The organism is Streptomyces sp. NPDC055239 (assembly GCF_053606205.1).
The window spans coordinates 1,122,558-1,179,545 of record NZ_JBSGRD010000001.1 but is presented as its reverse complement, the minus strand read 5'-3'; the positions used below and the strand labels follow the sequence as shown (position 1 = coordinate 1,179,545).

The window sequence follows — 56,988 nt, the reverse complement described above, 5'->3', positions numbered from 1 at the left end:
CCTCGCTGCGTCCGGCGAACGACACGATCACCTCCTCGGCCGTGGCCCGCACGGAGCGCCGCAGTTCGTGGCCGTTGATCCCGGCGAGGGCGGCGGAGACGGCGGCGCGCATCCGGCGGTGCTGCTGTCCGTCGGCGAACAGCAGGGCGGGCCGCCAGCCGACCATGGGCAGGATCGGCGAGTCGGCGGGCACCCTGCCTTCCCGCAGCAGGCTCCAGCGGCGCGGGTCGTGCGAGAAGTCCTGCTCGTCGCGGGTGAGTTGCAGCATTTCACGGTGGCCGATGACCAGCCAGGCGTCGACGCCCGGGGCGATGGAGACGGGTGCCACCGGTCCATGGCCGGCGCGCAGTCGCTCGTACAGGGCGGGCAGCGCGTCGCCGTCGAGGTCGGGTCCGTACAGCGCGGTCACCGGCGCCGAGGCTCCGGTGACCGGGCAGCGGTCGGGCGGCCCGTCCACCGCGTAGGGCGAGGTCATGAGGTCTCCGTGGCGATGTGGATGAGGTGGCTGACGAGGGCGATCAGGGCCCGGACCGAGGACGCGGGGTCGCGTGCGTCGCAGGTCACCACGGGGGTACCGGGGAGCAGGTCGAGGGCCGCACGCAGGTCGTCCACGCTGTGCAGGGGGCTGCCGGGAAAGACGTTGACGGCCACCGCGAAGGGCAGTCCGAGGTCCTCCAGGTTGCCCAGGGCGTCGAAGGACGCCTCCAGGTCACGCGTGTCCACCAGGGCAAGCGCTCCGAGCGAGCCCTTGGCAAGGTCCCGCCACGCGGGCAGGAACCGCTGCTGACCGGGGGTGCCGAACAAGTAGAGGACCAGATCACCGTCGATGGTCATCCGGCCGAAGTCGAGGGCGACAGTCGTGGTCGTCTTGCCGCGGTTCACCACGGTGTCGACCCGGGCGCCCGCCTGGGTCATCACGGCCTCGGTGGACAGGGGTTTGATCTCCGAGACGGTGCCGATCAGGGTGGTCTTGCCGACCCCGAGCGGTCCGACGACCAGGATCTTGGCGGCGCCCACGACGCTGGACGTGAGGTACTTCCCGGAGCCTGCTGGCTGCGAGGCCTCGGACGGCGCGTCAGAGGCGGCTTTCGAGACCATGGAGGACCTTTCTGAGCATGGTCACATCGGTGTGTTCGGCCGGAGGCACGGGCGGGCGCGTCACGATGAGTCCCCATTCGAGGAGATCGCAGAGCAACGCCTGTACGACCGAGGGGGGCTGGCCGATGTGGGCGGCCACCTCGGCCACCGAGAGGAGTCCCTGACAGTGCGCCAGGATGATCTGGTGCTCGGGCTGGAGCGACGCGGGGAACGCCGCGTCCGTCGCCATCACGAGGGACTCCCAGGCCAGGGCCTCGGTGTCGGATGCCGCCCGTCCGCGAGTGATCACGTACGGGCGGATCGCCGAGGCCGTCGGCTCCTCCGGCCGCGGGGTCGTCATGACGCCGAAGCGGCCGGATCCCGCGGCAGGCTGCTGAGGTGCGAGCCGATCTTCACCACGAGCAGCTGCATCTGCTGGGCCACCAGGCCGACATCGGCGTTCAGGTCGGTGGCGACTCCCAGGTGCGCGCCCACACCGGCGTGGGTGAACAGCACGAACCCGTGATCGGTCTCCAGCATCAACTGTCGTACGTCGGCGCCCTGACCGTAGAGCAGCGCGGTCGTGGACCTGCCCGTCATGGTCATCGCCGCGCAGGCCGCGGAGAGGGACTCGGCTTCGGCGACGCTCAGGTCGGCCACCGGCCCTGAGAGGTTCTCGGCGGACGCGTGCCCGAGTCGCAGGCCGTCCTCGGAGACCACCACGCTGTGCCGGACCCCGGGGATCTCGATCAGCGGGCGGAGCATCCAGCCCAGGTCGGGAAGGGGGGTGATGATTCCGGTCACTGCCGGCCTCCGTCATGCTCGTCGGGGGTGGGGGGTTGGAACGGTGCGGCGGTCGACGGTGGCTCCGCCGGCCTGTTCGCGTCCTGCACCGCGGACTGGTCCGCGTTCAGGGCCGCGCGGCCGCGCAGCGACCCTGACACCACGCTGGCGATCGACGCGCGCGCCGCCTCCGGCGTCCAGGGGGTCGCGGGTGCGGCCGGGGGTGCGTGCCGGCGCTCCGGCGTCGGCGGGCGGGTCGCTCCCGGGGCGGCGTGGCGGCGGTTTCGCCGTCGGGGCAGGCCTACCGCCGTCTCGCTCTCGGCGGGCACGCTCGGAGCGGCCCCGGCCCGGATGTGCAACTCGTCGTGCTCGGCGGGGGCGTACCGTGCAGGCTGCTCGTGCGGTTGCGCGGGAGCGGGCTCGGGTTCGGCGATCCGCTGCGGCGGTGCCACCTGGGCGCTCGCACGGTGGGATCCCGTGAGGCGCGAGGGAGGTTCGGTCAGCAGCCGGAACGGTACGAACGTCACCGCGCGCGTGCCGCCGTAGGCCGAGGCGCCGCTCAGCTCCACGTTGAAACCCAGCTCCCGGCTCCAACGGCCCACGCAGGCAAGGCCGAGGCGGGGCACCGCGCCCAGGCGGGCCAGGTCCTGGTCGTCGCGTAGCTGGCCCATGGCCCGGTGCAGCACGTCCGGCGGCATCCCGAGTCCGGCGTCGTCGATCTCCAGGACCGCTCCGGCGCCCACCTCGCGGATGGTGACGACGACGTGGGAGCGCGAGGGCGAGAACACCGTGGCGTTCTCCAGGAGTTCGGCGATGGCGTGCATCAGCCCCTCCACCGCGGGCGGCACGGCGTACAGCGTCTGTCCGCCGTGCACCTCGATCCGGCTGTACTCCACGATCCGCGACTGCGCACCACGTACGCAGTCGTACAGCGAGACCGGCCGGGTCTCCCTGCGGGCGGGCCAGATCCCGCACATGACAAGGAGCGTCTGGGCCTTGCGGGTCATCTGTGCGGCCGCGTGGTCGGCCTTCATCACCTCGGCCATGAGGTGCGGGTCGTCGATGGAGCGCTCGACCCGGTCGAGGACCTGCTGCTGCACGGTGGCCATCGCGTGCATGGTGCGTGCGACGGACTCGAAGGCGGCCTGCACCGAGTCCCGCAGGCCGCGTTCGCGGCGCACCGCCTCGTCCGATCCGAGGGCGGCGGACACCGCGGCGAGTGCCCGTGAGAATTTTTCCCCGGCGTCCCCCGGCGGCGCCAGCGGGCCCGGCACGCCCTCCAGGCGCTGCCCGGCGCGCACCCGCTCCGCGATCGCGGGGAGTCTCACACCGGCCAGGTGTTCCACTTCGGCCTCGCGGAGCGCGGCAAGACGCTCCTGCCCTGCCCGCTCCGCCCGCTCCGCGGACAACTGCCGGACCAGCACGAACACCCAGGCGAGCAGCAGCACCGCGACCGCGGCACCGCCGCCGGCCAGGACCCGCCGCCACTCGGCCGCCGCGTCCAGTGCGGCGAGCACCGCACCCGCGGCCGCCAGGACCACCGCCATCAGCCAGACCACGGCCTCGCGGCCCACGGAACCGCGCTTGAGACGGCTCACCACGGCGCACGCGCCCCGGCGACCCTGCACACCTTCAGCACAACGAACGAATCCTCCCCGAGCGCACCGAACTCCCTTACGAATGGGGAGCGTGGCGATCTTAGGTTAACTCGTGCCTTTTGGCTTCCCGTTGAGGAAGCCGACCTTCCGGCACGCAACGCCCTGCCGGGACTTGGGCGCCACCGCTGTCAGGTGCTGTGGGGGTTCGTCAGGGGCAGGTGCCGTCGGCAATGACGTAGTGGCCGATTGGCGACTCCTTGAGGGTGTGCGTGACGGCGATGCTGTAGAGGCCCATGTTCTGGTTCGAGCCCTTGGCGTAGACGTAGCCGCCGCTGGTGGTGGCCCGGCCTGCCTGGACCTGCTGGTAGTTGTTCGCGGTCCAGCACCTGGCGGCGGAGCCCGTGGTGGAGGCGGTGACCTGGGCCGAACGCGCACCTTCCGCGCCGGACGCATCACGGGCGGCGACGCTGTACATGTGGCTGCCGCCGGAGCTGAGGCCGCTGTCCGTGAACGGAGGTCCTGTCGGCGTGGCGACACGGGTGCCGTCCCTGTACACGGCGTACGACGCGGCGCCGTCGACGCTGTTCCAGTTCAGGGTGACGGACGTGTCGGTCGCGCCGGTCGCGGTCAGACCCTTCGGGGCGGGCAGGCCGCCGGGGTCCGGGTCGGAGCCGTCAAGGCCGAAGAAGCCCGTGATCCAGTAGCTGGAGCAGATGGAGTCGATGAAGTTCGCCGTTCCGGTGGCGCCGCACTCCTGTGCGCCTGTTCCCGGGTCGACGGGGGTGCCGTGGGCGATGGAGGGAACGCGGTCGACTTCCACGGCGACGGACCCGTCCGTGCCGAGGTACTGCTCCCTGCGGGTCGAGTCGGGGCCGATGGTGGAGGTGCGGTCAGGGCTCTGGTCCAGGCCGTTGACAGCCGTCCACTGGTCGCGCAGTTCGTCGGCGTTCCGCTTGGCGACGGTGGGGTCGTTGTCGCCCTGCCAGATCGCCACCCGGGGCCAGGGGCCGCCGTAGCCGGGATTGGCGTCACGGACGCCTTGTGCCCAGGCCGACGGGGTGCGGTCGACGCCGGGGCTCATGCAGCTGTACGCCGAAAGGACGTCGTCGGCGCAGTCGTACGGGAGGCCCGCGACCACGGCGCCCGCCTTGAACACGTCCGGGTAGACGGCGAGCATCACCGACGTCATGGCGCCACCCGCCGACAGACCGGTGACGTACGCCCGCCTCGGATCGGCGCCGTACGCGGAACCGGCGTGCGCCACCATCTGGCGGATCGACGCGGCCTCGCCCTGGCCGCGCCGGGTGTCGCCCGGCTGGAACCAGTTGAAGCACTTGCTGCTGTTGTTGGCGGACGTCTGCTCGGGGAAGACGAGCAGGAATCCGTGCTGGTCGGCGAATTTCACCAGGCCCGCGTTGTCGGCGTACAGCTGCGCGTTCTGGCTGCAGCCGTGCATGGCCACCACCACCGCGGGGTCGGCCGCCAGGGTGGCCGGCCGGTGCACGTACATGTTCAGGCTGCCCGGATTGGCACCGAAGTCGGCGACCTTCTCCAGGGCGACGGCTTTCGGCGCCGCCTGTGCGGCGGGCGACGGCGCGATCACCGCTCCGGCGATGATCAGGCCCACGACGGCGGCCACACGCCCCAGGGCCCGGCGCCACCGCCCCCTTCCCTGCGACTTCGCCTTCGCCCGGGAAGGCGGCCCTTCGGACACCTGCGGACTCAAACGTCTCTCGTACGACGGCATGGCGGCTCCCGACGGAGGGCGACGCGGTCTCCGGGACGGATCACGCGACCCCGGAGACCTTCCGCTCCTGCTGCGGGCCGGTTGGCCGGGGTGCCGGCAACCGTAGGAGCCACCACATCCTGGGCAGAATGGCGGCGGCCGCCACAACACCGTCAACTGCCGCTGGTGTCAGACCTGTTGCCGCGCGAGCGTGTCCGTGCTACCTGCGGCGTCCTGGCCCGGCAGCCGTGCAGGCCCTGGTTGAGTTCCCGCAGTACGGCCTCCAACAGGCTGCGCGTACCGCCCAGGGAGGGGTCCGCGAGCTCGCCGTGTTTCGCGGGGCCTGGCGAGCCCTGCCGTCCGCGCCGACCTGTCGTGTTCCGCGGGGTCACAGGCCCGTGTCGGAGGCGTCGGCGCTGGCGAGCCCCTTGTGGATGCGCTCCGCCCAGCTGTCGACGGCCTTCCAGTCCCGGTGGTCTCCGTACCGTCCGCCGCGCGCCCGGAACGCCAGATGTCGCCACCCCGGGACGTGATCGCGGTAGACCGCTCCGGCCAGCATCTGGTGCTCCCAGGGGCGGATGAGGGAGCGGATCCCGGCCAGTTGCCGGGGCTCGACACTGCGGCGGACGGGCCAGTGTCCCGCATGGGGCGGCACGCTGACGCTGTACAGCCAGGTCGGGTGCGTGGCCAGGGTGCTGGGGTGGCTTCGGATGAAGTCGGTGGCCTGCCCGAGCCAGGCCCCGTGATGCACCGCGCTGCCCAGCACAAAAGCGTCGTAGCCCCCTGTCTTCTGCTCCGCGGCCAACGGCACGACGACCGTGACGTGCCCGCACTCCGCGAGCCGGGTCGCGAGGCGTTCCGCGATGCCATGGGTGGAGCCGTGCACCCCGGTGTAGCCGACCAGGATGTTCATTCCATAGCTCCTCTGCCGTGACGTGTGCACGCGCCGGTTCCATGGCGGTGACTTGGGACGGTGGTACGGCCTTTCCCGGGAGCCGCACGGGGATATCGGAACATCGAAGATGCTCTCCGGACCGGGAAAGGTCGCCGTCCTCGCACCGGCGGGCAGACGCCATGGGCGAGTGCCGGGCGAGGCGTTGTGGCTGCGCCGTGAGGCACGGACGCCGCGCCGGACGGTCTACTGCCGTCCGCGGCTGTCCGCATGTGCTCCCCAGGACGCGACACCCCGGCTCCCCCACTGTCGGTTGAAATCGACATGAAAAGGTAGAACGCCGAGGTCTAGGGCATCCGCCACCATAGAGGCGGTCGACAACGTCGAACAGGCGTCTGTCGGCCACTGTGGTCACTCGCCGGAACCGGACGCCGACGGGGTGTGGGCGGCGATGCGCCGGGTACCTCGATATGCCGGTACGGCGACGCACCGCGATCCGCGTCCGCCCGCCGAGGCCGGTTCGCCCCTCCCCTGCCGGGCTCCTCGGTGGAACCGTCCGAAGCACGGCCCCTGCCGGGACATGGCCCCGCCCCCGTACGCCGGATCGCTCACGCACCACCTCCGAACACCCCGATGCAGGAGGCACCGTGGCACTCGTACGAACGGCAGCCCTCGACGCCCACTGGCGCGCGGCGAACTATCTGGCCGCCGGTCAGATCTACCTGATGAGCAATCCTCTGCTGACCGAACCGCTGCGACCCGAGCACATCAAGCCACGCCTCCTCGGCCACTGGGGCACCTCGCCCGGCCTCAACCTCATCCATACGCATCTGAACCGCCTCGTCAAAGAGCACGACCTGGACGCGCTGTGCGTGTGGGGTCCCGGGCACGGCGGCCCTGCCGTGCTCGCCAACTCCTGGCTGGAGGGCTCGTACAGCGAGACGTATCCCGACGTCACGAGGGACGCGGCGGGCATGGCGGAGCTCTTCCGCCAGTTCTCGTTCCCCGGCGGCGTGCCGAGCCACGTGGCACCGCAGACGCCCGGCTCGATCCACGAGGGCGGCGAGCTCGGCTACTCCCTCGCGCACGCCTACGGAGCCGCTTTCGACCACCCGGGCCTGCTCGTCACGTGCGTCATCGGTGACGGCGAGGCGGAGACGGGACCGCTTGCGGCCTCCTGGCACTCCAACAAGTTCCTCGACCCCGCCCACGACGGCGCGGTCCTGCCGATCCTCCACCTCAACGGCTACAAGATCGCCAACCCGACCGTCCTCTCCCGGATCCCGGAGGCCGAACTGGACTCGCTGCTCAAGGGGTACGGACACGATCCACTGCACGTGAGCGGCGACGACCCGCGCAAGGTGCACCAGTCCATGGCCAAGGCCATGGACCAGGCCCTGGAGCGCATCTGCGCGATCCAGCGGGCCGCCCGCAACGGCGGCGCGCACGGCCGGGCGCGCTGGCCCGTGATCGTGCTGCGCACCCCCAAGGGCTGGACCGGTCCCGCGACGGTGGAAGGGGAGCCGGTCGAGGGCACCTGGCGGTCCCACCAGGTCCCGCTCGCTCTCGTACGGGAAGACCCCCACCACCTGGCGCAGTTGGAGGCGTGGCTGCGCTCCTACCGGCCCCAGGAGCTCTTCGACGAGCACGGCCGCCCCCGCGCCCAAGTTCTCGACTGCGTCCCCAAGGGCCTTCGGCGGCTCGGCGCGAACCCGCACGCCAACGGCGGCCTGCTCACCCGCGATCTGCCCATGGAGCCCCTCGAACACTTCGCCGTCCCCGTCGACAAGCCGGGCACGACCCTGCACGAGCCCACGCGGGTCCTCGGCGGTCTGCTCGCGCGGATCATGGCGGACACGTCCGAGCGCAGGGACTTCAGGGTCACGGGTCCCGACGAGACCGCGTCCAACCGCCTCGACGCGCTGTACGACGTCACCGGCAAGGCCTGGCAGGCGCAGATCATCGACACCGACCAGCACCTCTCCCGGGGCGGGCGCGTCATGGAGGTCCTCTCCGAACACCTCTGCCAGGGCTGGCTCGAGGGCTACACCCTCACCGGCCGCCACGGCCTGTTCTCCAGTTACGAGGCGTTCGTCCACATCGTCGACTCGATGGTCAACCAGCACATCAAGTGGCTCAGGACCTCGCGACTGCTGCCCTGGCGCGCACCGGTACCGTCCCTCAACTATCTGCTCACCTCGCACGTCTGGCGCCAGGACAACAACGGCTTCTCGCACCAGGACCCCGGGTTCGTGGATCACGTGCTCAACAAGAGCCCGGAGGTCGTCCGCGTCTATCTGCCGCCGGACGCCAACACCCTGCTCTGCGTGGCCGAGCACGTCCTGCACAGCCGTGACTACGTGAACGTCGTCGTCGCCGGCAAGCAGCCCTGCTTCGACTGGCTCTCCCTGGACGAGGCGCGCGTCCACTGCGCACGCGGCGCCGGTATCTGGCAGTGGGCCGGATCCGAGGACGGCGGGCGCGAGCCGGACGTGGTGCTCGCCTGCGCGGGCGACGTACCCACGCAGGAAGTCCTGGCCGCGGCCGGTCTGTTGCGCGAGCATCTGCCCGAACTCGCCGTCCGCGTGGTCAATGTCGTCGACATGACCCGCCTGCTCCCCTACGAGGAGCATCCGCACGGCATGCCCGACGCCGAGTACGACGCTCTCTTCACCACCGACAAACCGGTGATCTTCGCCTACCACGGCTATCCCTGGCTGATCCACCGCCTCGCGTACCGCCGCACCGGGCACGGCAACCTGCACGTACGCGGCTACAAGGAGTCGGGCACCACCACCACACCGTTCGACATGGTCGTACGCAACGACCTCGACCGGTACCGGCTCGTCATGGACGTCATCGACCGCGTCCCCCGTCTCGCCGTCCGCGCCGCTTCCGTCCGCCAGGCCATGGCCGACAGCCGCTCGCGCCACCACACCTGGATCCGAGCCCACGGCACCGACCTCCCCGAGGTCGCCGACTGGACCTGGACCGGCTGACGCCCCGACCACACCGCGGAGGTGCGCACCATGCCCACGCAAACGACCATCACCGCCGGCGTCGACGGCTCGCACGAGAGCCTGGACGCCGCCGCCTGGGCGGCCCACGAAGCACTGCGACGTGATCTGCCCCTGCGCCTCGTCCACGCCGGCGACCCTCCGGCGGAACGCACCCGGCTGCCGGAGATCGACGTACCGTCCGGGCGCGAGAGCGGCGCGCTCGGCCGTGCCGTCCTGCAAATCTCGCGCGAACACCCCGACCTGAGGATCCTCGACGAGCAGGTCACCGGATCACCGGTGGGGGCGCTGTTGGCCTCTGCCAGATCTTCGGCTCTGCTCGTCCTCGGCTCACGCGGCTCCGGCACCCTCGCCAGCGCCCTGGTCGGCTCGGTCGCACTGGCCGTCGCCGCGCGTGCCTCCTGTCCCGTCGCGCTGGTACGGGCGTCGGAGCACCCCGATGACCGGGACTCGAGGGTCGGCCCCGACCATCCGGTCGTGCTCGGTCTCGATCTCGCCCATCCCGGCGACGAACTCATCGAGTACGCCTTCGACGCGGCGGCGTCCCGGCAGGCACCGCTCCATGTCGTGCACGTCTGGACCGCACCGCTGATCCCTTCCGCCGACGCCGTGGACCCCATGCCGGAGAAGGCGCAACGCCTCGCGGCCGAACTCGCCCCCTGGCGGCGCAAGTTCCCCGGAACGCAGGTCACCGACCAGTTCGTACACGGTCTCGCGGGCCACCACCTGGTCAAGGCGGCCTCCCACGCCAGCCTGCTGGTGATCGGCCGCCGCGTGCCCGTGGGGCCACGCCTCGGACGGACCACGCACGCGGCGATCCACCAGGCCAAGTGCCCGGTGGTCGTCGTCCCGCACTACTGACGGATTGCCCCGCCGCGGGCGACTCACCCGCGGCGGAGGATGCCAGGGCCGCCGGTTACCGCTGCGATCACCGGATGGCTGATGAAAACGCGTGGGGGCCGGTGGCCTTTGTCGCCCGACGGGTGCGGGGTGTGCTCGGCATCGTGGATGAGGCCTCGGGCGCGGTGATCCGTGCGCTGGCCGACGTGGTTCTCGATCGGATCGACCTCGACGACCTCGTGTCCCGTGTCGACGTGAACCGGATCGCCGACCGGGTCGACGTGCGGCGGGTGGCCGACCGGGTGGACGTGGACTCCATCGCCGACCGCGTCGACGTGAACCGCGTCGCTGAACGCATCGACATCCAACGGATCACGGATCGGGTGGACGTGGAGACGATCGCCGACCGCGTCGACGTGAACCGCGTCGCCGAGCGGGTGGACGTCAACCGGGTCGCCGACCGGATCGACGTCAATCAGGTCGCCGACCGGGTCGACACCGACGCGGTGATCGTGCGGATCGATCTGGTCGGCCTCACCCGTGACGTGCTGTCCGAGATCGACGTCGGGCGGATCGTGCGCGACACCGGGGGCGGGATGGCCACGGAGACCGCCGACGCGGTCCGACTGCTCGGGAAGCGCGGCGACCGGAGCGTCAACCGGTTCGGCGACCGGCTCCTGAGGCGTGCGGGGCCGTCTCAGGGCAACGGAGCCGGTCCGCCGTCCGGGCGTGCCCGGTGACCGTACCGGAAGGCGGGCCCGCATCCGAGCCTGCCGGGATCGTCTCGCGCGGCATCGCGGCGGTACTCGACGCCCTGATCCTGGCGGTCATCGGCTTCACGGTCCAGGTGAGCGCCGGAATCGCGCGACTGCTCGTCGTGGGGCCCCCGTTCCGGTTCCCCCAACTCCCCGCCTGGCTCTCCGGCACCTTGGCCTGGACTCTCGCCGTCCTGTACCTCGGCGGTTCCTGGGCCGTGATCGGGGGCACGGCGGGAGACCGGCTGATGGGACTGCGCGTCACCGACCGCGCGGGACGGCTTCTCGGGCTGCCGCGGTCCCTGGTGCGTGCCGCCCTGAGCGTGACGTTTCCGCTGGGCATGATCTGGATACCGCTCAGCAGACGCCGTGCTTCGGTCCAGGACCTGGTGGTCGTCAGTACGGTCCGTTACGACTGGCCTTGACGCCGTCAAGCGGTGCGGTCCACGCGTTTTCACCCGTGCCGGGTGGGTGCCGGGGTCCGGGGCAGCATCGCGGCGGCGCCGAACCCGGCGAGCCCGATGGCGGCGAGCACCGCGAGCGCCACGGCGTACGGCCCCACGGCCGGGTCCGCGACGAGGATGGTGCCCGCGATCGCGGTGCCCACCGAGGAACCGAGGTTGGACACACTGCGCGAGAGGCCCGATATCTCACCCTGCTGGTCCTCGGGGAAGCTCGACTGCACCACGTTGACCGAGGGTGTCAGCATCACCCCCATCCCCAGGCCGATGAGCAGCAGTCCGGGGAGGAAGGTCCAGGTGCTCGGTGAACCGTGGGCCAGGGCGAGCAGCACGACGATGCCGCCGACCGTCGCGGCGAACCCGACCATGACCAGCGTGCGTTGCTCACGCCTCTTCGCGAAGCGCTCGGCGCCCAGCGAAGACACGAGCAGGCCGAGCGTGGACGCACTGAAGATCACGCCGGTGCCGATGGCGCTGTACCCGCGGACGACCTGGAGGTAGGCGGCGACCACGAACGACACTCCCATGAGTACCAGCCACTGCGTGTGCTGGGTGATCAGACCGAGGTTGGACGTGCGGTTGCGGAACAGTTCGGTCCGCAGCAGTGGTCGGGCCCCGGCGCGTTCCCTCGCCCGTATCCAGCGGAAGAAGGCCACGAGCACCAGCGCGCCGACAAGCAGCAGACCGGCCATCAGCCAGACGTTGTCGTCGGCGACGAGGATGCCCATGACCACCAGGACCAGACCGGTCGCGGACAACACCGCACCGACGGTGTCGAACACACGGTCCGGGTCCGGTGGGACCGGGTCGTCGATGCGGCGGGTGAGGACGATGATCACCGCGACCACCAGGGCCTGGAAGACGAAGGCCGCCCGCCAGCTGATCGCCGAGGTGATGAGCCCGCCGATCAGTGGCCCCGCGGCGGCACCGATTCCGGCCATCGCCATGATCGCCCCGAAGGCACGGGCGCGGTCGGCCACGTTCGTGAACACGAGGGTGATGAGGATGTAGACGGGCGGGATGAGCAGGGCCGTACCGACGCCCTGGAAGATGGAGTTGCCCAGGATGAGGATGCCGAGGCCGGGTGCCACCGCGCTGAGCACGGTGCCGATTCCGTACACGGCGAGGCCGATGACGAGGCAGCGCTTGCGGCCGTAGCGGTCGGTCAGGATGCCGCCAGGAATCATCAGTGCCGCCATGACGAGCAGGAAGACCGTGATCGCGGTCTGTACGCCCTGCACCGTGGTGTCCAGGTCCTCGCTGATGTCCTTGATCATCACGTTCATGTTCGAGCCCGCGAAACTGCAGACGAACTGGGCGAGGGCGAGCGGCACGAGCACCTGACGCGGCCAGGGGCGCTTCTCCTGCCGGGTGTCTGCTCCGTCTCGGGCGTCTGCTCCGCCTGGGGTGGACGGCACGGTCATCGACTCGCCTCCGTTCGCGGTCCTGGCCTCCACTCGCGGGCCGGACGACGGTCAGACTCCTGGTCGGTCCGTCCTGCGGCGTCACCCTCGGAGGGTGACGACCGGGGGCACCGGTCGGGGGCAACACTCGGGGCACAGCGGTGCGATCGGCACCCTCATCGAGTACGGCCTTGAGTACGGAGGTTCTGTCATGGCCACCTCGACCACTCGGCGCCATACCCCGGGCGCGACACAGACGGCAGCCGCCGGTCTGACCATCTTCGCCGGGGTTCTGCTGTTCCTCTCCGGATCCATGGACTTCTGCCGGGGTCTCATGGCCGTCCTCAAGGACAGCGTCTTCGTCACGACACCCGGGTATGCCTTCGAGTTCAGTCTGACGAGCTGGGGCTGGATCCACATGATCCTCGGCGCGATCGCCGTGGCCGTCAGCCTCGGTCTGTTCGTCGCCGCCAAGTGGGCCAGGATCATGGGCATCGTCATCACCTCGCTGATGATCATCGCCAGCTTCCTGTCCCTCCCGTACCACCCCATCTGGTCCATCACCCTGATCGCCATGGACGGGTTCATCATCTGGGCCCTGTGTGTCGTGGAGAAGGACACCGTCTACTAGCCGAGGTGGCCCATGAAGGACCGACGGGCGCACACGGCAGACGATCGGGCGGAACGGATCGCTGAGTTCATCGCGCCGCTGCGGGTCAAACCCGGCTCGAAAGTAGATCTGTCCAAGGACTTCGATCCCACTCACAAGAAGGGCATCAAGAAGAAGAAGGACGGACAGGAACTGCTCCGCAGCGGCGTCACCCTGCTGGCCGACTACCAGCGTCGGCTGGCCGCCGAGGGCACTCATGGGGTCCTGCTCTGCCTTCAGGCGCTGGACGCCGGGGGCAAGGACGGCACGATCCGCCACGTGATGAGCGGAGTGAATCCGCAGGGCGTGCGCGTGGCGGGTTTCAAGGTGCCCTCGGCCGCGGAGCTCAGCCACGACTACCTCTGGCGTTACTCCCGCGACCTGCCGCGCCGCGGGGAGATCGGCATCTTCAACCGGTCCCACTACGAGGAGGTCCTGGTCGTGCGGGTGCACCCCGAACACCTCACCCGTCAGCGGCTGCCGGGGAAGGCCGACGGCAGGAAGATCTGGCGGCGGCGCTATCGGGAGATCAACGACTGGGAGCGCTATCTGACGGACAACGGATTCAGGATCGTCAAGCTGTTCCTGAATCTGTCCAAGGAGGAGCAGCGCATCCGCTTCCTCAAACGGATCGACGTACCGGAAAGGAACTGGAAGTTCTCGGCGGCCGACGCCCGTGAACGCACCATGTGGGACGACTACCAGACGGCGTTCTCCGAGATGCTGTCCGCGACCAGCACGCCCTGGGCACCTTGGTACGTCGTACCCGCCGACCGCAAATGGTTCGCGCGCACCTGCGCGGCGGCCGTGCTCGTCCACACCCTGATGGACATCGACCCTCAGTATCCCGAGATCGACGACAAGAGCCGGCGCGCACTGGAGCTCGAGAAGCAGAAGTTGGAGGACGAAGCGCCTTCCGGGTCGGCCGCGGACCCGTACGCGGCACGGGCCGCCTCGGGCACCCGGCGCGGCAACGGCGATCGGAGGCGGGCGCGATGACGGCCCAGGCACCCGACCACGGCGCACAGCCGGCACATCCCGCACGGACTGACGCCTGGTACGCCCGCACGGCCCTCTCGGTGGCCGACGAACTCGGCGTCGACCCGGCCGTGGGACTCGACGCCGCGCGGGTGACCGCGCGGCTCGCCGAGTACGGGCCCAACTCCCTGCCGGAGGAGCGGACGCCGAGCGGCTGGGTCCGGTTTCTCGGTCAGTACACCTCGTACATGCAGATCATTCTCGTCGCCTCCGCCGCGGTGTCGCTCGCCATCCAGGAGTGGGGCACCGCGGTGGTGCTGCTCAGCCTGACCGTTCTGAACGCGGTCATCGGGATACGGCAGGAGGGCAAGGCCGAGAGCGCCATGAACGCCCTCAAGGAGATGACGAAGGCCACCGCGCGGGTGCGACGCGACAGGACGGAGGCCGAGATTCCCGCGGAGGAGGTGGTCGTCGGGGACATCGTCCTGCTCTCCGCGGGGGACGAGGTGCCCGCGGACGGACGGCTCGTCGCCACGAGCGCCCTGCAGATCGACGAGTCCGCGCTCACCGGGGAGAGCGTTCCCGCCGCGAAGGACTCCGCTCCGGTACGCCTCAGCGGGCTCGGACCCGCCGACCAGACGGACATGGCCTTCATGAACACCCCGGTCACGCACGGCAGCGGCGTTCTCGTGGTCACGGCCACCGGCGCGTCCACCGAACTGGGCAAGATCTCGGGGATGCTGTCGGACACACGGCGCGAGGAGTCGCCGCTCACCCGGGAGTTGAACCGCCTCACGCTGTGGATCGTCGGGGCGGCCGGCATCACCATGGTCCTGATGTTCGCCCTGGGGCGCGGGCGTGACGTGGCGTGGGACGCGCTCTTCGTCAGCGCCGTGTCCCTCGCGATCGCCGCCGTCCCCGAGGCACTGCCCACGGTGACGCAGACGATCCTCTCGCGCGGCGGACTCGACCTGGCACGGCGGCACGCGATCGTCAAGGACCTGCCGTCGGTGGAGACACTGGGCTTCACCTCGGCCGTCAACTCCGACAAGACCGGCACGCTGACGATGAACCAGATGACCGTGGTCGAAGTGGTGGACGCCTTCGACCGCTACACGGTCTCGGGAACCGGCTACGCCCTGGAGGGCCGGATCCACCATGCCGCGGGCAGCTCCCCCGGCATCGAGGACGCGATCCTGCCGTATCTCGTCGCCAGCGACGCCTCACTCGTGGACGGACGGGTGGTGGGCGACCCCACCGAGGGCGCGCTGCTCGTGCTCGGACACAAGGCGGGCCTCGACGTCGACTCCACGCGGCTGCGGCTCCCCCGGCTCGCCACTCTGCCGTTCGACCCGGCGTACAAACTCATGGCCACCTTCCACACGGCCCACGACGCGAAGGGCGTGCCGGTCGTGCGCTGCTTCGTCAAGGGAGCGGCGCCGGCCGTCCTCGCCCTCACCACCACCACTCTGTCGAACGGTTCGGCCATCCCCTTCGACACCGCGCTGCGGACGCGGGCCCAGGGCGAACTCGAACGGATGGAACAGGAGGGCCGCCGTGTGATGGCGGCCGCAACCCGTGACATCGACCCCGCCGGTTTCACGCCGGACGGGGATCTCCTCGCCCAGGTCACGGAGTTGTGCGTGACGAGCCTTGTCGGCATGGCCGATCCGCCGCGCGACGAGTCCCGGGACGCCGTGGCCGCCGCCCAGGCCGCCCATATCCGCGTGCGGATGGTGACCGGCGACGACGTCATCACCGGCGCCGCCATCGCCGCGCAGGTCGGCATCGAGGGCGAGGCGATCCTCGGCGCCGACTTCGCCGCTCTGTCGCAGGACGAACGCCTTGCCCGCATCGACGACATCGGCGTGGTCGGCCGGGTGGCCCCCGAGCACAAGGTGCTCCTTGCCGAGACTTTGAAGCAGAAGGGCGATGTGGTCGCCATGACGGGCGACGGCGTCAACGACGCCCCTGCCATCAAGGCCGCCGACATCGGCATCGCCATGGGATCGGGCACGGAGGTCGCCAAGAACGCGGGACGGATGATCCTGTCCGACGACAACTTCGCCACGATCGTCCACGCGGTGGAACAGGGCCGCAAGATCTACGACAACCTCACCAAGTACATCCGCTTCGTACTGGTGCTGCTCATCGTCTTCGTCCTGACGTTCCTCGGCGCGGCGCTCTTCGACATCGCCGACGGTGAACCGTTCACCCCCGCCCAGGTGCTGTGGATCCACTTCGTCGTCAACGCCGCCTTCGGCTTCTCGCTCGGGTTCGACCGGGTCAGCCCCGGGCTCATGTCCCGCCGCCCGCGGCCCCGCGGCCAGCCCGTGATGACCGGCGGTCTGATGCTGACGGTCGGGCTCGCGGGGACGGCCGTGGCGATCGGTCTCCTCACCATGATCCAGATCGGCGCGACCCGCTACGACAGCGTGCGCATCGGCAACTCCATCGCCATGACCGCGTTCGCGCTGTGCCTGATCGTCGCCGCCCTCGAATGCCGCAACCAGACCGCCACGGTCCTGACGACCGACACCTTCGACAGCAAGCAGCTGAACTGGACGGTGCTCGGGGAGTTCGTGCTCGCCGTCTTTGTGACCCAGATGGACGCCTTCAACCGGCTGCTCGACACCACGCCGCTCAGCATCGGCCAGTTCGGCTGGGCCCTGCTCCCTCCCCTCGCGCTCCTCGCGCTGTGGGAACTGGGCAAGCTCGCCACCCGCCGCCGTCACCTGCCGTCCGGCGCCGGGCAGAGGTGAGAGGCCGGTGCCCTGGACGCCACCCGGGATCAAGGCGCTGCGCACCTACCGCCGTGAGTGGCTGCTGAAGGATCTGATCGCGGGTGTCGTCCTGAGCACGCTGCTCGTGCCGCAGGGCATGGCCTACGCCGAACTGGCCGGACTGCCGCCGATCACCGGTCTGTACACCTCCGTGCTGTGTCTGCTCGCGTACGCCGTGACAGGGCCCTCGCGCGTCCTGGTGCTCGGCCCCGACTCCTCGATCGGCCCGATGATCGCCGCGACGATCCTGCCCCTGCTCGCCGCGGACGGGGACAGTTCGCGCGCGGTCGCGCTCGCCTCGGTGCTCGCCCTGATGGTCGGCGCGATCACGCTCCTCGCGGGGGTGGCACGGCTCGGTTTCGTCGCCGATCTCATCTCCAAGCCCACCATGATCGGCTACATGAACGGCCTGGCCCTGACGATCCTCATCGGGCAGCTGCCGAAGCTGTTCGGCTTCTCGACCGACGCCCACGGTCTTGTCCGTGAGGTGGACGCCTTCGTCCGGGCCGTGGCGGAGGGGCGGACAGTGGCCGCCGCACTCGCGGTCGGCGGTGGCTGCATCCTCCTGATCCTGCTGCTGCAACGTCTGATGCCCAAGGTCCCGGCCGTCCTCGTCATGGTGGTTCTCGCCATCACGGCATCCGTCGTCCTCGATCTGGACGAGCACGGGGTCAAGACCGTGGGGCGGCTCCCCGAAGGGCTACCGCCGTTCACGGTCCCGCACATCGCCCTGGCCGATCTGGGTCCGCTGTTCGTCGGCGCGCTCGGCATCGCCCTGGTCTCCCTGGCCGACACCATCTCCAACGCATCCGCCTTCGCCGCCCGCACCGGGCAGGAGGTCCACGGCAACGACGAGATGATCGCGATCGGCACGGCGAACGTGGCCGTCGGCCTGTTCCAGGGCTTCCCCTTGAGCACCAGCGGGTCACGCACGGCCGTGGCCGAGCGGGCCGGGGCCAAGACCCAGCTCACCGGGGTCGTCGGCGCGGCGCTCATCCTCCTCATGCTCGTCCTGCTGCCGGGCCTCTTCCGCGATCTGCCCCAGCCGGCGCTCGCCGCGGTGGTCATCACGGCCTCCCTGTCCCTTGCCGACCTCGCGGGCACGAGACGGCTGTGGCGCCAGCGAAAGGCGGAGTTCTGGCTGGCCATCGCGGCCTTCCTCGGGGTGGCCCTGCTCGGTGTGCTGCCGGGGATCGGGGTCGCGGTGGGCCTGTCCATCCTGAACGTCTTCCGGCGGGCCTGGTGGCCCTACAACACCGTCCTCGGGCGTGTGGCCGGCCTCGCGGGCTACCACGACGTACGGTCGCACCCGGATGCCCAACGCCTGCCGGGCCTTGTCATCTTCCGGTTCGACGGGCCGCTGTTCTTCGCCAACGCCAAGTCGTTCCGCGAGGAGGTCCTGCGGTACACCCACGCCGAACAGGCACCGCGGCGCGTACTGATCGCGGCGGAACCGATGACCGACGTCGACACGACCGCGGCGGACGTCCTGGAGGAGTTGGAAGCGGCGCTCCTCGATCTGGGCGTGGACCTGGTCTTCGCCGAGCTCAAGGACCCGGTGCGGCGCAAGGTCGAGCGCTACGGCCTTGGCCATACCTTCGACGCGCGCCGTTTCTACCCCACTGTGGAGGCCGCAGTGGAGGCGTTCAGGGCGGACAGTGGCGCGGACTGGGGCCCTGGTGCACCGGGCGACCGGTGACCAGGGCCCCGACAAAGGCTCTAGGTCCTGGACCCGTCCGCCGCGACGACCGAGAGCAGGTGCGTGCCCCACGGGGGCAGATCGACGTAGAGCCCGCTCGACGTCAGCTCCGTACCCGGGCGTTCGTACCGCTCGGCGTCGAGGAGTCCGGCCAACTCCCAGATCCCATCGCCCAGTTCGTTCCAGGGGAGCCTGATGCGCGCCTGTGCGCGATGGTCCGAGAGGTTCACCACGGTCAGGAACCGGCCCGCCTCACCGGACCAGCACGAGGCGATCAGGTCACGCCCCGAGTCGTTGTCCGGCCAGCCCTCGCAGTCCAGGAGCTGCCACCGCCCCGTCCGCATGCCGCTGCGGCGCACGGCGGACAACAGCCGCTCGTGGAACGCGCGCAGGGAGGGGTCCGGCGGCTCGTCCGGACGGCGGTCGAGGAAGACCGGCAGGTGGACGCGGCGCCCGGTGAACTGGCCCTCGTGCCACAGGGTCGCGCCCGGCAGCGTGGCGATCAGTGCGGCCGCAGCGCGCTCCTTGGCCGGGGGCAGCGTCCGGGCGGCCCTCGGTTCGTCGTGGTTCTCCAGGAACCGGACGAGTCCGCGCTGGTACTGCTCGTCGGCCCGCAGGTGCCCCCGGACCGACTCGACGCTCTCGTTGAGCACCCGGTCGTAGAGACGTTTGTCGTAGCAGAAGTCGAACCCCTGCTGCTGCAGGGCCCATTCGAGGTCCCAGTACGCCTCCGCGGCGAAGACCATGTGGGGGTGACGACGGCGGACGGCGGTCACGACCTCGGACCAGAAGTCCTCCTGCGGCCGGGCCCCGGCCCTCTCGCCCCACGTCCGCGCGAAGACGTCGTTCATCATCAGCATCGCCATGTCGCAGCGCACCCCGTCGCAGACCTCGCCGATGCCCTCGAGCACTTCCTCGGTCGCCCGCCGCAGGGCCGGGGCGAAGGCGTTCAGCTGCACCACGTCCGGCCAGGGCGGGAAGAACGGGTCGCGGCCCCGCGCGAGCACGGCGCTCCCGGTGTCGAGGAACCCGGCCGGATCACGCCGGGCGTCCTCGGCGTCACCCTGCACGAAGTACTCGGGGTGCTCGGTCACCCAGGGGCTGTCCGGGGCCACGTGGTTGGGAACGTAGTCGAGCAGCAGTCCGACGCCCCTGCGGGAGAGTTCGGCCCGGGCGGCGGCCAGGCCCGCGGCTCCGCCGAGCGAAGCGTCGACCTCGTAGCGGCGGATGCAGTACGGCGATCCGGCGATGTCCTCCTCGCCGATGTCCGGGACGGCGTCGGCGAAGGCACTGCGCAGCGCCGGGTTCTCCAGGGCGATGGCGCGCCCCCGCGGACTGCGCTCCCACACCCCCATCAGCCAGACGGCGTCGATCCCGGCGGGCGTGATCTCGTCCCACACGTCCTTGGGTACGTCCGCCAGACCGGCGAGGCTGCCGGTGCGCAGCCCCGTCTCCCTCAGCCACACGCGGGTGTTGACCTCGTGCACGACGGGCTGCGCGGGCAACTCGGTCATCGTTTCTGCCTCCTCGCGGAGCCGGTGCGGAAGTCCTCAGGATCGAACGTGCCGAAGATCTTCATCAGGGCCGCGACGAGACCGGTCCAGCCGGTCTGGTGCGAGGCGCCGATGCCCGCGCCGTTGTCGCCGTGGAAGTACTCGTAGAAGGAGACCAGGTCACGCCAGTGCGGGTCGTCCTTGAACTTCGCCTGGCCTCCGTACACGGGCCGCCGTCCGTCCTCACCGCGCAGGAAGATGCGGGTGAGGCGGGAGCAGATGTCCTCGGCGACCTCGTACAGGTTCTTCTGGATCCCCGATCCTGTCGGGCACTCGACGGTGAAGTCGTCGCCGTAGAAGCCGTACAGATTGAGCAGTCCGCGGATGACGAGGGCGTTCATCGGCATCCAGATCGGGCCGCGCCAGTTGGAGTTGCCGCCGAACATGCCGGTGTCGGACTCGGCGGGCAGATAGGAGACCTTGTACTCCTCGCCGTGCACCCAGAACGTGTACGGGTGCTCGGCGTGGACGCGGGAGAGCGCCCTGATCCCGTAGGGGCTCAGGAACTCGTCCTCCGACAGGAGCCGGGAGAGCACGCGCACGAGCTTCTTCTCGTCCAGGACGGACAGCAGCCGTGCGCCGCCCGCCGTGCCGGCCTGCGCCGAGGTCAGCGTCACGGAGAGCGAGGGGTGACGCTCGGCGAAGCGCCGCAACCGGTCCTGCAGACCGGAGAGTTGGGTCAGTTGCTCCGGCCGGAATACGGTCGACGCGCACAGCGGGAGGAGCCCCACCATGGAGCGGACCTTCAGCCGGACCGACTGCCCGTCGGGCAGTTTCAGCACGTCGTAGTAGAACCCGTCCTCCTCGTCCCACAGCTCGTCGTGGAGGTCCCCGATCCGGTCCATCGAGGCCGCGATCCACAGATAGTGCTCGACGAACTTCAGGACCAGTTCCTCGTATGCCTCGTTCTGTTCGGCGAGTTCCATCGCGATCTGGAGCATCGACTGGCAGTACAGGGCCATCCAGGCGGTGCCGTCCGCCTGTTCCAGGGTGCCTCCGGTGGGCAGGGGGGCGCTGCGGTCGAAGACGCCGATGTTGTCGAGGCCGAGGAAGCCGCCCTGGAAGATGTTCTTGCCGCCGGGGTCCTTGCGGTTGACCCACCAGGTGAAGTTCGTGAGCAGCTTCTGGAAGGTGCGCTCGAGGAAGGCGTGGTCGGCGTGGCCTGTCGTGCCCTTCTCCACCGTGTACACGAAGTACGCGGCCCAGGCGTGCACGGGCGGATTGACGTCGCCGAAGTTCCACTCGTACGCCGGGATCTGGCCGTTGGGGTGCAAGTAGGCGTCGCGCAGGAGCAGTTCGAGCTGCTCCTTGGCGAAGCCGACGTCGACGACCGCGAGGCCCACGGCGTGGAACGCCAGGTCCCAGGCGGCGAACCAGGGGTACTCCCACTTGTCCGGCATGGAGACGATGTCGTCGCTCACCATGTGGAACCACTCGTTGTTGCGCATCCCGGGCCGCGGCGGGCTCCAGGGGGTCATGTCGTGCTCGGCCAGCCACTTCTCCAGGTCGAAGCCGTAGTACTGCTTGGACCAGAGCATTCCGGCGAGGGCCTGGCGCAGGACGCGTGCCTCGTCCTCGGTCGCCCGCTCGGGGGTCAGCTCCCGGTAGAACTCGTCGGCTTCGGCGATGCGGTCCGTGAAGACCGTGTCGAAGTCCCTGGCCAGGGAGAGCTTCCCGCCCGCGGGGCCGAGGCGCAGGCGCAGGGTCTGTGACCCTCCGGCGGGCACGACGAGCGTGTGGAGGGCGGCTGCCTTGGTGCCCTCCCGCGCCGGGTTGACGGCGCTCTCCTCCCCCTCGACGACGTACCGGCCGATCGCGTTCTTGACGTAGGGACTCGCGTTGGGAGAGCCGAAAAGGCGCTCGTTGTCGGTCTCGTTCTCCGTGAACAGGAGCGGAACCTCGCCCGCGCACCGCAGGTCGTAGCTGCCGAGCTCGGGGTGGTCGGCGCGGATCGTGACGGTCGAGCCGGGACCTTCGACCGCCCGCAGCCGTGGCCTGGGCTCCTCGCCGTGGTGCTCGTCCCAGGACCAGGTGTTGCGGAACCACAGCGTCGGCAACACGTGCAGGGTCGCCTCGTCCGGGCCCCGGTTGTCGACGGTGATCCGCATCAGGATGTCGTCGTGGTCCGCCTTGGCGTACTCCACCGTCACGTCGAAGTACCGGTCGTCGTCGAACACACCGGTGTCCATGAGCTCGTACTCGAACTCCTGGCGCGTGCGGTCCCGGTTGACGGACACGAGGTCGTTGTACGGGAACGCGGCCTGCGGATATTTGTACAGGTACCGCAGGTAGGAGTGGCTCGGCGTGCTGTCCAGGTAGAAGTAGTACTCCTTGACGTCCTCGCCGTGGTTGCCCTCGCCGTTGGTGAGGCCGAAGGCGCGTTCCTTGAGGATCGGGTCGCGGCCGTTCCACAGGGCGAGGGCCAGGCACAGGCGCTGCTTGTCGTCGCAGACGCCGCCGAGGCCGTCCTCGCCCCACCGGTAGGCACGGGAGCGGGCGTGCTCGTGCGGGAAGTAGGACCAGGCGTCGCCGCCGGGGCTGTAGTCCTCCCGGACCGTTCCCCACTGCCTTTCGCTCAGGTACGGGCCCCACAGGCGCGAGCGTGCGCTCCCGTCGCCCGTCGGTCCGATCCGCCCGGCGTGCGTCCGCGTCTTCATGCGCGTCTCCCTGCCTCGGTCAACCGGATGCGCCAGTCTTCGCGGAGGCCCGTGGACCCGCCTCACCTTCCGGGGGTGAGCCCTCCGCCGGTGCGCCTTCCGCCCGGGCGACGAGGGTGAGCGCGATCTCGTACGCGGCAAGGAGTGCGCCGACCACGAAGAGACCGGTCCACGACGACAGGGCCAGTGCGACCACGGCCGCGACGATCACGCCCGCCACCCGCAGCACGTCGGCGTGCTGCGCCAGCCACGGCCGCACCCGCGCGCCCTGTGCCCGGTCACCGGCCTTGGACAGGAGGTGGCCGGTGGCCCGCGCGCCCTGGGCCATGTACCTGCGCAGCGCCTTCGGCAGCCGCCCTGGTCCCACCAGATAGGCCAGGACGGCGATGGCGACGCCCAGCCACAGGAGCTGGTCGCCCCGGTCGCGCAAGGTCGTGAACACGGTCCACATCGCGGCGCGTGCGCCGTCGCGGTAGACGCCCGACGGCACCTGGTCCAGGAGTTGGTCCCGGACCGCCCGCAGCACGGTCGAAAGGACCGTGACGCTCACCACCAGCCACAGACCGAGCTGGAGAAGGGTGCGCCGCCGCGTGGGCGAGATCCACAGGGTCAGCGCGAGCAACACCGGCACAGCGATCACCAGGCCCACCACCGCGCGCTTGAACAGCAGCACGGTCTCCTGCAGTTGGCCAAGCTCGTGCCGGTTGTAGATCCGGATCTGCGCGAAGTCGGCGGGCAATGAGACTCCGAGCGCCTTCTCGATGCGGTCGTGCAGGCCCGGCGGGAGTTCGCCGGAGGAGAGGGCGGGCAGATCGAGCTTCTTGCCGAACATGGTGGGCAGCTGCTCCTCCAGGGACCGCAGCACGTTGTTGACCATCGGAAGGAGGTTCAGGGTGACCGTGTCGCCGCTCACCCGTACGTTCTCGTTCTTCTTTTCGAGCACCGCGACGATCCGCTCGTGGGCGCGGCGGTTCGTCGCACGCCACAGGTCCTGGAACCGTTCGTTGGCGATGAGCGCGGAGATCGATTTCTGCACATAGTCGTGGACCGCGCTGGTGGCAGGTGCCGCCAGGAAGGAAGCGCGCGGCGGCAGTGCGTCGGAAAGACGCTGCTTGACGTCGACCCGGTCCAAGATCTCGCGCGTCAGATAGGTGGAGACGGCGGCATTCACGTCGGGATCCTCGGGCAGCGGCCCCACAGCGGAGATCCAGCGGTCCGTGTTGAGGGTGGTCCGCGAGCCCCACACCCCCACGACCGAGGTGACCGCGAGGACGGCGACCAGCGCGATCAGCACGGCCGCGACAACACGCCGGACGGACAGCAGACGGGCCCTGCGCCGCCGCTCGGTACCGGCCCGGTCACGCAGCTCACCGACCTCCGCACGCAGGCGCTCCAGTTCGGCCGCGTCGGCGCCGCCACGGGTGGGCCCGGCGGCGTCCCCTTCCGGTGTCTCTTCATGCGTCATGGGCGTCGCACCTCCGCCCCCCACCGTCCCGGTGCCCGCGCCGGCTTCCTTCACCTGCGGCGGGTGACGCGCCGCACCGGCTGCCGACGCTGTGATGACGGCCGTGCCGGCGGCCGTGACGGCGGCACTTTCCCGAGAGGAGACACGATGGCTGGGATCGGACCGGTACAACTCCTGACGGTCGAATTCGGACCCGACGCCAAGTTCGAAGGACGGATCATCGAGGAACTGGGGATCCTCGAGGCGAACGGACAGATCCGGGTCCTCGACATGCTCTTCGTCCGCAAGGAGCCCGGCGGGAATCTGTTCGCCCTCGACTTCCAGGCGGAGGGCATGGGCGAGACGGTCGCCGCGCTGCTCGGAATCTCGGGCGAGCAGGTCAGGGCTGCTGAGGAGGCGTACCCGAGCCTGGCCGACGGCAACGCCTTCGGCCTGACCTCCACCGAGATCAGGGAGATGGCCGAGTCCCTCGACCCGGGGACCGCGGCGGCCTTCATCCTGCTGGAACACGTGTGGGCCAAGTACTTGCGCAAAGCCCTGCGCGACGCCGGTGCCGTCCCTGTCGCCGAGGGATTCCTCACCGAAGAGGCACTGGCCCCGGTACTCGCCGAACTCACGGCGATGGCACAGAAGTTGGGTGACCCGGTCACACCCGAAGTCCGGCCGGACCCGAAGACCCGCAACCCCCGGAGGAAAGCCTGATGGCCGATCTCGTCGTGCTCGGATTCTCGGACAAGGAGAAGGCGGAGGGAGTTCTGCGGCTCGCCAAGGAACTGTCCCGTCAGGAACTGCTCGACCTGGACGACGCCGCGATCGCCTGGCGGACCATGGACGGCAAGATCCATGTGCACCAGACGTTCAACACCACGGCCACCGGCGCGGCCGGCGGCGCCCTGTGGGGCTCGCTGTTCGGACTGCTCTTCCTGATGCCGGTGTTCGGTGCCGCCGTGGGCGCCGCCACCGGCGCCATCGCCGGAAAGCTCAGCGACGTCGGCATCAACGACGCCTTCGTCAAGGAGATCGCCAGCACCCTCGAGCCCGGCCGCGCGGCTCTCTTCGCGCTCGTCCGGCGCTCGACACCCGATCGCGTACGTGACGCGGTACGTCCCTTCAACCCCACCGTGATCCGTACGTCGCTCACCAAGGACCGAGAGGAGGAACTGATCGAGGCCCTGCAGGAGAAGTGACCGCAAGCGGCCCGGTGCTCCGGACCGGGCCGCCGCGGCAGGCGCCGTCTCCCACCGGAATTTCACCCGGGTGAGATGGCGCTTGCCATTCACTCCCGCTGCCCCGGCCATCCCATACTTGCCGCAGCCGCAACACTTTGCTCCGAGAGCGAGGTGCCGCTCATGGCCGAGTGCTCAAGCCCTTCACAGGACACCGACCCGGACCAGTCGTCCGTCGACACCGCACCCGCGCTGCCCACGTGGCTCGTCCCCAGGCCCCGTCTGACGGACCGCCTCGCGCGAGGCGTCCTCGGGCCGCTGACCGTGATCGTGGGTCCTGTGGGCGCGGGCAAGACGGCCCTCGCCCTGGAGTGGGCGCACACCCGGCGCCTGCCCGGACCGCTCGCCTGGGTCACCTGTGACGGCCGGGCCGAGCAGTCCTGTGTCTTCTGGCCCCGCGTGATCGGCGCGCTGCGCGAGGCAGGCGTGGACGTGTCGGAGTCCGTCGCCTCGGAGGCCGAACCGCTGCTCGTGGCGGCGCTCGCCGCCGATCTGCACCAGCACGGTGAGCCGGTGGTGCTGGTCCTCGACGACTTCCAGCCCGCTCCCGGCTCCCCGATCGCGGAAGGGGTCAGCAGTCTCCTGCGGCATCTGCCGGGGATGTTGCGCCTGGTGGTGCTCGCCCGTCGGGACCCTCCGCTGCATCTGCACCGCGGCCGGCTCACCAGCGAGGTCACCGAGCTGCGGACCGGAGACCTCGCCTTCGACGACCGGGAGACGACGGCGCTCCTGGCCCAGCACGGGATCGACGTGCCGAAGCAGACGGTGAGCGCGCTGCGGCGGCGCACGGACGGCTGGGCGGCAGGGCTGCGCCTCGCCGCGATGTCCATGGAGAAGCGCCACGATCCCGAGCGGTTCGTGGCGCAGTTCGCCGGTGACGATGAAGCCATCGCCAGCTACCTCATCGAGGAAGTACTCGACCTGCAGCCCGACGGCATGCGACGACTGCTCCTTACGACGAGTGTGCTCGACCATGTGAACGCCGAACTGGCCGTGGAGCTCTCCGGCGAGGACGCGGGCCGGCACTTCGCCGACCTCGTCAGGGAGAACTCGTTCCTGCAACCCGTCGGCCAGGGCTGGTACCGCTGCCACCAGATGTTCGCCGACGTACTGCGGATGTGCCTGCGCCACGAGAAGCCCGGCCTGGTGGCGCCGTTGCACCGTCGCGCGGCGGCCTGGCTCGGCGAGCACGGTCTGCTGGCCGACGCCGTACGGCACTTGCTCGCCGCGGGCGACTGGGACCAGGCGGGGTGGCTGATCGTGGACCGTCTGGCGATCGGCCAGGTGCTCGGTCTGACCAGACTGCGGCTGCCGAGCGAGCTGACCCGGCACATGCCCGAGCAGCTGCCGACGAAGAGCCCCGAGCCCGTACTGCTCGCCGCGGCGGTCGCCCGGGTCCACGACGACGACCCCGGATGCTCCCGGTATCTCGGCCTCGCCGACGGGCTGCTCGCGGACCTGACGGCGGACGACGTCCGCGTCGCCCGGTGCCGCCTGGCCCATGCCGTGATCCGCATGGAGCAGCTGCGCTCCCGGAACCCTCAGGAAGCCCGCACCGCCGCGGCCGACGCGGAGTCGGCCCTCGCGCGCCTGCCGCAGGCCGCCCTGGCGCAGCACCCCGAGATCCTCGCGCTCACGTTGGCGATCCGGGGCAGCGGCGAGTTGCGGGCGGGCAGCCTCAAGGCCGCCGAGGCCTCCCTCACCGGAGGACTCAAGGCCGCGGGTGTCGCCGGGAACGGCGCGCTGCGCCGGGACTGCCTCGTCGAGCTCGCGCTCCTCGAGGCGCTCCGCGGCCGATTCCGGGGCGCCGACGAACTCACCTCCCAGGCCACCCAGCCGCCCCTGCCCTCGTGGACCGTGGCGGAGCGCTCGCAGGCGTCCCTGCACCTGGTGCGCGCCTGGGTCGAACTGGCGCGTGCCGAACCCGGCCGGGCGCGGAACGAACTCACCAGGGTCAGGGCCGTGCTTGACGGCCTGCCCGACGAGTTCCTCTCCGAGGTCGCCTCCCTGGTGGCCGGTCTTGTCACGGCGGTGGAGCGAGGCGGTTCGACGTCCGCCCCGATCGGTGACGTGGTGGCCGCGTCCCGGCTGCCCCGTCCCGTGCTGCGGGCCGTGGCACCTGCCTGCGCCTCCCTGCTCGACTCCGCCCGGCGCAGGTTCACCGTCACCGCCCTGCCGCGGCACCCGGCCTCGCAGCCCGCCCTCACCCTCGTCGCCGTCCCACCGGCGCCCACCGAGCGGCTCAGCGTGCGGGAGCGCGACGTCTTGAACCGGCTGGCCCAGATGATGACCACCGAGGAGATCGCCGAGGAGCTGTACCTCTCCGTGAACACGGTGAAGACACACCTCAAGAGCGTCTACCGCAAGCTCGCCGTGACCCGGCGCTCGGCCGCTGTCCGGCGAGCCCGCGAACTCCAACTCCTTTAGCCACCGCCTGAACAGCTGCTGTGGCCACCGCCTAAACGAGCCCAAGGACGCGACCGCGCTCCACGGCATCGGACCGGGACCCCACGCCCAGTTTCCGGTACACGGCCCGTACGTGGCTCTTGACCGTGTTGACCGAGACGTACAAGTCGTCGGCGATCTGTCGCAGCGGTACCTCCTGATCAAGTCTGCGCAGCACGGCAAGCTGACACTGGGTCAACGGCTCTGTCGGCAGCGGCAGGGGCCGCTTCGCATGCGCGGGCACCAGGGCGAGTACCGCCGCGGCTTCCCCCATCAGCACACCCGCGCTGCGTACATCACCCACGTCCCCGGCGATCCGCACCAGGGTTCCTGCGACCCAGACCAGACAGGTCGTCATCACGGTCGAATCGGCCGCCCGGTCCTCTCGACCGAGAACGTGCAACCGCCCGTTCAGGACGGAGACTTCGCCCGCCACTCCCCGCGAGCCGCTCCCCGGCTCCGCGCACAGCGCCACGGACATGCCCCTCACCTCCCCATGTGCAGGGCATTACCCCTACACCCTGGGGCGGCGGGCACGCTTACGGAAGACGCCTGTCGGCTCTTTTCGACGGTCTAGCAGCTGGCGCCGGGCAGTCGGCGCACCTCGAGCAGTTCGAGGCCCAGCGCCTGGATGCGGTCGAGGATCCCGTACAGCGCGGCCTGGTCGAGACCCGCACCCACGAGGACCGTCTCGGCCGGGCGCAGCACGACCGTCAGTTCTCCGAACGCCGACCGGAAGGCCTCACCGATCCTGCCCCTGACGCGGATCTCGAAGTCGGCGCCGACGGGTGGTGTCCCGGCCGGTCCGGGCCCCGAATCCTCCTGTGCCCCGCCCATGGCGACACCTCCTGTACGACGGCCTGGCCATCGGCCGCCATTCTCGTGGCGGCATGGCCGACGGCATCACCTTGCGCGGGTGACGGTGCCCCCACCTGGGCTCCCGGGCTCATCCGTTGCGGGTGAACCGGCGAGGCGGCCCCGGGCGGATGCTCCGGATCCTTCGAGGAGGAGGTTTCGCCATGGCAGAGCAGATCTCGCCGGACCAGGCGCGTTCCGGTGCGCCCGAACCGCAGCCCCACATCAGCTTGGTCGCCCTGGGCGGAGTCGTCTTCGCCGTGTGCGTCCTTGGCATCATCGGCGCGTTCCACGCGATCGCGGGACTCTCCGCGATCCTCGGCGACAACTATTACCAGTCCCAGGGCGACTACGCTTTCGACTTCGACGTCAACGTCCGCGGCTGGATCCAGATGATCTCCGGTGTCGTCATTCTCGCTGCGGCACTCAACATCTTCACCGGCCGTACCTGGGCCCGTGTCGTCGGGATCATCGTCGCGGTGCTCAGCGCCCTGGAGAACTTCTTCTTCACCCCGTACCAGCCAGTGTGGTCGGCCATCCTCATCGTCCTCGACGTCCTGGTGATCTGGTCGCTGACCATGTACGGCCACCCCGAGGCGCACAAGGCCTACGGGGCGCCTCTGTAACCGTCCTTCGCGGCCGGAGCCCAGTCCCCTCAGCGCCCCTCAGCGCCGGGAGGTCAGCCCGAGCCTGCCGATCAGCCGCCAGTCGAGCCGCGGCCGCTCCCGGTACGTTCCCGGCCGCAGCCGGGGCACGATCACCCGCAGGGCCCCGGGCCGTACCTCGCAGTGCACGGGGACGCCCAGACGCACCGCCTCGCCGTCGATACCGACCGGGATCTCCTCCTGATCCGCGTCGACGACCACGGACGCGGCGGTCGCCCGGGTCAGTCCCGCGGCCTGCCCGCCGCGCAGCAGTCCCGCGGCCTGTGCGGCGCTCGTGACCCGCACGCCGACGCAGCCGAGGACCCCGCCGTCCAACCGCGTCCTGCGGCCGAGCCCGGCGACGTCATTGGTGCCGTAGGGGTTGTTGCTCACCAGCAGGGCCTGCGGGTCCGCGAACTCGTGGTCCCCGGCGTGCGCCGTCAGCCGCGCACCTCCTTGGCCCACCAGGAGATCCGGCAGGAGCTTGAGGGTGGTGCGCGTCTTGTCGTCGCGGTAGGCCGGGCTCTGCACCACCTCGGCGTACGCGCCGAACGACACGTTGTTGACGAAGGGCCGTCCACCCGCCCGGCCGAGATCCACCCGCAGCTCCACCCCGTCGTGCAACGCGTCCAGAGCCTTCGACGGATCCTCGCGGTCAAGGCCCAGATCGAGGGCGAAGTGGTTGCGGGTGCCCGCCGGTATCACCAGGAAGGGCAGATCGAGGGCGGCGGCCACCTCGGCGACAAGGGCCTGGGTGCCGTCGCCGCCGGCCACCCCGAGCAGATCGGCGCCCTCGGCCGCGCACTTGCGGGCGAGAGCCGCCACATCGGTCTCGCCCCGCCACTCCAGGAGCACCACCTCGGCCCCCAGCTCACCCGCCCGCTCACGCAGCGCGAACCGGCGCACCTTACCGCCGCCGGACCGCGGATTCATGATCAGCACCGGGTGGCGGAACGTCGCCGCCGGATGCTCCGGCATCGGGTCCGGGGCCGCGTTCCTGGCGAGGGCCGTTCGGCCCGTGCCCGCCGCGAGGAGCCACAGGGCACCGGACGCCACGACCACCCAGGTGAGCCGGGCCCGCGTGAACTGCACGACCACCCAGATCGGAGCGGTGAGCGCGAGCAGCACCGCCAGGATTCGCGGCAGGCCACGCCTGCTGAGGATCCACCAGACCGCGGCGGCCGTGATCGCCAGGCCCGCGAGGCCCACGCCGAGCAGCGCGAAGGTCTTGAACCCCGCGAACACTCCGAGCACGAGGACCGCGGCGGCCGCGGATGCCAGGGACGCACGGGCCAGCCATCGCTGTCCTCGCATCGTCGGTTCCATGCCGCGCAGTCTCCTGCGACGGAGCGCGCCGGGCCTCACCCCTGGGAGGCGACCTCACACCGACGGGGTGACGCCGGGCGGCGCATCCGCGCCCAGAGTCCTAGACGCCTGGAGGGAGCACGCCATGACCGAGACCACGCACCGCCACCTCACCCCGCAGCAGCGGGCGGCCCTCGGCAGGGCCGGTCGCTCCCGTGCCCGGCGGTCCGACCACGCCGAGTTCGCGCCCGACCCTGCCCGGCCCGACCCGATCGACGTGATCGAACGGCAGTCGGCGCACCGGCTCCCGGAGCTCGTGCCGATCCGCTACGGCCGCATGCTCGAGTCGCCGTTCCGGTTCTTCCGCGGAGCGGCGGCCATCATGGCCACCGACCTGGCCGCCACCCCGGCCAGCGGCCTGCGGGCCCAACTGTGCGGTGACGCCCACATGTTGAACTTCCGGCTGCTCGCGTCGCCTGAGCGCCACCTGATGTTCGACGTCAACGACTTCGACGAGACGCTTCCCGGCCCGTGGGAGTGGGACGTCAAACGCCTCGTCGTCAGCCTCGTCATCGCCGGGCGCGACAACGGCTTCAAGACATCGGAACGGGCCCGTGTGGTGCGTGCGACAGTGCGCTCGTACCGGGAGTCGATGAGTAAGTTCGCCCGGATGCGGACGATCGACGTGTGGTACTCGCGGATCGACGCGGAGGATCTGTACGCCACGATGTCCACCAGGCTGGACACGCGAGCGCGGCGCAGGGTGTCCCGCACGCTCAGCAAGGCCCGCACCCGTGACCACCTTCAGGCGCTGGAGAAGTTGGCCTCGGTGGTCGACGGCGAACTGCGGATCACGTCCGACCCGCCCCTGGTCATGCCCCTCGACGAACTCCTTCCGGGAGTCGAGCGCAAGCAACTGGAGCAGCAGCTGCGAGAGCTCGTCGACCGGTACGCGCTGACGCTCTCCGCCGACCGTCAGGCGCTGCTCGCCCAGTACCGGGTGGTCGACATGGCCCGCAAGGTGGTCGGGGTGGGCAGCGTGGGGACCCGCTGCTGGATCATCCTGCTGCTCGGCCGCGACGACAGCGATCCGCTCCTGCTGCAGGCGAAGGAGGCGCCTGCCTCGGTCCTCGCGGAGTTCGCGGGCGCGAGCAGCCACCTCAACCAGGGGGAACGGGTCGTCGCGGGGCAGCGTCTGATGCAGGCGACCAGCGACATGTTCCTGGGCTGGGAGCGGATCGAAGGAGGGCTCGACGGCCGTCAACGAGACTTCTACATACGCCAGTTGAGGGACTGGAAGGCCATACCTCAGGCCGATCTGATGACCCCCGACCAGATGCGTCTTTTCGGCCGGATGTGCGGAGCGACCCTCGCCCGCGCGCACGCGCGTTCCGGCGACCGGATCGCCATCGCCGCCTATCTGGGCGGCTCCGACTCCTTCGACCGGGCCTTGGCGCGATTCGCGGAGTCGTACGCCGACCAGAACGAGCGCGACCACCGGGCGCTGGCCGCCGCGGTGCGGGACGGCAGGGTGACAGCGGCGTCGGAGCCGGAGTCGGAGTGAGGCGCCTTCGGCTCGCCGAGCCAGTGGCGCAGGAACTCCTCCTGGGCGAGTATCCGGCCGACGGCGATGCCGAACACGATGGTGGTGAAGTACAGGATCAGCCAGGACAGCACGGTGAACACCGAGCCGAGTGCCGCGTAGCGCTGCTCGCTCATCCGTAGCGCACGCGGCAGCCACAGCCCCGAGGCGGCGCTGAACGCGGCCCCGCCCGCGCCCGCGAGGAAGGCCCCCGGCAGCAGGGGCAGCCAGGGCACCCGGCCCGCGAGCAGCAGATGCTGGGTCCACCACCACATCAGGACCGCGGCCAGCGACTGCAGGAGGACACCCAGGACGGGACCCGCGCCGAACGCCCGGTGCAGCGTGCCCTGCACGATGAGCATCGCGATCCACACGAGAAGCCACACGGCCCAGCGCCAGGCCACGAGCCGTACGGCGGGTCGTGGCAGGTCCCAGGAGCGCTCACACATCCGCTGCAGGGCGCGGGTGAAGGCCGTCGCGGACAGCACCGCCACCAGCACGCTCACCGTTCCCCAGTTGTGCAACGCGGTGTCGCCGCCCATGGACACCACTTCGGCCCGCGCCACCACGGGCCCGCCCGAACCGAGCATGGTGCGCAGCGAGCGCAGCAGTTCCTCCCGCACGGCCCGCGGGCTGAACGAGGCCACTGCGATGAGCATCGGCAGCGCCGCAAGGAACGCCTGCGCCGCAAGACGAGTCGACATGTCGAGAATGGTGACGCGCACGAGCTGCTGCACGACGCGCCCCGCCAGCGGCAGCGCCGCGAGGATCGGCATGACGGTGTCCTCTCATAGCAGGAGCCCGCTCCTGCCGGACACCCTCGGGGCCGTCGCCTCGCGGCACGTCGCCCGCTCCGGGTGACGTACGCCGGTGACCGCGTGAGGCGGTCCCCGGATCACGGTGGTGCGGGAACCGACTGCCAGGTCGAACAGATGGCCAGGCGCATGTGCCCGTCCGGCGTGCGGTGCAGTTGCAGGCCGTCCGTGTTCGAGATGGCCAGCAAGGGGTCGACGCCGGGGCGCAGTCCCGCGAGTTCGAGGGTGTCGTGGCGTGACACCGGCAGCCAGGCCGGTGGTCCCGGACTCTTCCCGTCGTAGTCGGTCACCGCCAGCGTGATCCGGTCCTCGTGCACGCTGATCAGCAGACGGACGCGCGCCGCCCCGCTGTGACCGATCACGTAGTGCGCCGCGACGCGTGCCGCGTCACTCATCCGGTGGGCCAGTGGCCTCGATGCCCCGGATGCCGTGAGCACCGCCGCGGCCACTTCGGCCAGCACGTCCACGGAGTCCCCCACACGCGCGGCTTCCAGCGCCAGGGCCGTCATGTGCCCGCTTCGCTCCGCGGGGCCTGCCGTGTCCGGGGCCTGCGTGGTGATGCGGGGCAGCCTCGTCATACGTACGGTCCGTCCCATCGACGTCTCCCCACGCCGTGGAAACAGAGGGAACACCATGCGCACCGCACAGGGCGGTTCACACCCCGTGCAGGTACGCGTACACCATGGGCGCCGAGGTCCGGGGCGCGACTTCGACGCTACGGCGCCTCAACCGCACGGTCCAGGCCACTTAGCGCCAAGACCCATGTTTCGCCAATCCCACGGCAATAAAACCAAGATGCCCCGGACAAGTGCCAACACGGCCCGATGGGTCCATTATGGAACCCCCTCGCTTCCCTGCCCCACCAGGGCGGACGCGGGGTGCGCGGACCGCTGCCGCAGGTCAGGCACGCAAATGTGCCGCAGCCTGCCCTCCGGTTCGTCGCGCACGATCACCCTGGACCCCGGTGAGTGAACCCGATCCTCCTCCTTCTCGGCACATGTCAGGCCTCGTCCACACCGGGGATGCCATCATGATCGACGGCGCCTTGCCCGCCACCGGGCATCTGCACACCTACAGCACTCAGGGCTATCTGGTCCTGGAGTTTCACGGCGAGATCGATGTCAGTGCCGCCATCGAGATGGCTCCGGCGCTGGACGTCCACACGGCTCAGCCCGCCCTCGCGGCGATCATCGACCTGAGCCATGTCGAGTTCCTCGACTGCTCGGGGTTACGCCTGATGTGCCGGGCCCGGCGGCGCGTCCTTGAGCACAGCGGAGAGCTTCAACTGGTCTGTGACCAGCCGCTGTTCCTGCGCATCCTGCGGGTGACCGGCCTCTTCCCGTCCTTCGCCCCGGTGCAGAGCCTCAAGGAAGCGCTGAGCAAGCCCGACATCGAAGAGGCCGGTTGACCGCTCCGGTCGGAGCCGGTGGCAGCTCACAGGGTCAGACCCGACTCATCGACAGCATGCGTCTCGATAGCCTGCGTCTTCATGACGCGCGCTTGGATTCTGCCGATACTGCTGCTGGTGTTCGCGCTGCTCGCAGGCGTGAACTCGCCTCTGATCTACCCGCGTTCGATCAGCGCGCTGGAGGCGCAACGCCGCAGCGCGGTCGAGGGGCGGCCGATCGTCTACTGGCGGCCGGGCTGCACGTACTGCCTGCGGCTGCGCGTCCGACTGTCGTCGTGGCGGGCCGACCGCACGTCAACCCCGACCCTGGATGGGTACGGGAGCAGTAGGGCGTCTCGGCTCACGGACGTTCTCTGAGTCCCGTCGCCCTGGCCACGAAAGCCGCGTGCAGCTCCCGTACGGCCCTCGGGAAGGACTCGCTGCGGCGACGCTGGAGGACCACCAGAACGCGGGTGGTCTCGTCGGTGAGCGGTCGGTGCGTGATCATTCCGGCCCGTTCCAGTGGGTCGCCCGCGACGCTGAAGTCGGGCAGGAGCGCGGCTCCGAGGCCTTCGGCCACCATGAACTTGCCCAGTTCCGCGCCGTCCGTGGAGTACGCGAAGGACGGCGGGGAGCCGCCGAGGAGGCGATGGGCGTAGCGGTGCATGACGTAGCCGGCGCGCATCGCGATGAACGGCTCGGTCTCCAGGTCGGCGGGTGAGACGACGTCGAGGCGGGCCAGCGGGCTGTCCGGGTGGAGGCAGACGACGGGTCTGCCGCGCAGCAGTTCGGTGGTGTCGAAGTCGGGCGGGGTGTCGTCGCCGTCCAGGTAGTTGACGAGGCCCAGATCGAAGCGGCCCTCGCGCAGCCCCCGGTGGATGTCGTCCTGCTGCGAGCCGACCATCTCCACCTGCGTCGCCGGGTGGGTCTCCCGGAAGGCGCGCACGGCGGGGACCAGGAGCGGGGCCGTGGCCGCGTTCACCGTGCCGACACGCACGACACGGCTGGACTGGTGCTGGTCGTGCGCGGCCCTGCGCAGCCGGTCCACCGATTCCAGTACGCCGATGATGTGCGGCAGGAGCTCACGGCCCTCGTCGCTGACCTTCGCTCCGGAGCGGTGGCGGTCCAGGAGGGAGACGCCGAGCTCCTTCTCCAGGTTCCGCACGGTCTCGCTCAACGCGGGCTGGGAGAGGTGGAGTTCGCCCGCGGCCCGGCGCAGAGAGCCGAGCCGGGTGACAGCCTCGATGTACTCAAGCTGCTCTGTCCGCATCCCGCGCACCCCTCACCGAACACCCGCTGTGGGAGGGAAACCCTATCAGGGCTTAGTGATTACCGACTCGACGCCTGCGGGGGCAGCTGCTTGAATCGAGGACATGAATGCAGTGCGACCCCACCTGACGCGGCGACGGTACGTCGACCTCGCGCTGGTGTGCAGCGCCTGCTGTCGCCGCGGCCGCTGAGCATCCGCCGGGCACCGAACCGCGTCTCGTGCGCGTGAATTCCTCGCCCCACCGGGCCCATTGACGGCCCGCGCGATTCCCTGACGGGTCATTTCACATATATCGGTCAGCACCGCGCCCTTCGTGATCGCGCGCATCCGCAGACCTGCGGACAGCCGCACCCCGCCCCCTGCCTCTCCCCCTGCCTCGCTCCACCGGCCCCCGTGGCCGCGTAACCGAAGGACTTCCGCCATGGCCACCGTTCTCCTGCTCACCGGCAGCGCCTCCGCCCCCGGCTCGTCCCGCACCGCCCGTCTCGTCCAGCACCTGGGCCGCGACCTTGCCGCACAAGGCCACCGGGTCCAGACACTGGACGTCCGCACACTGCCCGCCGACGCGCTCCTGTCCGCAGACACCTCGCACCCCGCTGTCGCCGACGCCGTCACCCTTGTCGAGAACGCCGACGCGCTCGTGGTCGGCACACCCGTCTACAAGGCGGCGTACTCGGGCGTCCTCAAGACCTTCCTCGACCTGCTTCCGCAGTACGCGCTGCGCGGCAAGCCCGTCCTGCCGCTGGCCACCGGCGGCTCCCCCGCCCATGTCCTCGCCGTCGACTACGCGCTGCGCCCCGTCCTCACCTCGCTCGGCGCCGAGGTCGCCCAGGGCTGGTTCGTCCTCGACCGCCACATCACGGCGGCCGACGACGGGACGGTCAGCCTCACGCCCGACGCGAACGCCGGGCTCACCCCCGTCGTCGCCCGCTTCCACGAGGTGCTCGCGGAGCCGACACGGCTCGCGGCGGCGTGAAAGAGTAATCGGCTTTCCCTTCCGCGCCGAGCCGACCCACGACCCCCCTCCCCCGCGCACACCGCTCACACCCACCGGCCCCCAACCGCACCCGAAAGGCCCGCCCCATGCCCCGCATCCCCGCCTCCGACGCGGAGGCGATCGCGATCGCCCGCCGGGTGGCCGAGCGTCTGACCGCCGACGACGCGCGCCGCGACGCCGAGCGCGAGCTGCCGTACGAGGAGGTGCGCGATCTCACCGAAGCCGGTCTCTTCACGCTCTCGATCCCCCGCTCGCACGGCGGGCCCGAGCTCGGCGCCCGCAGTCTCGGCGAGGTGTTCACCGAGCTGACGGCCGGGGACGCGAGCATCGGCCAGATCCCGCAGAACCACTACTTCTTCGTCAACGTGCTGGCCCACGCTGGCACCGAGGAGCAGCGCGCCTTCTTCTACCGCGAGGTGCTCGCGGGGCGGCACTTCGGCAACGCGCTCTCCGAACGGGGCACCCGCACGGCCCGTGAGTTCGCCATCGGCTTCACACCGCACCCCGATGGCGGCCGGGTTCTGAACGGCACCAAGTTCTACGCCACCGGTTCGCTGTTCGCACACTGGATCCCGGTGTACGCCAACGACGAGGAGGGCCGCACGCACGCGGCCTGGGTCCCCGCAGACCACCCCGGCGTGCAGATCGAGGACGACTGGAACGGCATGGGCCAGCGCACCACGGGGAGCGGCACCGTCCGCTTCGATCAGGTGCGGGTGCCCGCCGAGCACATCGTGCCGGTGTACACGATCTTCGAGAAGGACGAGGTGTTCGGCGCCTTCGGCCAGTATCTGCACGCGGCTCTCGACACCGGCATCGCCGTCGGCGCCCTGCGCGAGGGAAAGCGGCTCATCCACACGCTGGCCCGCCCCCGCCTGGAGGCGGGCGTGGAGCGCGCCGCCGACGAGGGTGCCGTCATCGACGGTTTCGGCGAGCTCGCCCTGAAGGTTCGCTCCGCGCGTGCCCTGCTGCGCGATGCCGGTGACGCCCTGGACGCCGCCCGCGCCGACCTGACCGAGCAGAGAGCCGCCGAGGCGTCGGCTGCGGTCGCCGCAGCCCGCGCGCAGTCCGACGCGGTGGCCCTGGCCGTGTCCAGCGGCATCTTCGAGCTCATCGGCACCCGCGCCGCCGACCGCGACCTCAATCTCCACCGGCACTGGCGCAACGCCCGCACCCACACCCTGCACGACCCACGCCGTCTCAAGCTCCGCTATTTGGGCGGCTGGGAGCTCAACGACACCCCGCCGCCCCGCAACGGCCTGGTCTGAGACCGGTCCCGCGTTCGCGTTCACCATCGCATTCGCGTTCACCACCGCAGAGGACACCCGCACCCATGACCCTGACCTTCCACTGGTTCCTGCCCACCAACGGCGACAGCCGCCACATCGTCGGCGGTGGCCATGGCGTACCCACCGGTGCCGCCGGAGGCGATCGCCCCGCCACGCTCGCCTACCTCACCCAAGTGGCGCGTACGGCAGAGCAGTTGGGCTTCGAGGGAGCGCTCACCCCCACCGGCGCCTGGTGCGAGGACGCCTGGCTGACCACCGCGATGCTGGTCGAGTCGACCGAGCGTCTGAAGTTCCTGGTGGCCTTCCGTCCCGGCCTGGTCACTCCGACCCTGGCCGCGCAGATGGCGGCCACCTATCAGCGGCACTCGGCCGGGCGCCTGCTCCTCAACATCGTCACGGGCGGCGAGGACCACGAGCAGCGCGCCTACGGAGACTTCCTCGGCAAGGACGACCGCTACGCCCGCTGTGAGGAGTTCCTGCACATCATCCGCTCCCTGTGGCGCGGCGAGACCGTCGACTTCCACGGAGCACACGAACGCGTCGAACAGGCCCGCCTCACCCGCCTCCCCGACCCGGTGCCGCCCGTCTACTTCGGCGGATCGTCGAAGGCGGCGGGGCCGGTGGCCGCCCGGCACAGCGACGTCTACCTCACCTGGGGCGAGCCGCCCGCCCAGGTCGCCGAGAAGATCGGCTGGATCCGCACGCTGGCGAAGGCCGAAGGCCGCGAGGTCCGCTTCGGCATCCGCCTGCACGTCATCGCCCGCGACACCGCCGACGAGGCCTGGGCGCAGGCGAACCGGCTCCTTTCCGGCACCGACCCGGCCGTGATCAGCGAGGTTCAGCAGGGCCTGGCCCGCTCGGGATCCGAGGGCCAGAAGCGCATGCTGGCCCTGCACGGCGGCTCCACCGAGCGCCTGGAGATCTACCCGAACCTCTGGGCCGGCATCGGCCTGCTGCGCGGCGGCGCGGGCACGGCTCTGGTCGGCTCTCACACCGAGATAGCCGACCGCATCGCGGAGTACCACGCTCTGGGCATCGACGAGTTCGTGCTGTCGGGATACCCGCACGTGGAGGAGGCGTACTGGTTCGGCGAGGGCGTGCTTCCGCAGCTCGCCGCGCGGGGGCTCTGGCACCACCCTGCCGCCGCGTCGCTCGACGCGACACCGGCGGCGGTGCCGTTCGCCTCATAGCCACAGGGTGTATCAGCCACACGTCTTGTCCCGGGTTCACACGGCACTCACACTCTGTTGTTGATGGTCCGTCGAATTCGTTGAGTTCGTCGAGTGACTTGTCTGCATCGGGGGACACGGTGGAACGATTAACGGCTACTGATCCAGGAGAAGTCGGGCGGTATCGGACGATCGCCGAGCTCGGCCGGGGCGGAATGGGCCGGGTCCTCCTGAGCAGCGCCCCGGACGGAAAGCTCGTCGCCCTGAAGCAGGTGCGCACGCAGTTCATCGAGGACGACGGCTTCCGGGCGCGGTTCCGCCGTGAGGTGGAAGCCTCCCGCAAGGTTTCCGGCACCTATACGTCGACAGTGATCGACGCCGATGCGGACGCGCCCGAACCGTGGCTGACGTCGGAGTTCGTACCGGGCCCCTCGCTTCAGGAGGCGGTGGAGGCCATCGGCGCGCTGCCGGAGGAAGCGGTACTGCGCATGGCCACGGGGCTGGCCTCCGCCTTGATCGACATCCACCGGGCAGGACTGGTTCACCGGGACCTGAAACCGTCCAATGTGCTGCTCGCGGATGACGGTCCCATAGTCATCGACTTCGGCATCGCACGGGCGACCGACACCGACGGCGGCACCGGAGGCGGCACCGAGCTGACCCACTCGGGCCGACTGGTCGGTTCGCCCGGTTTCATGTCCCCGGAGCAAGCAGAGGGGCGGCCGCTGGACGCGGCCAGCGATGTGTTCTCCCTGGGCACCGTACTGGTCATGGCGTGCACGGGCAGGTGTCCGTTCGCCGGGCCCTCCATGCCGCAGACCTTGTACAACATCGTGCACACCGACCCCGACCTCAGCATGATCCCGGCGAAGATCCGCCCGATCGTCGCCCGCTGCCTGGCCAAGGACCCGAGCGAGAGACCCAGCCCGGACCGACTCCTTCAAGACATCGGCCGTCTCACGCCGTCGGCACGCCCCTGGCCGACCGAGGTGCATGAGCTGATCGCGGAGCAACAGGCTGAAATCGCCCGGCTCCGGGCGGAGTTGGACAGACGTACGCGCGAACGGGAGGCCGAGGCGACGGCCGTCGTCGATCTCCCTCCCGGTCCGGTACATCCCATCGGCCCCGCGTCTGAGCCCGCTCCGGTCCGGCGCCGACTGGCCCTCGCCGCGGGTGCGGTCGTCGCAGCCGGCCTGGGCGTCGCCACGGCCGTCGTCCTCTTGGACCCCGGGCGCAAGGTCGACTCTCCTGGCACCGCCGCACCCCCGCGCCCTCCCACTACGGTCGTGCAGACGACCACGGCACCGCAGACCGAGGCCGAGGCGGAGAGAGAGCCGTCCAAGGAGCCGACCACGCCCGCCGCCAAGCCCTCAGCCGCCACCGAGCCCTCCCGGCAGGCCCCGACGACGGCCGACACCCGGCCGAGCACGCGGCCCGCCGCGATCGCCGACTGCGGAGGTCAGCCGCTGGACGAACCGACCGAGCTCCTGCTCGCCTGCGGCGACGGAAAAGTCGGGCTCAAGGGCCTGGTGTGGTCGGACTGGGGCACGCCAGCCGCCCGCGCCACCGGGCAGGGGTGGGAGGTGGTCTGCGAACCCAGCTGCGCGAACGGCAGGGAAGTCCAGTACGCGGCGACAGTAGCCGTTTCCGTTCTGGCAGCAGGGCGTTACACGGTCATGGAGGTCAGAGCCCCGAAAGCGCCGGCCGACTCCGTCGTCGTCAACTACTCGCTCGACCCGTACGGGCCGACGAGGAGAAACTGAAGGTTCTCCGTCTCGACGGGCGCTCATACCCCCCACGCCGTGAACGCGCCCCAGTGGACGGGAGAGGCGAAGGGGAGTTCCTTCGCGGATCTCGCATGAGCGGTGTACCGGCTGCTCAGGGCTGCCAGATGGCGGTGCGCGTCCGAGTACTGCTCGAACTCGTCCCACGTGAGACGGCGCATCCACCTCCGTGAGAGGCGCAGCGCCGGTACTGGGTCGTGGGCGAGGGAGAGGAGCTCGTAGAAGCGTGTCATCAGGAAGGCGGTCGCCATGTCGTCCACCTGCCACAGACTGGTGACCGCGCAGGCCGCCCCCGCCTGGAGGAAGGCGGCCGGGAGCCCGAGGAACTCGTCGGGAGCCTCGATGATCGCGTAGTGCCCTGATTGGCAGGCGCTGGCCACCGCCAGTCTGCAGACGGGAAGTTGATGCCGCACGAGGGAGTCCATGTCCAAGCGGCCGTCGGCGAGGGCCAGTGAGCCGCCCTGGCTGTCGAATCCGGCGTTCCCGTGGCAGCCCAGATGCAGATGCGACGCCTCGGCGAGGTGATCGAGCACCCAGCCCACGGTGGCCTCCGCCCCGACCGCATGGTCCACCTCACCCCGCGGCTCGAACAAGGCGCGGACCTCCGCGAGTTCACTGCGCGTACCCGGCAGCGAGCCGTCGGGGTCGGCGACGGCCACCAGACGCGGCGCCGCTTCCCGCGGCCGTACGGCTCGGGAGCGGGTGGCCGCGTAGACCGCGGCGGACGGGGAGACGATCAAGTTGCCGACGTCGTCGAGGACGTCCTCGGTCCCCTGTCCCAGGGGCACGGCGTGCAGGGGGACCAGGCCGAGGAGACCGGTCGGCACGACGACCGCCTCGTGCCGCGCATCATCCGCGAGCAGCCTGGCGAGCGGGCGCACGAGCGGTTCGAGGGCCTTCAGCCGGTCCAGAGCCACCGGGAGCTGGCGACGCAGCGTCAGCCTTGAGGCCTGCTGCACGAGCCACAGCCCCATGCTGTCGTCGTCCGGGTCCGTGACCAGGAGGTGCAGGAGGCTGATGCTGCTCACCTCAGGGACGGAGACGGCCCGTACGGTGGGCTGCGTGCCGGGGATCGCCAGGACGTAGCTGCCCCACGGTGCGTTCACCAGGTAGGCGAGCGGCAGCCCGTCGGCGGCCCGGACGATGTCCCGCAGTTGGGTGGTGCGCAGGAAGTCCTCGAAGCCCGGGATCGCCTGGATGTCTTCGACCACCGCGCGCAGGGCGCGTTCGGCCTCGGCCTGCTCGCGCGCCGCGGTGAACCCGCCGGGCGCCGTCTCGGACGGCTCCGCGACCGCGGAGCGGTATCGGGCCTGCACCTTTCGGTAGCGCTCCGCCATGACGGGGTCGACGCGTTCGAGTTCCGCCAGTTCCGCCGCTCCCCGCCCGGTCACCACCGAGAGCTCACAGGCAAGGCCGCGTTCGACCGCTTCCACCGCGCGCTCCGGACGCCCCGCCCTCGCCAGCAAAAAGGAGGTCCAGCGTGCGAGCCGGTCCACCTGTACGAGCACGCCCCGACGGCTCGCGACGGTGACTTGGGCGTCGTAGAGCGCCGTCACTGCGGTGAGCATGTCCGATGCGACGTCGGCTGCCTCGGTCCAGCGTTCCGCCGACGCGTAGGCGCTGACCAGCTCCCGGGCGATGCTGAGGTGCAGCGATGGCTGGATCGCGGGCGGCGCCGCGGCAAGGGCCTCGCGGCGCAGCCGGATGCTCTCGGCGCCGTCCGGCCCTTCCAGGTGGTCACTGGCCTGGGCGAGAAGCCACGTGATGCGGCCTGTGTTGAGGAGTCCGGGGATCTCGGCGGCCAGATCGAGCACCGCGTTCGCCGCCGCCCTGGCGCCAGTGGCGTCCACGGGGTCGCGGGTCAGCAGCAGGTGGGCCAGATTGCACTGCGCCTGCGCCCACAGCGGGGGGTCGTCACCCGCACTGAGGTGGTGGAGTACGTCCCGGTAGCACTGCTCTGCCTCCCGCAGGTCCTCGGGCTCGGCACGGCGGTACAGCAGCAGACCGAGGTTGACCAGGGAGTAGGCCCAGTTGACCACGGAGCGCTCCGGTGACCTCTCCTCGAGTCCTGCTCTGACCCGGTCGATGCCGAGGGTGAGATCCGCGGGGCCGCCTCCCGGCCGCTCCCCGAGCAGCAAGCCGTAGTTGGTCTGGATGCGGGCCCAGAACTCGGGATGCTCGCGGCGGTCGAGGGCGCTCGCGCGCGCCAGCAGATCGCGGGCGGTCTCCCAGACCTCGAGGCGGTCGCCGTCGTCCCGCGCATAGTGCGCGCTGGCGAGGTTGTTCGCCACCTGCACCCACTCCAGGCTGCCCTCGGGCAGTCGGCTCAGTGCGAGTTCCAGAAGCCGGTACGCCTCGGCCAGGTCGGTGCCGAGCCCGGCATGGGCGACGTGCACAAGGCGTTCGCCGAGTAGGGCGGCGAGCGCGGTCTCCAGCTCCTCCTCACCGATGTCGGCGGCGAGTTCCATCGCCTCTCGGGCCAGCGCAATACCCTCGGGTCCTTCGGTCTCGCAGGCCCTGCCGTGCAGCTCATGCAGCCGCATGCGCAGATCGCCGCCGAATTGGTTGTGGACCTCGAAGTAGCGCCGCACCGCCGCGTCCTGAGGCGTGCGGCCGTCACACAGGTCCTCCAGGAGCCGCTGCCGCCCCTGCAACACCGCTTCGAGCGGAGTGCCGACCGCCCCGCGCAGTTCCTCACGACCGGCGTCGCGCACCCTCGTGTCGCCGGACAGCTCCGGGTGTGCACGCAGGAGCTCGGCGAGTTCGTCCGGCGGGCTTGTCAGTACGGCGTACAACAGCTCGTGCACCCGGGTCTCGTCACGCTCCTGCTCCAGATACCCGAGGAAGATCCTGTAGTGGTCGGCCGTCGGCGGCCCTTCCGGCTCCAGCTCTCGGCATGCCCTCTCCGGATCCGCCAGGTCGCGGTCGAGATCGCGGGTCAGGACGACCGGAAGCAGCCTGCGCGGCAAGAGGATCGCCTGCCCGAAGAAGGCATGGCCTCGGAAAGCGCCGGCTCGCCCGGCCTCCTCCAGGAGGGAAACCGCGGGCTGCGACGGATCGCCTCGAAGCTCCGCGACGGAGAGCCCGATCAGTAGAGGGGCCGCCGCTCCGGGGCGCAGGACCAGCAACGGAGCATCGACATATGCCTTCGCTCCGCATGCGGGGCAGTTCATCCACGACACGCCGGGGCCGGGAACCTCCAGGACGTCGGCGCGCTCACGGGCGTCGACGATGCGCCACACCGGGGCCCCGCACTCCCGGTCGCACTCCTCGCACCGCCACGCGTAGGGCACCCTCGCCGAGATCGCCACCCGCTCCCCCGTCCCCGTCCTTGACCCGCCTGCTACTTGCCGCCGGTGATCCGCGAGAGCAGGGCCGTGAAGACCCGGCCGAGAGCGGCGTCCCGCATGGCCCGCTTATGGATGGCCAGGCTCCATCTGCCGCGCGTGTCCCGCTTCACGACGACCTCGGTCTGCAGGAGCACGACCACGAGTACGGTGACCGAGAGGGAGACGGGGTCGAGGCGTTGCATCGGGGACTGCGCATACTCGACGGCCTCACCGACCGTTTGCGCCAAGTCGTCGCTGAGGGATGCCGCGTACTCCAGCGCGGCTCGCGCCAGTTCTCCCTCGCTCACGACAGGTTGCCCCGGCCGCAGATACGTCTCCACGTCCACGGGGTCCAGCGCGTTCCCCAACTCGGCACCGTCCCACGTGCTTTGCCTGGCGTCCGGGAGCAGCCCACGCTCCTCCACCACAGCGGTGAGCGCCTGGACGGCAGCTTCGTCGGAGAGACCTCGGACACTCTGCTCCAACTGACCTTGACTCGGCATGCCCCGATTCTGGCTTCCCGGCAGACCTTGCGTGTGTGGTTTCGCCAGATGGGCGACAGGACTACATACGCGAAGAGGGGTGGGGCGGGCCTCAGTTCGCCGAGGCGTCGAGCGTCACCGGTCCGTACTGCGCGGTGGGGGTCTCGGTCGTGAGGGCCCAGTAGCGGTCGCCGTAGGACCAGTGCCACCACTCCGTGGGGTAGTTGACCAGACCGGCCGTGGCGAGGGCCGCGGTGAGGGTGCGGCGGTTGCGGCGGGCGGTCGGGGAGATGCGGTCGCAGTCCATGTAGCAGGCGCCCTCGCTCTCCTCCGGGCTCGCGTTCACCGGGGTACCGAGGTCGAGTTCGGCGCCGGAGGCCGTACACAGGGTGAGGTCGATCGCGGCACCCGCGACGTGCGGGCCCACCTCGGGCGGCGAGAGGGAGCGGCTCGTCTGCCGGCGCAGATACTCGTCCGACCAGTCGGGGTTGGCCTTTCTCAGCTCGGCCGCGTACTCCTCGAAGTACTGGATCTGGAGGGCCAGCGGGCGGTATCCCTCGGTCGCAAGGAGGCGCAGTCCCTCGGGCAGCAGCCGGGCCGCGCGGGCCAGACGCCAGGCGACGCCCTCCCGCAGCTGGGCGTAGGCCCCTGCCGGGTCGGCGAGGCGGTCGTCGACATCCACGAAGGGCAGCTGGCGCAGGTCGACGAGGGCCTCGCCACACTCCTGGACCGGTATGCCGACGACTCTGGGATCGTTCATGAGGATGATCGACGACATGCTTGCCCCTTCGTGGCGACGGTGGCGGGCACAGCTCCGGGGACGGGCTGCCGCCCGCCCCCGGAGTCCCCTCCGTGCCCTGGCAGGGGCGCTACGCGACGAGCGGCCCACACGACCGACGGGTGTCGGTGGTGTGGGCCGTACGAGGCATCAGTGGCCTTCCCCCGTGCTTCCCCCGATGAATTCCGCTGAGTCCCCCGTTGTTTCCTGCGATCCCCCGTTGCCGTCGGCGTGTTCACCCGCCGACACACAGAGCGTGGCGCACTCCGCTGCAAATTCTCTGCAAGTCCGCACCAAGCGGATTGCAGGACCACTGGATGCCTGCTCAGAGCCCCGGCTCGTGCCGTTCGCGCGCCTCGTACGCCGTGAAGACCTCCCGCGCCTCGGCGCGAAGGGCGCCTGCCCCCGCCCGGTCCCCGGCGGCCTCACGCGTCGCGGCGAGGTCGCGCAGGGTGCGGGCGCGGGGCAGGGGGAGCTCCAGGTCGTTCCAGAGGGCGGCGGCCGTGGTCAGGTGCTGCTCGGCGGTGTCGAGGCGGCCCGCGGCGAGCTCGCACTCGCCGAGGGTGCGCAGGCCGAGTGCCTCGCCGAAGCGGTCGCGCTGGCCGCGGCAGACGTCAAGGACGCTGCGGATCTCGACCGCCGCCTCGGCCGAACGTCCCAGTCTGATACGCGACTTGGCCCTGGCCTGCATCGCGTAGGCGAGCATGAGCGGGTCCCCCAGAGTGCTCAGGAGGTCCACCGCACGACCGGAGAATTCCTCCGCCGCCTCGTACTCGCCGAGCGCGCGGTGCACCAGGCCGATCGAGCGCAGCGTGAGGGACTCGCCGCGGCGGCTGCCGAGCCTGCGATAGGCCCGCAGTGATTCGTCGAGGAAGGCGCGCGAGGCGTCGAAGTCGCCGAGTTCGAGCTGGACGGATCCGGCGTAGCGGCAGGAGAGACCGACGCCCGGGTCGTCGCCCAGTTCACGGAAGCCTTCGACCGCGCGGACGAGCGTCTCCTGCGCGTCGCGCAGCCGCCCCGCTTCTCGCCGGGCGCTGCCGAGCCCGGCGAAGGCGGCGGCCCGGCCGCGTACGTCGCCGAGTTCGGCGCAGAGTTCGGCTGCCTGCGTGAAGTAGCGCTGTGAGTCGGTGAACCGGTCCTGTTCGTAGCGGAGTTGGCCGAGGCCGATGAGCAGCAGGGCCTCTCCCGCTCTGTCCTCGGCGCGGCGGGCGGCGGCCAGGGCCGCGTCGTGGGTGCGCCACCAGGCTTCGAAGCGGTTGCCGACGGTGTAGGCGGAGGAGCACAGGGCTGCCGCCGCCTCGCAGGAGAGGGTGTGCAGGTCGAGGGATGCCGCGCGTTCGACTGCGGCGGCGATCGCGTCGGCCTCGGCCTCGAACCAGGCGGCCGGGTCGGCGAGGGCCCGCTGGGTGGCCTCAGGGCCGACGGGTCTGACGAGTCTACGCAGGGCGGTCGCGGCGGGGCCACCCGAGCCGCTGGAGTCGAGGAGCCCGCGGTGCAGTTCGACGGCGCCGGACGGTGTCGCGGAGGCGGCGCGGCCGGTCAGCCAGAGCCAGGCGCCCAGGGCACGGCCGACGGCGGCGGCCCGTTCGGCGGGCGGGTCCTCGGCGTCGGCGCGTTCGGCTGCGTACACCCGTACCAGGTCGTGGGGCCGGTAGCGGGGCTGGCCCGCGCGGTCGACGCCGGTGCAGTGCAGGAGCTGGGCGTCGATGAGCTGTTCCACGACACGGTCGGCCTCGGTCTCGGGCACGTCGAGCAGCGCGGTCACCACCCACGCGGCCACGTCGGGCGCGGCGAGCAGGCCCAGGCGGCGCAGGGCGGTGCGGGCGGGGGCGTCGAGGGCCCGGTAGCTCATGCCGAGTCCTGCCCGCACCTCGAGGTCACCCACGGCGAGTTCGTCCAGGCGGTGGTGTTCGTCGGCGAGCCGGTCGGCGAGCATGCGGGCCGTCCAGTGGCGGCGGGTGGCGAGGCGGGCGCCCGCGATCCGGATGGCGAGCGGGAGACCGCCGCACAGCTCGACGATGCGCCGGGCGGCGTCCGGCTCCTCCCTGACGCGCCGCTCCCCCGCGACACGGCCGAGGAGCTCGGTGCCCGGCTCCGTGTCGAGTACGTCGAGATCGGCGCGGTGGGTGCAGGGCAGGGCACCGAGACGCGCCCGCCCGGTGATGAGCACCCCGCAGGTGGCGCTCCCCGGAAGCAGCGGGCGGACCTGGGACTCGCTGCCCGCGTCGTCGAGCACGAGCAGGATGCGGCGCCCCGCGACCAGGCTGCGGAAGAGATCGCGCCGCTCGGCGTCCCCGTCGGGCGGAACGGCTCCCAGGGCGTAGAGCAGGCGCCCGAGGACTTCGCCGGGTGCCACGGGGGCGGTGGCGCCCCGCAACTCGGCGTACAGCTGCCCGTCCGGGTACTCGTCGGCGACCTGGTGCGCCACCCTGACGCCCAGGGTGGACTTGCCGACGCCGCCGGGCCCGGAGAGGACGACGACCGGCATGGCGTCGCGGGGCCCCGACAGCGCGGCCCGTATGTCGGCGAGCTGGGTGTCACGGCCGGTGAAGTCGCCGATGCTGGGCGGCAGCAGGGCCGCCACCGGGACGACGAAGGCATCTTGGGAGGCGGCAGCTGCGGGGGTCTCCCGCGATGCGGGCAGCAGCGCTTCGTCCGCCCTGAGGATCGCCTCGTGCATCCGTCTGAGGTCGGGTCCTGGATCGATGCCGAGCTCGTCGGCGAGTACGTCGCGGCCTTCCGCGTACAGCGCGAGTGCGTCGGCCTGGCGTCCCAATCGGTAGAGGCAGAGCATCAGTTGGCCGCGCAGTCGCTCCCGGGTGGGATGCCTGGCGACCAGCGCGGTGAGTTCGGCGACCAGTTCCCGCTCGCGGCCCGTCTGTGTCAGCTCCGCGGCGATCCGCTCCTCCAGGGCCGCCTGCCGCTCCTCGTCCAGCTGGTCGGCCATGGCCCGCAGCGTTTCGCCGATCCCGCCGAGTGCGGGTCCGCGCCACAGGGCGAGGGCATCCCCCAACAGGCGTGCGGCCACTGCGTGATCGCCGTCGGCCGCCGCCTGCCTGCCCCGGGCGGCGAGGCGGTCGAACTCGGCGCGGTCGACGAGGGTGGCGTCCGCGTGGACCAGATAGCCCGGCGGCCGGGTCTCGATGGCATCGGCCGACAGGGCGCGGCGCAGCGCGGAGACGTACGACTGGATCAGGGAGCGTGCCGTGTCCGGCGGCCGTTCGCCCCAGATGGCGTCGATCAGCGCGTCGACGGACACCACACGACCTGGCTCCAGGAGGAGCGCCGCGAGCAGCGCCCGGGGTTTGGGACCGCCGAGCGCGAGCCGACGGCCCGCGCGCCACGCTTCGACCGGGCCCAGCAAACGGTAGTCGGTGTCCGTGTTCACGCCCGTCTCCATGGGTCTTGCCCCGCGCAGTCCTGACCGCCCCGGTCCCCCGAACGGCTGGTCATACTACGTCTGCCCACTGTCAACTAGCGTGTACACCAAGGCAATCAGGCCATCCGCCGTCCGGGCGCCGACCGGTCTCAGCTGCGACCGCTCACACTCCGGCCAGGAGTGTGTGACCCAGGACACTCGGGACGGCCGATTACTTGGTCAGGTCCCACCCGTCCTACTGGCAACAACACTCCGCGAGACGGGACGGCGACATCATGACCGAAGCCACCAAGGGCCCTGCCAGCTACTTCCCTTCGATCGAGAAGAAGTACGGGCGGCCGATCGCGGAGTGGAAGGACCTCATCCGTTCCTCGCCGCTGACCCAGCACATGGAGCTCGTCGGCTGGCTCAAGACCGAGCACGGCCTGGGGCACGGACACGCCAACGCTCTGGTCGCGCACACCCTGGCCGAAACTCGCGCCACGTGAGCCACCGCTACCGGATCGCCGCGGCGCTCCCCGCGCGGTTGCGGCGCCGGGCGAGCCGGTGGAAGGCCTTCGGCGCTCGCCCCGGCGCGGGCAGAGCACCGGCGACCGCGTCGGCAAGGAGCGTGGTGACCGTCTCGGCGGCGCAGGTGCGGTTGGCGCCGATGCCGCCGCTCGGCCCGCGCTTGATCCAGCCCACGACGTAGGCTCCCGGCTGTCCGGTCACCCTGCCGCCCTCGTGCGGGACGGTGCCGGTGGCCTCGTCGAAGGGGAGCCCCGCGACCGGCACTCCGCGGTAGCCGATGGCGCGCAGCACCATGCCCGTCCGTATCGTCCGCTCGCCCGACGCCTCCACGACACGCACGCCCTGCACGGCTTCCTCGCCGAGCATCTCCACCGGAGCGGAGTGGAACCGGAGCACGATGCGACGGCCCGGAGCGGGTGCCTCCGACCAGTCGACGCGGGCGCGCGTGACGCCTCGCAGGAGGGCCGCCCTGCCCTTCGGGTCGGACTTCGGGTCGGACTCGTCGATGGCCGGGGCGGTCCGCGGGTCGTGGTCGTCGACGATCAGGTCCAGGCCCGGAATCTGCTTCAGGGCGAGCAGTTCGGACCTGGTGTACGCGGCGTCCTCGGGGCCTCGGCGTCCGAGCAGGACCACTTCGCGCACCTTGGCCGCCCGCAGCGCCTCCAGCGCGTGGTCGGCGATGTCGGTGCGGGCGAGGCTGTCCGGGTCGGCGAGCAGGATCCGGGCGACGTCCAGGGCGACATTGCCGTTGCCGACGACGACCACCCGCTCGGAGGAGAGGTCCATCGCGCCCGGCGCCGCGTCCGGGTGGCCGTTGTACCAGGCGACGAAGGCCCGCGCGGAGATGCTGCCGGGCAGTTCCTCGCCCGGGACGGCCAGCGTGCGGTCGGCCGACGCGCCCACGGCGTAGATGACCGCGTCATGATGTGCGGCAAGCTCCTGCGCGGTGACGTCGGCTCCCACGTCGAGCCCGAGGTGCATCCGCACCCTGGGATGCGTGTGGAACCGCGCGAAGGTGTCGCCGACCTTCCGGGTGGCGGGATGGTCCGGTGCCACACCGAAGCGTACGAGTCCGCCGGTCACCGGCAGCCGGTCGATCAGTGTCACTTCGGCGCTGGTGTGCAGGAGCAGGTCCTGTACCGCGTACATCCCGGCAGGGCCTGTGCCGACGACGGCGACCTTCAGCGGCGCGAAGTCCGAGGGCAGGACGCGCGGGAAGGACGGCTCGTCCCAGGCGTGGAAGTTCGGTCCTTCCGGGGCCGGTTCGGGCTCCTGGTCCGCGAAGTACGCCGCGTTGATCGTCGCGTACTCCCGCTGCGCGGCGGGCAGGCTGTCCACCGGGAAGATCGCCTCGACCGGGCAGGCGTCGGCGCAGGCGCCGCAGCCTATGCAGGTCTTCGGGTCGATGTGCAGCATCTCGGTGCTGCCGAACGCCCGCTCCTGCGGCGTCGGGTGGATGCAGTTGACCGGGCACACGGCGACGCACGTGGCGTCGTTGCAGCAGGTCTGGGTGATGGCGTAGGAGGTCATGTCGTCGGCTCGACTCGCTCGGCTCGGAACGGCTCAGATGAGGTTGGCGCGCTTGTAGAAGGCCAGGGCCGGCTTGGTGAGCAGGCGGGATGAGGCCAGGAACTCCATGAGGCCCGAACAGCTGGACCGCATCATGGACTTGTGGTGCTCGTTGGCCTTCGCCTCGGCGAGGCCACGCTTCTCGTCGAGCCCGGCGTTCGCGTACACCTTGGGGTTCACCATGCTGGTGACGATGTAGTACGAGGCGATCGCGACGACGAACGCGTTGATCTGGCGACGCAGCGGGCCCGCCCCGGAGAGGCGCTTGGTCGTCTGGTCGCGGGCGAACTTCATGTGCCGCGATTCCTCGACGACATGGATGTTGTTGATCGTGCGGACGAAGGGCACGACGCGCTCGTCGCGCATCCAGTCGCGCTGCATGACGTCGAGCACCTCTTCGGCCACGAGGATCGCGGCGTACGCCGCCTCTCCGAAGGCCACCGTCTTGAACGCCCGGCCGAGTTCCATCGCGAACCGCTTGGGCCGGTAGGCGGGCGCGCCCAGCTTCCGGGCGCCGCGGGCGAACATGATCGAGTGCCGGCACTCCTCGGCGATCTCGGTGAGCGCCCACTGCACTTCGTCGCTTGCCGGGTCCTTCATGTACACGTCGCGGAGCACCATTTGCTGGAGGATCATCTCGAACCAGATGCCCGTGCTGGCCACCGAGGCGGCTTCCTGCCGCGTCAGTTCCTTGCGCTGCGCTTCGGTGAGCTCCTGCCAGTACGCCGTGCCGTACAGGGAGCACCATTCCGGGCTCGCGCCATGGAAGTCCCGGTCGAGGGGGGTGTCCCAGTCCACCTCGGTGGCCGGGTCGTAGGCCAGCTCGGCGGCCGAATCGAGCAACCGCCGGGCCACGTCGTCCTCTTCGGGATGATCCGCGGGGTGATCCTGCGATGTCGGCCGAACAGTGCTGCTTGCCATGCTGCGGCTCCTTGACTCTGATGCGTACGTTCTCGTGTTCGCTCAGGCAACGGACCGGGGCGCCGTCCCACAACGCGTCGCGGCCCGCTTGTTAGACAGACCGTATAACAAGGAAAGCGGCGAGCCTACCCCCGAGTAAGAACTGAATCCGCGCAGCCATCTGCAAGTTCTTGCACGCGTAGCTGCTTAGTTGAAAAGTCTTGCAGAAAGTATTGACGCGTACATGCGCGGACGGCAGGCTCCGACTCGGAATCCCCCCACGGCAGCCTCTCCCCACGAGCAACTGCCCTTCTCAGGGCACATCTGTGCCCGGTCCCGAAGGAGCCGCACGATGCAGCACCGTTCCCGCCTCCTCGGCGCGACGACGGCCGGAGTCCTGGCCGCGGCCGGCCTCGCGACGTTCGCACCCTCGCAGTCGCAGGCCACACCGCCCGGCGACAAGACCGTCACCGCCACCATGTTCGAGCGGCAGTTCGCGGATGTGGGCAAGGCCTGCACCGACCAGCTCGGCCCGGCGGGCTACGGCTATGTCCAGGTGTCGCCCGCCTCCGAACACATCCAGGGCGACCAGTGGTGGACCTCGTACCAGCCCGTCAGTTACAAGATCGCGGGCCGTCTCGGCGACCGCGCCTCCTTCAAGAGCATGGTCGACGCCTGCCATCAGGCGGGCGTCAAGGTCATCGCGGACGCCGTCGTCAATCACATGGCTGCCGGAGCGGGGACGGGCACCGGTGGCACGAAGTACGGCAAGTACGACTACCCCGGCTACTTCCAGGACGCGGACTTCCACACCTGCCGCACGAGCATCAACGACTACACCAACCGCGACAACGTGCAGAACTGCGAACTGGTGGGCCTGGCCGACCTCGACACCGGCAGCGACGCCGTGCGCGGCACCATCGCCGCCTACCTCGACGGCCTGCGCTCCCTCGGCGTGGACGGCTTCCGCATCGACGCCGCCAAGCACATGGCCGCCGATGACGTCGCCGCCATCAAGGGCAAGATGAGCGACCCCGGATTCTGGGTCTCGGAGGTCATCCACGGAGGCGGGGAGGCCGTCCAGCCCGACGAGTACACCGGCGTCGGGGACGTCGACGAGTTCCGCTACGGCGGGCACCTCAAGAGCGCCTTCCAGGGCGGCGACATCGCGCAGTTGAAGTCGGTCGCGGACGGCAAGCTGGGCAGTGGTTCGGCCCGTACGTTCGTCGACAACTGGGACACCGAGCGCAACGGCTCTACGCTCACCTACAAGGACGGCGCGGCCTACACGCTGGCCAACGTCTTCATGCTGGCCTCCCCCTACGGCTCACCGAACGTGTACTCCGGCTACGAGTGGTCCGACAAGGACGCGGGCCCGCCGAGCGGCGCGGACGGCTGGACGAACACGCACACCCAGCAGGCGGTCACCGGTCTGGTCGGGTTCCGCAACGAGGTGGGCACCGCCGAGCTGACCGACTGGTGGGACAACGGCGGCAGCGCGCTCGCCTTCGGTCGCGGCGCCAAGGGGTTCGTCGCCCTCAACAACGGCGACGGCGAGCTGACCCAGACGTTCGCGACGTCACTGCCCGGCGGCACGTACTGCAATGTCGCCAAGGCATCACCGGACGACTGCGACGGCAACACGGTCACCGTCGGCGACGACGGGAAGATCGAGACGACCCTTCCCGCGCGCGGGGCCCTGGCACTGCACACCGGGGCGAAGGGCGACTGATCTACGCAAGCCGGAACACCGGATGACGCGGCGACTCGGCGGCGAACTCCTCGTCCGTCGAGTCGCCCGTCACGTCGAAGTAGGCGCGGGTGACGGGCACTTCACGCCAGTACTGGCGAAGGACGGGGACACTCTCCTCGGGACCGAGCTCGATCACGCGCACGGTCTGGGACTTGCCTCCCCTGCTGAGGTCGATCTGCCCGGCCGCACGGGCGTTGCGCACCCAGTTGCTCACCCCGTAGGCGCCGACGACCCAGCGCTCACTCCCCGCTGACATCACGTCGACCGGGGTGGAGAACAGACGGCCCGACTTCCTGCCGCGCACAGTCAGGATGTACCGGTAGCTCTTGCCGATCCCGAACCGGGTCATCGTCCGGAACACACCATTGATCAGGCGCGTGCCGAAACCGATGCGATACGTCTTCGCCATCAGCCTTCTTCCTGTCGAGCGACCGGCGATTACTGCTGCCGCGCGGCCAGCAACCGAGCGGCACCCAGACGCGCTTGGCGAGCCGGTTCGGGTGAGCCTGATATCGCGGCCGTGGCCATGGCCCCCTCCGCGAGCAGGACCAACGGAGCGACAGTCTGCCCCGATTCACCCGCGGCGGCCACAAGTCCGGCCATGTAGTCATGGAAGGCGCTCTTGTGCGCGCGGACGGTGTCGGCCACCGCCGGGTCGACGGCCCCGAGTTCACCGAACGAGTTGATGAAGGCGCAGCCCCTGAAGTCCGGCTCGGAGAACCACTCGTACAGCCAGTCGTAGACGGCGAGGACGCGCTCGACGCCGCCTGCCCGGCTCTCCGCGTACTCGGCGAGCCGGGTCCGCCAGCGGAGGTCGCGGCGCTCGAGGCAGGCGACGACAAGGTCCGATTTCGAGGGGTAGACCTGATACAGGCGCCTGAGCGAGACACCCGAGGCCGCACGAACCTGGTCCATGCCCACGGCCTGGATGCCGCGCGCGTAGAAGAGCTCCTCAGCAGCGTCAAGGAGCCTGACCTCGGCTTCGGCGCGATCCATGCGAACTCCGGGGGATGGGGCGAGAGAGTGAGAACGGTCGTTCTCCGACCTTACTACGCCGCCCTGCACGCGCGCATCATTGCGTGAGAACGGGCGTTCTCCTATCGTGAACACCGTCATCGGAGAACGCCCGTTCTCACGGTTGTGACGTTCAGGAGCGAGACATGACCACACGACCCCCAGTCCCTCCGTTCACCCTGGAGACCGCGGCCGAGAAGGTCCGCCTGGCCGAGGACGGCTGGAACAGCCGCGATCCCGAGAAGGTGGCCCTCGCCTACAGCAAGGACTCCCGCTGGCGAAACCGCGCGGAGTTCGTGACAGGACGCGACGCCATCGTCGCCTTCCTCTCCCGCAAGTGGGACCGCGAGCTCGACTACCGCCTCATCAAGGAACTGTGGGCGCACGACGGCAACCGCATCGCGGTGCGCTTCGCCTACGAATGGCGCGACGACTCCGGCCACTGGTACCGCTCGTACGGCAATGAGAACTGGGAGTTCGACGACGACGGCCTGATGCGCGTCCGGCACGCCTGCATCAACGACCTCCCCATCCAGGAGTCCGGCCGCAAATACCACTGGCCGCTCGGCCGCCGCCCCGACGATCACCCCGGCCTCGGCGACCTCGGCCTGTGACAGCGCGCAGGAGCGGCCTCTCCTGTGCGCTGTTGCGCTGTTCAGCCAGCCGCGTTCAGGTGGGTGCCGATCCGGAGGAAGGCCTGGACGAGCGGGGCCGGCCGTACCGCGGGGGACATGACCTGGGAACCGAAGTGCACGACGACCAGGTCGAGTCGGGGTGAGACGAACAGACGCTGGCCGTGGATTCCGCTGGCCATGAAGGAGTCGTAGGGGTCGTTCGGGATCCACCACAGGTCGTGGTACGAGAGCGTGGCGGGCGAGTCGGGGGGCGCGGCCGGGAAGCGGACGCGTCGCGGATAGCCGTCGGGGACCCCGCTCGCGATGGTGGTGGCGACGGCCTCCGGCACGATCTGCCGCTCCCCCACCGTCCCGCCGCGGCGGAGCATCTCGCCGAGCCTGGCCACGTCGCGGGCCGTGGCGCTGAATCCGCCGCACGCCGCTTCGACACCTTCGCCGTCGAGGACGTAGTACGCGTCCTCCTCGGCGCCGATGCGGGACCAGATCAACTCGCCGAGCAGGGCGGACGTGCTGATCCCGGTGATCCGGCGAAGGACCTCGGCAAGAGCTTCGACGTTGCCGTTCTCGTAGCGGAACTCGGCGCCGGGCGCGCCGGTGGCCCGCGCGGTGGCCAGGTGTTCGCGAATACTGGTGGGCCCGTTGTAACCGTAGGGCCTCAGTTGGGGCCCTACGACGGCGAAATAGCGCTGCGCCTCGATGGCCTTGTCGAAGCGGCGGCCCGCGTAGCTCACTTGCGTGCCCATGTGGAGCAGGTGGTCGACCTGCGCGTCCCCGAACGCCGTGCCTGCCAACTCGGGAACATAGTGCGACGTCAGGGCCGCGCGGTCCAGGAGCCCCTCGTGCGCGAGCATCGCCGCCACGAGACCTACGTAGGACTTGGCCGCCGAGGCGTTGAAGTGCGGGGTGTGCGGCTCCGCGCCGTGGAGGTAGCGCTCGTAGACGAGGGAGCCGCGGTGCAGCACCACGAAGGCGTCGGTCTGGGCGGCGGCGAACAGTTCCGGCAGCTTGAGCGTGGACCCGTCCGGGGCGGTGATCTCCAGGGCGTCCAGGTCGTGCGGCCTCGCGGGGAGGTCGGAGGCGGGCGCCCCGCCCCGCCACACCCGTCGGCTGGGTGAGATCTCACGGCCCGCGGCCGTGTAGCGCCGGATCCAGGCGGGGTCCGTGTATCCGCGGCTCCACATGAGGTCACTCAGCGGCACCGCCCCCGTCATGGATTCAGTCATGGGGTCAGGCATGCGGTCAGGCGTGGGGTCAGTCGCGGGGTCAGTCATGGATCGCTCCCGTCAGCAGCGTCAGGTCGGCTTCATCAAGCCATAGATTCACTTCACTCTAATCGTTAACATACAGACTGTTCAGTACGCTGACATCGCCGCGCCCCCAAACTCCGGGCCTCCGCGCGCCCTCTCCTCCGCATGCCATCCCGCCGCACCCGCACCCGCCCCTGCTCCCCCGACCGCAGGAGTCCCCATGGCCACCCCGCACACCGTGCCCCTGCCCCTCGAAGACGCCCCGCAGCAACCCGAATTCGACCGGCG

Annotated in this window: 47 protein-coding genes and 2 pseudogenes (2 of these 49 running past the window's edge); 23 read left to right on the top strand and 26 right to left on the bottom strand. The window is 70.5% G+C overall.

Annotated features, from left to right (window positions below; all coding sequences use genetic code 11):
- The 7 genes from ACWFRJ_RS04830 to ACWFRJ_RS04800 form a co-directional block, all read right to left on the bottom strand.
- Positions 1–475, bottom strand: the 5' end (the start) of a protein-coding gene (locus ACWFRJ_RS04830) for a cytochrome P450 (protein ID WP_453524753.1). The gene continues 827 nt to the left of window position 1, outside the view; 475 of the gene's 1,302 nt are visible here — the first part of the coding sequence; its start codon is at positions 473–475; its stop codon lies beyond the left edge, outside the window.
- Entirely contained in the window at positions 472–1,098 is a 627-nt protein-coding gene (locus tag ACWFRJ_RS04825; protein ID WP_453524752.1) for a GTP-binding protein, read from the bottom strand. The genes ACWFRJ_RS04830 and ACWFRJ_RS04825 overlap by 4 nt, the downstream gene beginning before the upstream one ends.
- On the bottom strand, positions 1,076–1,438 hold the full coding sequence (locus tag ACWFRJ_RS04820; protein WP_453524751.1) for a DUF742 domain-containing protein: 363 nt from the start codon (positions 1,436–1,438) through the stop codon (positions 1,076–1,078). The genes ACWFRJ_RS04825 and ACWFRJ_RS04820 overlap by 23 nt, the downstream gene beginning before the upstream one ends.
- Positions 1,435–1,881, bottom strand: a complete 447-nt coding sequence (locus ACWFRJ_RS04815) for a roadblock/LC7 domain-containing protein (protein WP_453524750.1) — start codon at positions 1,879–1,881, stop codon at positions 1,435–1,437. The genes ACWFRJ_RS04820 and ACWFRJ_RS04815 overlap by 4 nt, the downstream gene beginning before the upstream one ends.
- Positions 1,878–3,407, bottom strand: a complete 1,530-nt coding sequence (locus ACWFRJ_RS04810; protein ID WP_453525066.1) for an ATP-binding protein — start codon at positions 3,405–3,407, stop codon at positions 1,878–1,880. Before ACWFRJ_RS04810 ends, ACWFRJ_RS04815 begins: the two co-directional genes overlap by 4 nt.
- Before the next feature lie 259 nt (positions 3,408–3,666).
- On the bottom strand, positions 3,667–5,205 hold the full coding sequence (locus tag ACWFRJ_RS04805; protein ID WP_453524749.1) for an extracellular catalytic domain type 1 short-chain-length polyhydroxyalkanoate depolymerase: 1,539 nt from the start codon (positions 5,203–5,205) through the stop codon (positions 3,667–3,669).
- Between the two features lie 367 nt (positions 5,206–5,572).
- Entirely contained in the window at positions 5,573–6,097 is a 525-nt protein-coding gene (locus tag ACWFRJ_RS04800; protein WP_453524748.1) for a flavodoxin domain-containing protein, read from the bottom strand.
- A 449-nt stretch (positions 6,098–6,546) separates the two neighbouring features.
- Between ACWFRJ_RS04800 and ACWFRJ_RS04795 the strand changes: the two genes are divergently transcribed.
- The 4 genes from ACWFRJ_RS04795 to ACWFRJ_RS04780 all read left to right on the top strand — a co-directional run bounded on the left by ACWFRJ_RS04795 (position 6,547) and on the right by ACWFRJ_RS04780 (position 11,113).
- Positions 6,547–9,075, top strand: a complete 2,529-nt coding sequence (locus ACWFRJ_RS04795; protein ID WP_453524747.1) for a phosphoketolase family protein — start codon at positions 6,547–6,549, stop codon at positions 9,073–9,075.
- A 30-nt stretch (positions 9,076–9,105) separates the two neighbouring features.
- The gene (locus ACWFRJ_RS04790; RefSeq protein WP_453524746.1) at positions 9,106–9,954 is read left to right on the top strand and encodes a universal stress protein; all 849 of its coding nucleotides are present in this window, start codon (positions 9,106–9,108) and stop codon (positions 9,952–9,954) included.
- 74 nt (positions 9,955–10,028) lie between these two features.
- Positions 10,029–10,673 carry a hypothetical protein gene (locus ACWFRJ_RS04785; RefSeq protein ID WP_453524745.1) on the top strand — a complete coding sequence of 215 codons (645 nt, stop codon included), beginning with the start codon at positions 10,029–10,031 and terminating at the stop codon, positions 10,671–10,673.
- Positions 10,670–11,113: an RDD family protein gene (locus tag ACWFRJ_RS04780; RefSeq protein WP_453524744.1), complete on the top strand. Its 444-nt coding sequence runs from the start codon at positions 10,670–10,672 to the stop codon at positions 11,111–11,113. The genes ACWFRJ_RS04785 and ACWFRJ_RS04780 overlap by 4 nt, the downstream gene beginning before the upstream one ends.
- A 29-nt stretch (positions 11,114–11,142) precedes the next feature.
- On the opposite strand, the gene ACWFRJ_RS04775 is transcribed toward ACWFRJ_RS04780, so the two are convergent.
- Positions 11,143–12,573 (bottom strand): MFS transporter, encoded by a 1,431-nt coding sequence (locus ACWFRJ_RS04775; protein ID WP_453524743.1) that lies wholly within the window; start codon positions 12,571–12,573, stop codon positions 11,143–11,145.
- Positions 12,574–12,763: 190 nt separating this feature from the next.
- Here ACWFRJ_RS04775 and ACWFRJ_RS04770 point away from each other — a divergent pair, with 190 nt between their 5' ends.
- Genes ACWFRJ_RS04770 through ACWFRJ_RS04755 form a run of 4 tightly spaced genes read left to right on the top strand, consistent with a single transcriptional unit; the run spans position 12,764 to position 18,661 of the window.
- Positions 12,764–13,183 carry a DUF7144 family membrane protein gene (locus tag ACWFRJ_RS04770; protein WP_453524742.1) on the top strand — a complete coding sequence of 140 codons (420 nt, stop codon included), beginning with the start codon at positions 12,764–12,766 and terminating at the stop codon, positions 13,181–13,183.
- A 12-nt stretch (positions 13,184–13,195) separates the two neighbouring features.
- Positions 13,196–14,200: a polyphosphate kinase 2 family protein gene (locus ACWFRJ_RS04765; protein ID WP_453524741.1), complete on the top strand. Its 1,005-nt coding sequence runs from the start codon at positions 13,196–13,198 to the stop codon at positions 14,198–14,200.
- Complete coding sequence (locus ACWFRJ_RS04760) at positions 14,197–16,941, top strand: cation-translocating P-type ATPase (RefSeq protein WP_453524740.1); 2,745 nt, start codon at positions 14,197–14,199, stop codon at positions 16,939–16,941. Before ACWFRJ_RS04765 ends, ACWFRJ_RS04760 begins: the two co-directional genes overlap by 4 nt.
- 7 nt (positions 16,942–16,948) lie before the next feature.
- Positions 16,949–18,661, top strand: coding sequence for a SulP family inorganic anion transporter (locus ACWFRJ_RS04755; protein WP_453524739.1), 1,713 nt, complete (start codon positions 16,949–16,951; stop codon positions 18,659–18,661).
- A 20-nt stretch (positions 18,662–18,681) separates the two neighbouring features.
- Here ACWFRJ_RS04755 and ACWFRJ_RS04750 read toward each other — a convergent pair whose 3' ends face one another.
- Genes ACWFRJ_RS04750 through ACWFRJ_RS04740 form a run of 3 tightly spaced genes read right to left on the bottom strand, consistent with a single transcriptional unit; the run spans position 18,682 to position 24,336 of the window.
- A complete protein-coding gene (locus ACWFRJ_RS04750; protein WP_453524738.1) occupies positions 18,682–20,175 on the bottom strand; it encodes an alpha-amylase in 1,494 nt (497 codons plus the stop codon).
- The gene (locus tag ACWFRJ_RS04745) at positions 20,172–22,871 is read right to left on the bottom strand and encodes an MGH1-like glycoside hydrolase domain-containing protein (protein WP_453524737.1); all 2,700 of its coding nucleotides are present in this window, start codon (positions 22,869–22,871) and stop codon (positions 20,172–20,174) included. The genes ACWFRJ_RS04750 and ACWFRJ_RS04745 overlap by 4 nt, the downstream gene beginning before the upstream one ends.
- 19 nt (positions 22,872–22,890) lie before the next feature.
- On the bottom strand, positions 22,891–24,336 hold the full coding sequence (locus tag ACWFRJ_RS04740; protein WP_453524736.1) for a hypothetical protein: 1,446 nt from the start codon (positions 24,334–24,336) through the stop codon (positions 22,891–22,893).
- 147 nt (positions 24,337–24,483) lie between these two features.
- Between ACWFRJ_RS04740 and ACWFRJ_RS04735 the strand changes: the two genes are divergently transcribed.
- The 3 genes from ACWFRJ_RS04735 (at position 24,484) to ACWFRJ_RS04725 (ending at position 27,989) form a co-directional block, all read left to right on the top strand.
- Positions 24,484–25,038 (top strand): DUF1269 domain-containing protein, encoded by a 555-nt coding sequence (locus tag ACWFRJ_RS04735; RefSeq protein ID WP_453524735.1) that lies wholly within the window; start codon positions 24,484–24,486, stop codon positions 25,036–25,038.
- Complete coding sequence (locus ACWFRJ_RS04730) at positions 25,038–25,523, top strand: DUF1269 domain-containing protein (protein WP_453524734.1); 486 nt, start codon at positions 25,038–25,040, stop codon at positions 25,521–25,523. Before ACWFRJ_RS04735 ends, ACWFRJ_RS04730 begins: the two co-directional genes overlap by 1 nt.
- Before the next feature lie 162 nt (positions 25,524–25,685).
- Positions 25,686–27,989: a LuxR C-terminal-related transcriptional regulator gene (locus ACWFRJ_RS04725; protein WP_453524733.1), complete on the top strand. Its 2,304-nt coding sequence runs from the start codon at positions 25,686–25,688 to the stop codon at positions 27,987–27,989.
- Between the two features lie 31 nt (positions 27,990–28,020).
- Here ACWFRJ_RS04725 and ACWFRJ_RS04720 read toward each other — a convergent pair whose 3' ends face one another.
- Complete coding sequence (locus ACWFRJ_RS04720; RefSeq protein ID WP_453524732.1) at positions 28,021–28,488, bottom strand: helix-turn-helix transcriptional regulator; 468 nt, start codon at positions 28,486–28,488, stop codon at positions 28,021–28,023.
- Positions 28,489–28,580: 92 nt separating this feature from the next.
- The gene (locus tag ACWFRJ_RS04715) at positions 28,581–28,844 is read right to left on the bottom strand and encodes a hypothetical protein (RefSeq protein ID WP_453524731.1); all 264 of its coding nucleotides are present in this window, start codon (positions 28,842–28,844) and stop codon (positions 28,581–28,583) included.
- A gap of 182 nt (positions 28,845–29,026) precedes the next feature.
- On the opposite strand from ACWFRJ_RS04715, the gene ACWFRJ_RS04710 reads away from it, so the two are divergent.
- The gene (locus ACWFRJ_RS04710; protein ID WP_453524730.1) at positions 29,027–29,488 is read left to right on the top strand and encodes a DUF7144 family membrane protein; all 462 of its coding nucleotides are present in this window, start codon (positions 29,027–29,029) and stop codon (positions 29,486–29,488) included.
- 39 nt (positions 29,489–29,527) lie between these two features.
- Here the strand turns inward: ACWFRJ_RS04710 and ACWFRJ_RS04705 are convergent, their stop codons facing one another.
- A complete protein-coding gene (locus tag ACWFRJ_RS04705) occupies positions 29,528–30,832 on the bottom strand; it encodes a diacylglycerol/lipid kinase family protein (protein ID WP_453524729.1) in 1,305 nt (434 codons plus the stop codon).
- Between the two features lie 124 nt (positions 30,833–30,956).
- On the opposite strand from ACWFRJ_RS04705, the gene ACWFRJ_RS04700 reads away from it, so the two are divergent.
- Positions 30,957–32,375: a DUF2252 domain-containing protein gene (locus ACWFRJ_RS04700; RefSeq protein WP_453524728.1), complete on the top strand. Its 1,419-nt coding sequence runs from the start codon at positions 30,957–30,959 to the stop codon at positions 32,373–32,375.
- 53 nt (positions 32,376–32,428) lie between these two features.
- On the opposite strand, the pseudogene ACWFRJ_RS04695 reads toward ACWFRJ_RS04700, so the two are convergent.
- Positions 32,429–33,097 (bottom strand): annotated as a pseudogene (locus ACWFRJ_RS04695) (ribonuclease BN); the annotation flags it as partial.
- Positions 33,098–33,288: 191 nt separating this feature from the next.
- Complete coding sequence (locus ACWFRJ_RS04690; protein ID WP_453524727.1) at positions 33,289–33,804, bottom strand: hypothetical protein; 516 nt, start codon at positions 33,802–33,804, stop codon at positions 33,289–33,291.
- 434 nt (positions 33,805–34,238) lie between these two features.
- Here ACWFRJ_RS04690 and ACWFRJ_RS04685 point away from each other — a divergent pair, with 434 nt between their 5' ends.
- Both ACWFRJ_RS04685 and ACWFRJ_RS04680 read left to right on the top strand, forming a co-directional pair.
- Positions 34,239–34,616, top strand: coding sequence for an STAS domain-containing protein (locus tag ACWFRJ_RS04685; RefSeq protein WP_453524726.1), 378 nt, complete (start codon positions 34,239–34,241; stop codon positions 34,614–34,616).
- An 81-nt stretch (positions 34,617–34,697) separates the two neighbouring features.
- A pseudogene (locus tag ACWFRJ_RS04680) lies at positions 34,698–34,945 on the top strand (hypothetical protein).
- Between the two features lie 11 nt (positions 34,946–34,956).
- Here the strand turns inward: ACWFRJ_RS04680 and ACWFRJ_RS04675 are convergent.
- Positions 34,957–35,865, bottom strand: a complete 909-nt coding sequence (locus tag ACWFRJ_RS04675) for a LysR family transcriptional regulator (protein ID WP_453524725.1) — start codon at positions 35,863–35,865, stop codon at positions 34,957–34,959.
- Positions 35,866–36,286: 421 nt separating this feature from the next.
- Between ACWFRJ_RS04675 and ssuE the strand changes: the two genes are divergently transcribed.
- The 4 genes from ssuE (at position 36,287) to ACWFRJ_RS04655 (ending at position 41,083) form a co-directional block, all read left to right on the top strand.
- Positions 36,287–36,841 (top strand): NADPH-dependent FMN reductase, encoded by a 555-nt coding sequence (ssuE, locus tag ACWFRJ_RS04670; protein WP_453524724.1) that lies wholly within the window; start codon positions 36,287–36,289, stop codon positions 36,839–36,841.
- 107 nt (positions 36,842–36,948) lie between these two features.
- A complete protein-coding gene (locus ACWFRJ_RS04665) occupies positions 36,949–38,130 on the top strand; it encodes an SfnB family sulfur acquisition oxidoreductase (protein WP_453524723.1) in 1,182 nt (393 codons plus the stop codon).
- 65 nt (positions 38,131–38,195) lie between these two features.
- Positions 38,196–39,341: an LLM class flavin-dependent oxidoreductase gene (locus ACWFRJ_RS04660; RefSeq protein WP_453524722.1), complete on the top strand. Its 1,146-nt coding sequence runs from the start codon at positions 38,196–38,198 to the stop codon at positions 39,339–39,341.
- Between the two features lie 119 nt (positions 39,342–39,460).
- Positions 39,461–41,083 carry a protein kinase domain-containing protein gene (locus ACWFRJ_RS04655; RefSeq protein ID WP_453524721.1) on the top strand — a complete coding sequence of 541 codons (1,623 nt, stop codon included), beginning with the start codon at positions 39,461–39,463 and terminating at the stop codon, positions 41,081–41,083.
- A 23-nt stretch (positions 41,084–41,106) separates the two neighbouring features.
- Here ACWFRJ_RS04655 and ACWFRJ_RS04650 read toward each other — a convergent pair whose 3' ends face one another.
- The 4 genes from ACWFRJ_RS04650 to ACWFRJ_RS04635 form a co-directional block, all read right to left on the bottom strand.
- Positions 41,107–44,415 carry a CHAT domain-containing protein gene (locus tag ACWFRJ_RS04650; RefSeq protein WP_453524720.1) on the bottom strand — a complete coding sequence of 1,103 codons (3,309 nt, stop codon included), beginning with the start codon at positions 44,413–44,415 and terminating at the stop codon, positions 41,107–41,109.
- 32 nt (positions 44,416–44,447) lie between these two features.
- Positions 44,448–44,936, bottom strand: coding sequence for a hypothetical protein (locus ACWFRJ_RS04645; RefSeq protein ID WP_453524719.1), 489 nt, complete (start codon positions 44,934–44,936; stop codon positions 44,448–44,450).
- Between the two features lie 91 nt (positions 44,937–45,027).
- Complete coding sequence (locus ACWFRJ_RS04640) at positions 45,028–45,693, bottom strand: M15 family metallopeptidase (RefSeq protein ID WP_453524718.1); 666 nt, start codon at positions 45,691–45,693, stop codon at positions 45,028–45,030.
- Between the two features lie 325 nt (positions 45,694–46,018).
- The gene (locus tag ACWFRJ_RS04635; RefSeq protein WP_453524717.1) at positions 46,019–49,081 is read right to left on the bottom strand and encodes a BTAD domain-containing putative transcriptional regulator; all 3,063 of its coding nucleotides are present in this window, start codon (positions 49,079–49,081) and stop codon (positions 46,019–46,021) included.
- 266 nt (positions 49,082–49,347) lie between these two features.
- On the opposite strand from ACWFRJ_RS04635, the gene ACWFRJ_RS04630 reads away from it, so the two are divergent.
- Positions 49,348–49,560, top strand: coding sequence for a DUF4287 domain-containing protein (locus tag ACWFRJ_RS04630; RefSeq protein WP_453524716.1), 213 nt, complete (start codon positions 49,348–49,350; stop codon positions 49,558–49,560).
- Positions 49,561–49,567: 7 nt separating this feature from the next.
- Here ACWFRJ_RS04630 and ACWFRJ_RS04625 read toward each other — a convergent pair whose 3' ends face one another.
- Together ACWFRJ_RS04625 and ACWFRJ_RS04620 are read right to left on the bottom strand one after the other, a co-directional pair.
- The gene (locus ACWFRJ_RS04625; protein ID WP_453524715.1) at positions 49,568–51,112 is read right to left on the bottom strand and encodes an FAD-dependent oxidoreductase; all 1,545 of its coding nucleotides are present in this window, start codon (positions 51,110–51,112) and stop codon (positions 49,568–49,570) included.
- Between the two features lie 33 nt (positions 51,113–51,145).
- A complete protein-coding gene (locus tag ACWFRJ_RS04620) occupies positions 51,146–52,072 on the bottom strand; it encodes an AurF N-oxygenase family protein (RefSeq protein ID WP_453524714.1) in 927 nt (308 codons plus the stop codon).
- Positions 52,073–52,403: 331 nt separating this feature from the next.
- Between ACWFRJ_RS04620 and ACWFRJ_RS04615 the strand changes: the two genes are divergently transcribed.
- A complete protein-coding gene (locus ACWFRJ_RS04615) occupies positions 52,404–53,783 on the top strand; it encodes an alpha-amylase (RefSeq protein ID WP_453524713.1) in 1,380 nt (459 codons plus the stop codon).
- Between the two features lies 1 nt (position 53,784).
- On the opposite strand, the gene ACWFRJ_RS04610 is transcribed toward ACWFRJ_RS04615, so the two are convergent.
- Positions 53,785–54,213: a nitroreductase/quinone reductase family protein gene (locus ACWFRJ_RS04610; protein ID WP_453524712.1), complete on the bottom strand. Its 429-nt coding sequence runs from the start codon at positions 54,211–54,213 to the stop codon at positions 53,785–53,787.
- Between the two features lie 29 nt (positions 54,214–54,242).
- Positions 54,243–54,800: a TetR/AcrR family transcriptional regulator gene (locus ACWFRJ_RS04605; RefSeq protein WP_453524711.1), complete on the bottom strand. Its 558-nt coding sequence runs from the start codon at positions 54,798–54,800 to the stop codon at positions 54,243–54,245.
- 164 nt (positions 54,801–54,964) lie between these two features.
- Here ACWFRJ_RS04605 and ACWFRJ_RS04600 point away from each other — a divergent pair, with 164 nt between their 5' ends.
- Positions 54,965–55,432, top strand: a complete 468-nt coding sequence (locus ACWFRJ_RS04600; RefSeq protein ID WP_453524710.1) for a nuclear transport factor 2 family protein — start codon at positions 54,965–54,967, stop codon at positions 55,430–55,432.
- Between the two features lie 41 nt (positions 55,433–55,473).
- Here the strand turns inward: ACWFRJ_RS04600 and ACWFRJ_RS04595 are convergent, their stop codons facing one another.
- Entirely contained in the window at positions 55,474–56,676 is a 1,203-nt protein-coding gene (locus ACWFRJ_RS04595) for a serine hydrolase domain-containing protein (RefSeq protein WP_453524709.1), read from the bottom strand.
- Between the two features lie 244 nt (positions 56,677–56,920).
- Here ACWFRJ_RS04595 and ACWFRJ_RS04590 point away from each other — a divergent pair, with 244 nt between their 5' ends.
- On the top strand, positions 56,921–56,988 hold the 5' end (the start) of the coding sequence (locus tag ACWFRJ_RS04590; protein ID WP_453524708.1) for an MFS transporter. Its footprint extends 1,297 nt past the window's final position; only the first 68 of its 1,365 coding nucleotides appear in the window; its start codon is at positions 56,921–56,923; its stop codon lies beyond the right edge, outside the window.

Coding starts and splice junctions, on each gene's coding strand:
- ACWFRJ_RS04645 (WP_453524719.1), bottom strand. CDS start 44,936: ATGCCGAGTCAAGGTCAGTTGGAGCAGAGTGTCCGAGGTCTCTCCGAC.
- ACWFRJ_RS04615 (WP_453524713.1), top strand. CDS start 52,404: ATGCAGCACCGTTCCCGCCTCCTCGGCGCGACGACGGCCGGAGTCCTG.
- ACWFRJ_RS04640 (WP_453524718.1), bottom strand. CDS start 45,693: ATGTCGTCGATCATCCTCATGAACGATCCCAGAGTCGTCGGCATACCG.
- ACWFRJ_RS04770 (WP_453524742.1), top strand. CDS start 12,764: ATGGCCACCTCGACCACTCGGCGCCATACCCCGGGCGCGACACAGACG.
- ACWFRJ_RS04740 (WP_453524736.1), bottom strand. CDS start 24,336: ATGACGCATGAAGAGACACCGGAAGGGGACGCCGCCGGGCCCACCCGT.
- ACWFRJ_RS04685 (WP_453524726.1), top strand. CDS start 34,239: ATGATCGACGGCGCCTTGCCCGCCACCGGGCATCTGCACACCTACAGC.
- ACWFRJ_RS04700 (WP_453524728.1), top strand. CDS start 30,957: ATGACCGAGACCACGCACCGCCACCTCACCCCGCAGCAGCGGGCGGCC.
- ACWFRJ_RS04810 (WP_453525066.1), bottom strand. CDS start 3,407: ATGGCGGTGGTCCTGGCGGCCGCGGGTGCGGTGCTCGCCGCACTGGAC.
- ACWFRJ_RS04725 (WP_453524733.1), top strand. CDS start 25,686: ATGGCCGAGTGCTCAAGCCCTTCACAGGACACCGACCCGGACCAGTCG.
- ACWFRJ_RS04595 (WP_453524709.1), bottom strand. CDS start 56,676: ATGACTGAATCCATGACGGGGGCGGTGCCGCTGAGTGACCTCATGTGG.
- ssuE (WP_453524724.1), top strand. CDS start 36,287: ATGGCCACCGTTCTCCTGCTCACCGGCAGCGCCTCCGCCCCCGGCTCG.
- ACWFRJ_RS04750 (WP_453524738.1), bottom strand. CDS start 20,175: ATGACCGAGTTGCCCGCGCAGCCCGTCGTGCACGAGGTCAACACCCGC.
- ACWFRJ_RS04720 (WP_453524732.1), bottom strand. CDS start 28,488: ATGTCCGTGGCGCTGTGCGCGGAGCCGGGGAGCGGCTCGCGGGGAGTG.
- ACWFRJ_RS04730 (WP_453524734.1), top strand. CDS start 25,038: ATGGCCGATCTCGTCGTGCTCGGATTCTCGGACAAGGAGAAGGCGGAG.
- ACWFRJ_RS04660 (WP_453524722.1), top strand. CDS start 38,196: ATGACCCTGACCTTCCACTGGTTCCTGCCCACCAACGGCGACAGCCGC.
- ACWFRJ_RS04820 (WP_453524751.1), bottom strand. CDS start 1,438: ATGACGACCCCGCGGCCGGAGGAGCCGACGGCCTCGGCGATCCGCCCG.
- ACWFRJ_RS04785 (WP_453524745.1), top strand. CDS start 10,029: ATGGCTGATGAAAACGCGTGGGGGCCGGTGGCCTTTGTCGCCCGACGG.
- ACWFRJ_RS04805 (WP_453524749.1), bottom strand. CDS start 5,205: ATGCCGTCGTACGAGAGACGTTTGAGTCCGCAGGTGTCCGAAGGGCCG.
- ACWFRJ_RS04675 (WP_453524725.1), bottom strand. CDS start 35,865: ATGCGGACAGAGCAGCTTGAGTACATCGAGGCTGTCACCCGGCTCGGC.
- ACWFRJ_RS04710 (WP_453524730.1), top strand. CDS start 29,027: ATGGCAGAGCAGATCTCGCCGGACCAGGCGCGTTCCGGTGCGCCCGAA.
- ACWFRJ_RS04745 (WP_453524737.1), bottom strand. CDS start 22,871: ATGAAGACGCGGACGCACGCCGGGCGGATCGGACCGACGGGCGACGGG.
- ACWFRJ_RS04665 (WP_453524723.1), top strand. CDS start 36,949: ATGCCCCGCATCCCCGCCTCCGACGCGGAGGCGATCGCGATCGCCCGC.
- ACWFRJ_RS04690 (WP_453524727.1), bottom strand. CDS start 33,804: ATGGGACGGACCGTACGTATGACGAGGCTGCCCCGCATCACCACGCAG.
- ACWFRJ_RS04795 (WP_453524747.1), top strand. CDS start 6,547: ATGCCGGTACGGCGACGCACCGCGATCCGCGTCCGCCCGCCGAGGCCG.
- ACWFRJ_RS04630 (WP_453524716.1), top strand. CDS start 49,348: ATGACCGAAGCCACCAAGGGCCCTGCCAGCTACTTCCCTTCGATCGAG.
- ACWFRJ_RS04605 (WP_453524711.1), bottom strand. CDS start 54,800: ATGGATCGCGCCGAAGCCGAGGTCAGGCTCCTTGACGCTGCTGAGGAG.
- ACWFRJ_RS04620 (WP_453524714.1), bottom strand. CDS start 52,072: ATGGCAAGCAGCACTGTTCGGCCGACATCGCAGGATCACCCCGCGGAT.
- ACWFRJ_RS04600 (WP_453524710.1), top strand. CDS start 54,965: ATGACCACACGACCCCCAGTCCCTCCGTTCACCCTGGAGACCGCGGCC.
- ACWFRJ_RS04765 (WP_453524741.1), top strand. CDS start 13,196: ATGAAGGACCGACGGGCGCACACGGCAGACGATCGGGCGGAACGGATC.
- ACWFRJ_RS04625 (WP_453524715.1), bottom strand. CDS start 51,112: ATGACCTCCTACGCCATCACCCAGACCTGCTGCAACGACGCCACGTGC.
- ACWFRJ_RS04735 (WP_453524735.1), top strand. CDS start 24,484: ATGGCTGGGATCGGACCGGTACAACTCCTGACGGTCGAATTCGGACCC.
- ACWFRJ_RS04775 (WP_453524743.1), bottom strand. CDS start 12,573: ATGACCGTGCCGTCCACCCCAGGCGGAGCAGACGCCCGAGACGGAGCA.
- ACWFRJ_RS04715 (WP_453524731.1), bottom strand. CDS start 28,844: ATGGGCGGGGCACAGGAGGATTCGGGGCCCGGACCGGCCGGGACACCA.
- ACWFRJ_RS04705 (WP_453524729.1), bottom strand. CDS start 30,832: ATGGAACCGACGATGCGAGGACAGCGATGGCTGGCCCGTGCGTCCCTG.
- ACWFRJ_RS04790 (WP_453524746.1), top strand. CDS start 9,106: ATGCCCACGCAAACGACCATCACCGCCGGCGTCGACGGCTCGCACGAG.
- ACWFRJ_RS04610 (WP_453524712.1), bottom strand. CDS start 54,213: ATGGCGAAGACGTATCGCATCGGTTTCGGCACGCGCCTGATCAATGGT.
- ACWFRJ_RS04760 (WP_453524740.1), top strand. CDS start 14,197: ATGACGGCCCAGGCACCCGACCACGGCGCACAGCCGGCACATCCCGCA.
- ACWFRJ_RS04825 (WP_453524752.1), bottom strand. CDS start 1,098: ATGGTCTCGAAAGCCGCCTCTGACGCGCCGTCCGAGGCCTCGCAGCCA.
- ACWFRJ_RS04800 (WP_453524748.1), bottom strand. CDS start 6,097: ATGAACATCCTGGTCGGCTACACCGGGGTGCACGGCTCCACCCATGGC.